The organism is Corallococcus aberystwythensis (assembly GCF_003612165.1).
GTDB lineage: Bacteria > Myxococcota > Myxococcia > Myxococcales > Myxococcaceae > Corallococcus > Corallococcus aberystwythensis.
Genome location: NZ_RAWK01000051.1, coordinates 1 through 43,197 on the forward strand (window position 1 = coordinate 1; position 43,197 = coordinate 43,197).

Annotated in this window: 35 protein-coding genes and 1 pseudogene; 5 read left to right on the forward strand and 31 right to left on the reverse strand. The window is 69.6% G+C overall.

The features are described from left to right. The 3 genes and pseudogenes from D7W81_RS10655 to D7W81_RS10665 form a co-directional block, all read left to right on the forward strand. Positions 1 to 190 (forward strand): annotated as a pseudogene (locus D7W81_RS10655) (hypothetical protein); the annotation flags it as partial. 7 nt (positions 191 to 197) lie between these two features. After that, a complete protein-coding gene (locus D7W81_RS10660) occupies positions 198 to 2,123 on the forward strand; it encodes a hypothetical protein (RefSeq protein WP_120555238.1) in 1,926 nt (641 codons plus the stop codon). Then, positions 2,120 to 4,243: a phage tail family protein gene (locus D7W81_RS10665; RefSeq protein ID WP_120555239.1), complete on the forward strand. Its 2,124-nt coding sequence runs from the start codon at positions 2,120 to 2,122 to the stop codon at positions 4,241 to 4,243. Before D7W81_RS10660 ends, D7W81_RS10665 begins: the two co-directional genes overlap by 4 nt. 16 nt (positions 4,244 to 4,259) lie before the next feature. On the opposite strand, the gene D7W81_RS10670 is transcribed toward D7W81_RS10665, so the two are convergent. From D7W81_RS10670 to trpS, 23 genes are all read right to left on the reverse strand, one after another. Continuing rightward, a complete protein-coding gene (locus D7W81_RS10670; protein WP_120555271.1) occupies positions 4,260 to 4,772 on the reverse strand; it encodes a hypothetical protein in 513 nt (170 codons plus the stop codon). Continuing rightward, positions 4,769 to 8,590, reverse strand: a complete 3,822-nt coding sequence (locus tag D7W81_RS10675) for a type VI secretion IcmF C-terminal domain-containing protein (protein ID WP_120555240.1) — start codon at positions 8,588 to 8,590, stop codon at positions 4,769 to 4,771. Before D7W81_RS10675 ends, D7W81_RS10670 begins: the two co-directional genes overlap by 4 nt. A gap of 2 nt (positions 8,591 to 8,592) precedes the next feature. Then, positions 8,593 to 8,910 (reverse strand): hypothetical protein, encoded by a 318-nt coding sequence (locus D7W81_RS10680; RefSeq protein WP_244227122.1) that lies wholly within the window; start codon positions 8,908 to 8,910, stop codon positions 8,593 to 8,595. Then, complete coding sequence (locus D7W81_RS10685; RefSeq protein WP_120555241.1) at positions 8,907 to 9,548, reverse strand: DotU family type IV/VI secretion system protein; 642 nt, start codon at positions 9,546 to 9,548, stop codon at positions 8,907 to 8,909. The genes D7W81_RS10680 and D7W81_RS10685 overlap by 4 nt, the downstream gene beginning before the upstream one ends. A gap of 12 nt (positions 9,549 to 9,560) precedes the next feature. Beyond that, the gene (locus tag D7W81_RS10690; RefSeq protein WP_120555242.1) at positions 9,561 to 11,207 is read right to left on the reverse strand and encodes a type VI secretion system baseplate subunit TssF; all 1,647 of its coding nucleotides are present in this window, start codon (positions 11,205 to 11,207) and stop codon (positions 9,561 to 9,563) included. A gap of 43 nt (positions 11,208 to 11,250) precedes the next feature. After that, positions 11,251 to 11,877, reverse strand: coding sequence for a hypothetical protein (locus tag D7W81_RS10695; RefSeq protein ID WP_120555243.1), 627 nt, complete (start codon positions 11,875 to 11,877; stop codon positions 11,251 to 11,253). Positions 11,878 to 11,890: 13 nt separating this feature from the next. Continuing rightward, the gene (locus tag D7W81_RS10700) at positions 11,891 to 13,570 is read right to left on the reverse strand and encodes a hypothetical protein (protein WP_120555244.1); all 1,680 of its coding nucleotides are present in this window, start codon (positions 13,568 to 13,570) and stop codon (positions 11,891 to 11,893) included. After that, positions 13,570 to 13,959: a GPW/gp25 family protein gene (locus D7W81_RS10705; protein ID WP_120555245.1), complete on the reverse strand. Its 390-nt coding sequence runs from the start codon at positions 13,957 to 13,959 to the stop codon at positions 13,570 to 13,572. Before D7W81_RS10705 ends, D7W81_RS10700 begins: the two co-directional genes overlap by 1 nt. Before the next feature lie 5 nt (positions 13,960 to 13,964). Further along, on the reverse strand, positions 13,965 to 15,215 hold the full coding sequence (gene tssK, locus D7W81_RS10710; protein ID WP_120555246.1) for a type VI secretion system baseplate subunit TssK: 1,251 nt from the start codon (positions 15,213 to 15,215) through the stop codon (positions 13,965 to 13,967). Positions 15,216 to 15,305: 90 nt separating this feature from the next. Continuing rightward, a complete protein-coding gene (locus D7W81_RS10715) occupies positions 15,306 to 15,890 on the reverse strand; it encodes a hypothetical protein (protein ID WP_120555247.1) in 585 nt (194 codons plus the stop codon). Positions 15,891 to 15,946: 56 nt separating this feature from the next. Further along, entirely contained in the window at positions 15,947 to 17,434 is a 1,488-nt protein-coding gene (gene tssC / locus D7W81_RS10720; protein ID WP_120555248.1) for a type VI secretion system contractile sheath large subunit, read from the reverse strand. Positions 17,435 to 17,475: 41 nt separating this feature from the next. Next, positions 17,476 to 18,111 (reverse strand): type VI secretion system contractile sheath small subunit, encoded by a 636-nt coding sequence (gene tssB, locus D7W81_RS10725; RefSeq protein ID WP_120555249.1) that lies wholly within the window; start codon positions 18,109 to 18,111, stop codon positions 17,476 to 17,478. A gap of 136 nt (positions 18,112 to 18,247) precedes the next feature. Further along, the gene (locus tag D7W81_RS10730; RefSeq protein ID WP_120555250.1) at positions 18,248 to 19,144 is read right to left on the reverse strand and encodes a type VI secretion system baseplate subunit TssG; all 897 of its coding nucleotides are present in this window, start codon (positions 19,142 to 19,144) and stop codon (positions 18,248 to 18,250) included. Between the two features lie 5 nt (positions 19,145 to 19,149). Next, positions 19,150 to 20,232: a type VI secretion system protein IglI family protein gene (locus D7W81_RS10735; protein WP_147445427.1), complete on the reverse strand. Its 1,083-nt coding sequence runs from the start codon at positions 20,230 to 20,232 to the stop codon at positions 19,150 to 19,152. Further along, the gene (locus D7W81_RS10740; protein ID WP_120555252.1) at positions 20,225 to 20,611 is read right to left on the reverse strand and encodes a DUF4280 domain-containing protein; all 387 of its coding nucleotides are present in this window, start codon (positions 20,609 to 20,611) and stop codon (positions 20,225 to 20,227) included. Before D7W81_RS10740 ends, D7W81_RS10735 begins: the two co-directional genes overlap by 8 nt. A gap of 14 nt (positions 20,612 to 20,625) precedes the next feature. Beyond that, positions 20,626 to 22,341, reverse strand: coding sequence for a long-chain fatty acid--CoA ligase (locus D7W81_RS10745; protein WP_120555253.1), 1,716 nt, complete (start codon positions 22,339 to 22,341; stop codon positions 20,626 to 20,628). 6 nt (positions 22,342 to 22,347) lie between these two features. Beyond that, on the reverse strand, positions 22,348 to 23,265 hold the full coding sequence (locus tag D7W81_RS10750) for a hypothetical protein (RefSeq protein WP_147445428.1): 918 nt from the start codon (positions 23,263 to 23,265) through the stop codon (positions 22,348 to 22,350). Between the two features lie 158 nt (positions 23,266 to 23,423). Further along, the gene (locus D7W81_RS10755) at positions 23,424 to 25,283 is read right to left on the reverse strand and encodes a cyclic nucleotide-binding domain-containing protein (protein ID WP_120555255.1); all 1,860 of its coding nucleotides are present in this window, start codon (positions 25,281 to 25,283) and stop codon (positions 23,424 to 23,426) included. Beyond that, the gene (locus D7W81_RS44380) at positions 25,284 to 27,401 is read right to left on the reverse strand and encodes a HEAT repeat domain-containing protein (protein WP_120555256.1); all 2,118 of its coding nucleotides are present in this window, start codon (positions 27,399 to 27,401) and stop codon (positions 25,284 to 25,286) included. Between the two features lie 97 nt (positions 27,402 to 27,498). Beyond that, a complete protein-coding gene (locus tag D7W81_RS44065; protein ID WP_120555257.1) occupies positions 27,499 to 30,138 on the reverse strand; it encodes a pseudouridine synthase in 2,640 nt (879 codons plus the stop codon). Positions 30,139 to 30,168: 30 nt separating this feature from the next. Next, positions 30,169 to 31,170 carry an SMC-Scp complex subunit ScpB gene (gene scpB / locus D7W81_RS10770; RefSeq protein ID WP_120555258.1) on the reverse strand — a complete coding sequence of 334 codons (1,002 nt, stop codon included), beginning with the start codon at positions 31,168 to 31,170 and terminating at the stop codon, positions 30,169 to 30,171. Continuing rightward, on the reverse strand, positions 31,157 to 31,969 hold the full coding sequence (locus D7W81_RS10775) for a segregation and condensation protein A (protein WP_438503356.1): 813 nt from the start codon (positions 31,967 to 31,969) through the stop codon (positions 31,157 to 31,159). The genes scpB and D7W81_RS10775 overlap by 14 nt, the downstream gene beginning before the upstream one ends. A gap of 201 nt (positions 31,970 to 32,170) precedes the next feature. Further along, positions 32,171 to 33,184 carry a tryptophan--tRNA ligase gene (gene trpS, locus D7W81_RS10780; RefSeq protein ID WP_120555260.1) on the reverse strand — a complete coding sequence of 338 codons (1,014 nt, stop codon included), beginning with the start codon at positions 33,182 to 33,184 and terminating at the stop codon, positions 32,171 to 32,173. Positions 33,185 to 33,428: 244 nt separating this feature from the next. Here trpS and D7W81_RS10785 point away from each other — a divergent pair, with 244 nt between their 5' ends. Further along, positions 33,429 to 34,616 (forward strand): DUF4388 domain-containing protein, encoded by a 1,188-nt coding sequence (locus tag D7W81_RS10785; RefSeq protein WP_120555261.1) that lies wholly within the window; start codon positions 33,429 to 33,431, stop codon positions 34,614 to 34,616. Between the two features lie 25 nt (positions 34,617 to 34,641). Here the strand turns inward: D7W81_RS10785 and D7W81_RS41915 are convergent, their stop codons facing one another. The 3 genes from D7W81_RS41915 to sitA5 (D7W81_RS10800) all read right to left on the reverse strand — a co-directional run bounded on the left by D7W81_RS41915 (position 34,642) and on the right by sitA5 (D7W81_RS10800) (position 37,573). Next, a complete protein-coding gene (locus D7W81_RS41915; RefSeq protein ID WP_147445429.1) occupies positions 34,642 to 35,775 on the reverse strand; it encodes an alpha/beta hydrolase family protein in 1,134 nt (377 codons plus the stop codon). A gap of 170 nt (positions 35,776 to 35,945) precedes the next feature. Beyond that, complete coding sequence (locus D7W81_RS10795; protein ID WP_120555263.1) at positions 35,946 to 36,308, reverse strand: hypothetical protein; 363 nt, start codon at positions 36,306 to 36,308, stop codon at positions 35,946 to 35,948. After that, entirely contained in the window at positions 36,305 to 37,573 is a 1,269-nt protein-coding gene (sitA5, locus tag D7W81_RS10800; RefSeq protein ID WP_120555264.1) for a SitA5 family polymorphic toxin, read from the reverse strand. The genes D7W81_RS10795 and sitA5 (D7W81_RS10800) overlap by 4 nt, the downstream gene beginning before the upstream one ends. Before the next feature lie 72 nt (positions 37,574 to 37,645). Here sitA5 (D7W81_RS10800) and D7W81_RS10805 point away from each other — a divergent pair, with 72 nt between their 5' ends. Beyond that, a complete protein-coding gene (locus tag D7W81_RS10805) occupies positions 37,646 to 38,620 on the forward strand; it encodes an RNA ligase family protein (RefSeq protein ID WP_120555265.1) in 975 nt (324 codons plus the stop codon). A 5-nt stretch (positions 38,621 to 38,625) separates the two neighbouring features. Here the strand turns inward: D7W81_RS10805 and D7W81_RS10810 are convergent, their stop codons facing one another. The 5 genes from D7W81_RS10810 to D7W81_RS10830 all read right to left on the reverse strand — a co-directional run. Next, positions 38,626 to 38,988, reverse strand: coding sequence for a hypothetical protein (locus D7W81_RS10810; protein WP_120555266.1), 363 nt, complete (start codon positions 38,986 to 38,988; stop codon positions 38,626 to 38,628). Next, a complete protein-coding gene (gene sitA5 / locus D7W81_RS10815; protein ID WP_120555267.1) occupies positions 38,985 to 40,244 on the reverse strand; it encodes a SitA5 family polymorphic toxin in 1,260 nt (419 codons plus the stop codon). Before sitA5 (D7W81_RS10815) ends, D7W81_RS10810 begins: the two co-directional genes overlap by 4 nt. A gap of 231 nt (positions 40,245 to 40,475) precedes the next feature. Then, positions 40,476 to 41,093, reverse strand: coding sequence for an iron-containing redox enzyme family protein (locus D7W81_RS10820; protein WP_158621544.1), 618 nt, complete (start codon positions 41,091 to 41,093; stop codon positions 40,476 to 40,478). 2 nt (positions 41,094 to 41,095) lie between these two features. After that, positions 41,096 to 42,325 (reverse strand): CapA family protein, encoded by a 1,230-nt coding sequence (locus D7W81_RS10825; protein ID WP_120555269.1) that lies wholly within the window; start codon positions 42,323 to 42,325, stop codon positions 41,096 to 41,098. Continuing rightward, positions 42,322 to 43,197, reverse strand: an 876-nt coding sequence (locus D7W81_RS10830; RefSeq protein ID WP_147445430.1) for a fatty acid desaturase family protein, incomplete at its 5' end; no start/stop codon positions are given. The genes D7W81_RS10825 and D7W81_RS10830, both read right to left, overlap by 4 nt.

Genomic DNA, 43,197 nt, shown 5'->3' on the forward strand with positions numbered 1-43,197 from the left:
GCGCACCCCTACCCCGCCGCCCGTGGTGCGCGACGCGGAGCTGGCGTCGAAGGTGGAGGCGCTCACGCAGCAGGTGGCGGACCTGGAGCGCATGGTGGCGCAGCAGGCGCGCGTGATGCGCGCGATGATGGACGCGCTGGAGGCCCGGGGCGCGCTGACCCGCGAAGAGGTCCAGGCGAAGGCCCGGTGAACACGGCATGGCGCTCCCCTTCTCCGACAAGCTGAAGCTGGAGCTGACCGTCACCGCGGGCGAACAGGCCTTCCCCATTCCTGGCGGCCAGGTGCGGGACTTCTCCCTGCGGATGACGCCCACCGGCTTTCGCTGCGAGCTGACGTTCTGGACGTCGCTGGAGAAGGCGGACGCGGCGCTGTTCACCGCGTTCAGCAAGCCGGACCTGGTGCGGGTGCGGCTGGCGCTGTCCGGCGTCTTCGACCCGCCGCCCTCGCCGCTGGTGGTGCAGGGCATCGTCACGGAGAAGCGCCTCTCCGGCGCCGCGCACGGCAACAAGGACAACGTGGCGGTGGCCTTCCGCCAGTACACGCTGACCTTCGAGGACCCCGCGCGGGTGCTCTGGAAGCAGCACCGCCCGGTGGAGCTGCACACGGCGAAGAAGCTGTCGGAGCTGCTGGACGCGCACAAGCCCGGCGGCCTGCTGCTCACCTACGACTGGGACGCGCTGGAAGCGAAGCACGCGATGGTGTGCCTGGGCATCGGCGACGACCACGAGGCCGCCAGCTTCTACGACTTCGTCCTCTGGTACGTGGACACGCGCGGCGGCGTGCTCACGTACGACAGCCCCAAGGACACGTACACCTTCTCCGCGAAGAAGCCGGCGGTGGGCACCGTCACCGGGCTCAGCGGCAAGCACGTGGCGCGGGTGGACGTGGAGATGCCGCCCGTCATCCGCCACTCGGCGCGGGTGCTCAACGGCTTCGGGGCCAGGGCGACCACGGTGGCGCTGGCGCAGTCCCAGGCGGTGGCGGGCATCCAGCACGACGTGCTGGTGCGCACGCCCATCGCGGCGGAGGCGGAGCAGCGTCAGTCGCTGGAGAAGGAGCGGCTGCGCGTGCGCAAGCGGCGCCTGCGGCTGTCATTCCTCGACGTGCCGCCCATCGCGCTGCACCCGGGTTCGCTCATCAAGCTGGACGGAGGACGGTGGAGCCCGGACCTCACGGGCCTGGGCGAGGACATGCGCGTGGCGGAGCTGGCCTTCGACGGCGTGGGGCTCCACGACGGCCCGCACGACGGACAGCAGGACGCGATGGAGGGCTACTCCGTCACCCTGTCCGTGCTGCTGGAGCAGAAGTCGGATCCGGTGCCGGAGCTGCCCGCGTACCGGCCGCCCCGCTACCCCATCTACGTCGAGGGCAAGGTGCACAGCCCCGGCGGCGAGGCCTCGGACCGCATCTACCTCCAGGTGGATGATCAGAAGACGTCCGTGACGAACTACCGGGTGACGATTCCCCTGTGGAACAAGACGGTGAGCGTGCCGGCGGAGCCCGGCCACTTCCCGGGGACGTTCTACTTCCCGCCGTACAAGAACGAGCGGGCGCTGGTGGCGCTGCACTTCGACCACGCGGCGCTGCACCGCTTCCTGGACTGGGGCGAGGGCGTGCGCATGCCCCAGGACAGCCAGGGCGATCAGCTCCTCTTCGGCAAGAACGGCGCGAACCAGACGGCGCTGACGCACGACTTCCAGGACAACAAGCCGGTGTGGAACCTGGGCCGCGTGAACTCCAATGACACGGAGATCATCCGCCTCTCCGAGGGCCACCTCCTCATCCAGACGAAGGAGAACCCCGGCGGCGCCACCACCACGCCCACGTATGACGTGACGCCGCAGGTGGAGACGGCGAAGGGCGACCTCACGGCGGGCGTGGACGGCGCGGTGAGCGACGCGACGGCCGCCTACAAGGAATCCACGGCGGCGGTGAACGCGAAGCTGAACGCGGCGACGGAGGAGACGGGCGCGGCCCTGGCCGCCGCGGAGGCCCAGGTGAAGGGCAAGGCCGCCGAGTCCCGCGCGAAGCTGACCGGCGCACTCAACGGCATGGATGGGCAGACGGGCGCGCTTGGCGGCGCTGCCGCGGAAGCCAAGGCCGCGCTCGCGGGGTTGAAATGAACGACTTGCGCGCTGCCGTGGCGAAGCACAAGGCGACCGTGGAGGGCTTCGGCTCCGGCATCACGCCGCGCCTGTCCACAGCGAAGGGCGAGGTGGAAGCGCTGGCCCAGGGCGTCGTGGAGCAGGTCGCCGCGCTGCGCCCCTCCATCAGCGCGACGCTGGGGGCGCTGCTCACGCAGGTGAACGCGGCGAACGTGACGCTCGCGGACCCCTCCCCTCGCTTCGATGCGCTGGCCACGGAGGTGCAGGGCCACCAGCAGACGCTGACCGCCTCCAGCACGACGGCGCGCACGCAGGCGGAGTCGCTGGGCCAGGAGGCGACGGCGAAGAGCCAGGGGCTGGAGGGACAAGCGAAGTCGTCCGCCGAGTCATCGCAGGGACAGCTCACCGCGCTCCAGCAGCAGGTGACCCAGAAGTGCGACGCGGACAAGAAGTCCTTCGACGCGAAGCTCGCGAAGCGCAAGGGCTCCCCGCAGGAGACGGAGGCCCGCCGCACGCAGGGCTACGCGCTGATCGACCAGACGCGCTCGCAGCTCACGCAGGACCTCACGGGCGTGGGTTCGACGATCGCGGCGGCGCTGGCGGCGGTGCTGGTGCGGCTGGCCACCTCGCGTGACGCGGCGACGGGCAAGAGCACGCAGCTCACCTCCACGCTGGACAGCGCGGTGAAGGATCCCGTGAGCGCGCTGGCCGCGCTGCACCAGGAGATCGTCAACGCGGGCAAGACGACGAAGGACACCCACCAGCAGCAGCAGTCCACGCTGGAGGCGCAGCGCAAGACGCTGGTGGATCAGCTGATGGCCGCGGCGGCGGCGGCGGCCGGCATCGTGGATCCGCTGGACACCCAGGTGGCGCCGTCTCTCACAGCGGGCAAGACGCAGGCGGACGGGGCGCTGGACACGCTGGGCAAGACGATTGGCGGCCAGGTGGCCAGCGTCACGGCGCAGCTCACGGCGGTGGAGAAGCTCATCGACCAGGTGCAGAAGCAGGTGGAGACCGCCATCACCACGGTGAGCGGCACCATCGACAGCCTGGTGCAGGGCGCGCTCACGGCGGTGGAGACCCTCAAGGCGCCGCTGAAGGCGACGCTGGACGCGGCCTTCACCACGCTGGACACACTGGTGGCGACGGTCAGCGCCCTCAAGCAACAGGTGATGGCCCTGTTCGAGGTGCTGCCCCAGAAGCTGGAGCAGCTCCAGACCCTCTTCCAGCAGATCGTCGGTTCGCTGGAGTCGCTGCTGGAGCGCGCCATGGGCCTCCTGGACGCCATCCCCGCCGCGGACCTGCCCAAGCCGCTGGTGACCCCGGCCGTGCAGGGCATCACGCAGGTGGTGGGGCAGATCACCACGCAGCTGGGCACGATTTCGTCCCAGGTGGGCACGCAGCTCCAGACGGTGCAGAAGACCATCGTCTCGCAGGTGGAGACGGTGCAGACCCAGGCGCAGACGCAGATCGACACGGCCACGACGCAGGCCGTGACGCAGATGGGCACGCTGACCGACTCCATCCTCCAGGGCATCGAGCAGGCCAGCGCGCAGGTGACGCAGCTCATCGCCGCGGCCGTCACGCAGATCGGCACCGTGAAGGACCAGGGCGTTCAGCAGATTGAAGCCATGAAGCAGCAGGTGGCCGCGCGGGTGACGCCGCTGGACACGCAGGTGCCCCAACGCCTGGAGGCCCTGGACGCCCAGGTGGGCTCCGGCATCGACGCGGCGGTGCAGGCCATGCAGTCGGCGCGGGACTCGGCGGAGGGACAGGTGACGTCCGCCAAGGGCCGGCTGGACTCGCAGCTGGGCACCACGAACACGTCCGTGACGGGCGGGCTGGCGTCACTGGAGCAGACCCGTAAGAGCGCGGAGACGTCGCTCACCTCCCAGGTGGATGGGGCACTCGCGGCCTTCAAGCAGCGCGCGGAGGGCCTGAAGTCTGGCGCCCAGACGCAGGTGGACTCCGTCTCCACGCAGGCGACGGGGCAGAAGCCGCAGCTCCTCTCCCCTCTCGACGCCATTGGCGCCCAGCTCCAGGGCGGCGCCTTCGCGAAGCCGGTGACGGCGGCGAATGGCCGGGTGACCTCCGCGCTGAACGCGCTGGGCCCGAAGCTGGACGCGCTCGCTTCCTGAGCTGTCCCCGCCGCTCCTAGTTGGGAGAGGCCAGGGACATCTTGGGCTCGGGAGCCTTGGGCGCGGCCGGGGCCTTGGGGGCTTCGGGCGCGGCGGGCGCGGACTCCTGCGCGGGGACGCCCTTGGGCAGGTCCGTGCGGATGCGGCTCTCCTGCAGCTCGATGTCCACCGTCTTGGGCACCGGCACGTCCAGCAGCGCCTGCCACGCGCCGTTGGGCGTGGTGAAGAGGAAGCTCACCGCCACGGCCTGCTCCGGCGGCAGGGGAATCTTCACCTGCTTCGTGCGGCTCGGGTAGATGACCACCGTCTGCAACACGGACTCGTCCGGGCTGATGACCTTGGCCGCGACGTCCGCGTAGCCCTCCGTCATCGACGTCTTCGACACGGTGCGGATGAGCATGTACAGCGGCCGGCCCTGGTTGGTGCCCGCCGGCGCCTTGACGTTCACCGTCAGGCTGGGCGCCGCGCAGCTGCCCACCACCACCGCCGTCACCAGCCCCGCCGCCAGCCTCACGCCCCTGCCCTTCATGGCACCACCCCACGGAATGGCGCCCAAGGCTCGCCGCGCAACCCGAAGCTGATCTCCAGCACCTTCTCGTTCGCCGCCAGCCCGCGCCCCGGCAGCACCCACACCACGTTCGACTGGTCCGTCAGCGTCGCGGACTCCAGCAGGCGGAAGCAGTTCCATGACGACTCGGACATCTCCATGGAGCGGTAGCGCTTCCCATCCCGCGACGGCGAGCGCAGCTCCACGCCGATGGACGACGGCTGCGGGCTCCACCAGCTCAGCGGGAACTCACCCCACGCCGGCCGCTGGTTGAACCCGAACGACGCCGCCCCGCCGCACTTCAGGTACGACAGCGTCACGAAGCTGTCCGGCGTGGGCGCCGTCGGCAGCGGCAGCGGGCGCACCTGCATCGCGATGGGCCGGGCCTTGCCCTCGTCATCCCACAGGAGCTTCGACAGGCGGCCCAGCTGGCCCAGCGCGGTGAGCATGCGCGGGGGCAGGAGCAGCCGCGACTTCAGCGGGTAGCGCAGCGACCAGTCCGTCCCGCGCTCCTCCACCACCGGCGCCAGCACCTGGGTGACGTACTGCCAGAAGGCTCCGTCCTTGCGGCGCAGCACCTCCAGCTCCACCGGGTCCACTTCCTGCGACGCGCTGGGGTTGAACGGGTAGCGCTTGATGAGGGGATCCAGCGTGCGGCGGGCCTGGTAGGTCCACTGCTCCGCGATGACGCGCTCCAGCTCCGCGCGGCCCCGGTTGCGCACGATGACGAAGGGCTGGCGGAACGGCAGCCGGAACTCGCCCACCAGGCCGTGCTGATCCAGCCACGCGTCCACCCGGCGCAGGTACGAGTCCTCCTCCTCCAGCAGCATGCTCAGCGCCACCCGCCCCACCGGCGACAGCAGCTCCGCCAGCTGCGAGCCCGCGGAAGCCACCGGGGCGCCAGCGGGAGCCGCCGGGTCCTTGGGCGCGGCGGGCTTCGCGGAAGCGGGCTTCACGCCGGACAGCTCCTGCTGCAGCTGCGACACCAGCGTGGTGTAGGCCGCCAGCTCCGTGAGCGCGCCGGCCTTGTCCGCCGTCATCAGCTGCACCACCGGCTTGAAGGGCGCCACCGCGTCGCGCATCGGCGCGTAGTACTCGCTCTCCAGCGGACCCACGCCCGCACGGACCGCCACGTCGCGCAGCATGGCCTCCAGCGGGGACGATGGCTGCAACAGCACGGACAGGTCGCTGGCCAGCGAGCCCCGGGGCGTGGTGCGGAAGCGGTAGCCCCGGTAGGTCGCGTAGAGGTCCTGGCCGTAGCGCTTCGCGAACGTCTGCACCTTGCCCTGCACGAAGGTGGCGCGCTCCACGGCCTCCTCGCGCGACAGGCTGGACTTGGCCAGCCGCTCGGTGAACTCGTCCACCAGCGGGCTCAGCTGCGCGTCGAAGGCGGCCTTGCCCAGCACGCGGCCCACCACCGGGGCCTGCCCGCTGGTGAACTCCGTCTCGTCGTCCCCCGCTCCCTCGGAGGCGACCTCGGACGTCGTCTCTCCCGTGCGCGGGTTGAGCGCGTTGCCGTCGAACGGCGAGCGGCCCGTCTCCTTCAGCGTGCGCAGCACCTTGTCCAGCAGCTGCCGCGACACGTCCATGGGGCGGAACTCGTAGTCGCGCCGGAGCACGTCCACGGAGTAGCGCGCGTCACCGTCGCTGGGGGCGAAGAGGCCGTCCGCGCGGGTGAGCAGCTCCGCGGGCGTCATGCGGGCGGCGGCGCGCAGGGCGGCGTCCGCTTCGTCCTCCATGCGCAGGATGGCCTCCAGCGTCTGGCGGTTCTGGCGCAGCCAGTCCAGCGAGTCCAGCAGGCTGCCCACGCCCTTGAGCTGGCCTGCGTCCGGCTCCGCGTCCGACGCGTTGATGAGGTCCATCACCTTCCGGGCGGAGCTGTACGGCGCGGACTCCGCCAGCGAGGCGCGCAGCCGCTCGCGATCATCCCCGAGCGCGCGCCACCGGGCCAGGTCCAGCTCCTTGGCGGCCAGCACGTCCTGCAGCTGCGTGAAGTGGTCGCGCCACGGGCCCAGCAGGCCGTCCATGGTCAGGTAGGCGAAGGGCCAGCGCGTCCAGGGGACGTTCTCGTCGAAGGGCTTGTCGCTGGCGATGACGTAGTTGGCGACCATCGGCTCGGCCAGGCCCATCGCCTCCAGCCAGTTGTGCTCCTGGTCCGTGCTGGCAAGGCTCAGCCCGAAGGCCTCCGCCGTCCAGCCCAGCTGCTTCTTGTGCGTCCCGTGCACGCTGCGCAGCACGAACCGGCCCAGGTCCTCGTTGCTCGAGCTGTACAGCACGCCCAGCGTGTAGAGCACCTGCTCCGGCCGGCACAGCGTCTCCAGGTGGCAGCCGTCGTCCATGGACCGCGATGGCGTCAGCGGCGTGGCGCGCGTGCCGCGGCTGGCGAACGCGGGCGCGGGCTGGCAGCCGGGAATCTCGCTGGCGCAGCGCCGGCACTGGTCCTGGCACTTCTCCAGCATCGGCTTCAGGTAGGACATCCGGATGCTGCGCGCGAGCCGGGCGCGCAGCTCGGCCCACTCGTCGGTGAAGCTGTGGGCCAGGGGCGGCCAGTAGCGCGTGGCACCCCAGAGGTCCTCCATGGCCCGCACCGCTTCGTTCGTCTGGGACTCCACCACGGAGCCGGACACGCTCTGGTTGCGATCCTCCAGCCGCTGCACCGTCACCTGGAACGCGTCCAGCTTGTCCTGCGCGCGCAGGAGCAGCCGGTAGAAGTGCGCGTACGCCAGCAGCACCGGCAGGCACCCCACCGCGAGGATGGCCGCGCACCGGCGCAGGTGCGTCCACCGGTAGTCCTGGATCAGCCGCTCCACCGGTTGATCCGCCCGCACCGCCAGCGCCCCGGTCGGCTGGACGTCGGTCCCCTTTGACGACAGGTACACGCGCTGGAGGTTCAGCGGGAACGCCAGCGAGCCGCCCTCCACCATCGTGGCCACGAAGCGCCCCAGCACCGCGAACGCCTCGCCGCCGCGCGAGTAGAAGGACGCCAGCCGCTCGAATGCGTCCGGCGACAGCGACGTGAGCCCCAGCGCCAGGTACTTCTCCAGGGGCTGGAGCGCGTTCGCCAGCTCCCCTTCCCTGCCGGCCGGCGGCACCACCAGCTCCAGGGGCATGCCGTTCTTGCGCAAGAGCTGCGCGAAGTCCGCGTAGCCGTCCAGCGTGTCCATGTGCGTGAGGACCAGCCGCGTCTCCACGGGCGCCTGGCACACCTCCGACAGGAGGTTCACCTTGCCGCGCAAGAGCTGGGTGACGCGCTTCACCTCGTCCGGCGAGGTCTCCAGCAGCCAGCTCACCTTCAGGACGATGACGGCCCGGCCCACGTGCTTGCGCCCGAACGTCGCCTTCCACAGCCGGCGCAGCGCGCGCCGCGCGTGGTGCGAGTCGTCCTCCAGCACGGGCGCGGCCAGCTCCTGCACCACGACCTCCGGCCCCAGGAAGATCTTGAGGAGCGGGTCGTCCGTGAAGCTGGGCATGAACTGGCGCTTCTGGCGCTCCCAGTCCACCTCCGCCTCGATGAGGTCCGACTTGCCGCTGCCCGCGGGGCCCAGCACCACCAGCGTGGGGAAGTCCCGCACGGACGCGCGGAAGCGCCACGGCAGCTTCGACAGGAACTGCTTGCGGATGGCCAGCAGCTGTCCGGACGCCAGCGGCTTCTGCTCGCCCGCCAGGGCCGGGCCGCGCTGTTGCCGCTTGCGCCACCAGAGCGTCAAGCCCACGCCAATGGCCGCGAGCACCACCACGATGCCCAACACGAGCACCCAGTGGGCCTTCAGTGCCGCCAGGATGGACTGGATCGCGCCCACGGTCAGCCGCCGCTCCTTCCGGCAGGCTTCACGGCGAGCTGGAGCGCTTCCAGCACGTCCTCCGCCTCCTCCAGCGTGGAGGTGAGCTTCGCGCGCAGCTTCTCCTGCTCCGGGGGCGACGGCAGCATCCCGTCCCCGGGCGGATCCAACGCCACCAGCCCCTCACGCACGGAGTCCAGCAGCGGCTGCACGCCCTCCTTCAGCGTCCCCAGCTCCGCGCCCACCTGCTGCTCCAGCGCATCCAGCAGCGCGAGCGCCTTGGGCGGAGGCCTGGGGGCCGGAACGGGAGGGCCTCCGTCGCGTGTCGGGAAGGGCCTCAATTGGAGACCCACCACAGGAAGACGGGCAGCCCCAGGACGATGGCGGCCGTCACGGCGTAGTAGTGCACCGGGAAGTCGTAGACGGCGGGCACCGCTGGCTGCGGCACCGGCGCGGGGGGCGCGAGCGCCAGCGGCTGGGGGATGCGCTCGGAGATGCGCGTCGTCAGATCGCGGATGCGCTCCGGCTGACCCACGAGGCGGCCGGTGAAGCCCGCGGCCAGGCAGAAGCGGATCATCTCGAAGACGATGGTGGGGGTGTCATTGCGGCGCAACTTCTCTTCCACGAAGTCGTAGAAGAGGTCTCCGCCCGAGTCGACGTTGAACAGGTTCTGCTGCAGGAGCGGCCAGAGATGTTGCTCCGCGTCCGACAGCCGGCGGAGCACCCATTCATCCAGGAAGAAGACGAAGGGACGGATCAGATCCTCCACCTCGTCCGGGCGCAGGTCCGCGCCGAACGCCGCGCGCAGGCGCTCCAGCTCCAGGAGCAGCGCCTGCTCCAGGTGCACCAGCGCCTCCTGCCCCACCCTGCTCTGGGGACGGCGCGCACCGGGGGCGGACTCGGCGGGCAGGGCCCGGTCGAGGAGCTGGCGCACGCGACGCTGCGCGGCCAGGAGTGCATTCCAATGCTCCAGTTTCATGCGTGTGTTTGACTATGTTGGAAGCTGTAGCGGCCCCAGCCCAGCCACCGAGGCCTTGAGCTCAACGGTCGCCTCGTTGTTCCAAGCATCAAGCAGGTCCCTCAACTGCTCAAGAAAGCAGATGACGACAGGCTCGAAGCTTTGGTCGAAGGGCTCCATCACGGCTTCGTATGCGTGGCGGATCCCCGAACCCTTGAGCGCGCTGTCGGGCACCACACTGAACTTCAACTCCTTGAGCCACGGAAGGACGCGGCGGAACGGGCTCTCCGCGGGGGTCCCCAGGTGACCCAGCAGGGCGACCACTTCATCCCGGCCCAGCGTGGGCTTCGCCTTCCATGCGAGGAATTGGGTCAACGCCTCGACATCATCCCGTAGCACGCTGTCGCGGTGGGGCTGGAGGCTGCCCACGGTCTGCCACTTCAGGCCCTCGATGTGGCGGCCCGGCACGGACACCTCCACCTTGCCCGCAGCCTGCGCGGAGAACTGCGGCTGGTGCCACAGCGCCTCCAACACAATCTTGCGCGGCGCGGTGAACGCCTCCGGCATGCGCACGATGAGGCTGTGCCGGGACGTGAGCTTCTCGTCGAAGGTCTCGTCCACCTCGTAGCTGGGGCCCTTGCCGGGCAGGAACGCGGGCCGCAGCGGGGACAGGCCCGCCTTGGTCATCTCGAAGACGCCCGTCACCGAGTGCAGGCTGAACTCGCGCCCCGCGCTCATGCTGAGGATGGGGTGCTCCGCTCTCGTGCCGTCCGCCACCACCACCTGCGCGGGCTCCGCCTTGAGGTTCATCACCGGCACGGTGAAGAGCTGGAAGAAGTCCGGGTGCAGGGACCGGCCCACGTTCCAGTCCTTGTCCAGGTCCAGGCAGAGGCAGAAGCGCATCCAGGAGCTGCCGCGCGGCGGCGGCACCTTCACGTGCACGAAGAGCTGCTGCTCCGGGAACTGGAAGAACGCGCGCAGGCGCTGGAACGGGTGCGCGTACAGGCCGCCGTCGTCCGGCGCGGGCGGGTCGCGGTTGAAGGACACCTCGCAGGGGCTGCCCACGGAGTGCTCATCCGCCTGTTCGTCGTAGACGACGCTCACCTGCTTGATGTGCTTGCGCAGCGCGTGGAACACCGCCAGCGACGAGCGGTAGTCGTCCAGGTGGCGCACGTGCAGGCTGAGCACGTCGATGGCGTCCTTGCGCGCGAAGCGGGACTCGAAGCGCATGATGAGCCGGTGGCCGCTTCTCACCTGCGGCACCACGTCCGTGCCCTTGAGGAAGATGGGCAGCACGCGCAGGTCGCGCTGGAGGCGGAAGGAGCCCGCCACCCCTTCCGCGGGCGTCAGGCGCAATTCCGTGCCCCGGGTGAGGAGCACCGGCTCCACCATCTTCTCCGTGGGCACGGCCTGCGCCATGGCGGCGGCGGGCACGGGCTCCAGGAGGAAGTCGAAGAAGCCCGCGAACAGCCGGCGCCAGGTGGAGCGCAGGTTGTGCAGCGTGGCGTGCCGCGTCTGCACGGAGAAGAACGCCATCGCCTCGATGAGGCGGCGCACGTCCGGGTCCTCGCGGTCCAACGGGGCCGCCGGGTGCCGCTCCTGGAAGCGCGTCCGGAAGCGCTCCAGCCCGTCCAGCTCCGACAGGAAGTCCAGGTAGATCTTCTCGCTGAAATCCTTCACCGCCCGCTCTCCCGCCGTACGTCTGTTGTTGCCATGTGTTGTTTCAGCCCAGCTTCACCAGCGTGCCGCCCACGCTGGTGATGGAGCCCTTCAGGTTCGCCATGCCGGAGCTCTCCAGGTCCAGCTTGCCGGTGCCGGACACCTTGGTCATCGCGGCGGACATCTCCGCCTGCGACTTGCCGGCGAGCTTCAGCGTCACGCCGTCCACCTTGGCCTCGCCGCCGGACGTCACCATCTCCGCGCCCATGTTGCCCTTCATGGCCAGCTTGGACGTGGCTTCGATGTTCACGTTGGCGCTGGAGGACAGCTTCGCGTCGCTGGTGGCCGTCTGCGTGAGCTTGGCGCTCGTCTTGAGCGTCATGTCCTTGGTGCTCTCCACCGTGAGCGTGTCCTGGCTGGTCCACTGGGAGACGCCCTTGGACTTCATCGTGATGGTGTCGGTGTCGAAGGTGAGGTCCTTCACGGTGACGACGATGCTGTCCTGCTTCTGCACGATGGTGCTCGTCTCCTGCTGGCCCTTCACGGTGATGGTGATGCTGGTGCCGTCCATCACGATGGTCTGGGTGATCTGATCATCCCCGTTTTCGACCTGGACGGTGATGCCGCCCTTCTTGTCCAGTTCGATCTTGCAGACCAGCGTTCCCGCCGCTCCCGGTCCTGAAGCTCCCATCGTCCCTCCCGCCTCAGGCGGACTCTTCCTTCACCAGGATGAGCAGGTTGCCTTCCTTGAGCTCGACCTTCTCCGTGTCGCTCTCGTTCGTGCGCTGCAGGCGCCAAAGCGGCTTGTTGTCCTCGTAGAAGTGCCGCATGGACGTGCCGCTCGTCGTGGTCTTGCCGACGAGCAGGTGCACGCCCTGCCCGTCCGAGGGCAGCCGCGCGCCCGCCCGCCAGTCCAGGTGGCGCTTGAGCCACGCGCGCAGGAAGTCCAGCGCCACCAGCACCCGGGCGCCCTTGTAGGCCGGGAAGTAGAAGTGCCCCGGCTGGAGGCTCGCGTTGAAGGGCACCTGGACGATCTGGTTCGCGAAGAGCGGCAGCTTCACCTTGTAGCTGTCCAGCGAGGTGGCGCTGTCCGTGTACGCCTGCCAGGTCTCGTCCTTCTTCTCGCCCACCTCGCTGACGATGAGCCCCTCCACGAAGCGCGGGTACACCGGCGTGGTGAAGGCCGGCAGGTCCACGTGCTTCTCGTCCTTCTTCTCCAGCCGCGTGGTGAGGGTGATGAGGAAGCGGCTCTCCGGCTTGGGGCGCCGCGGGGCTTCTTCCCCCTGCCCTTCCCCGGCCAGCTCCCCTTCGACGCTCTCCACGGGCAGCGGCTCCGCGCGCAGGCTCATGCGGCGCACCCGGAAGGTCTCCTTGGACGGCACGCCCGCCGCCATCCACCCGGCCGTGTCCGGCAGCTTCACCAGCGCGTTCGGGGCGACGGCCACCGCCGGGAAGCGGTTCCAGTCCAGCTCCACCTCCTGGCCGCGCACCTTGAGGCGCGCCGTCTCCAGCGTCACGCGGGCCTGCACGTCGTCCGCGATGTCCGTGCGCAGCAGCACGTCCTGGCGGATGCCGGTGACGGCCTGGGCGTTGGTGATGGCCTGGTTCTTGGGGCTCTCCGCGGCGGCGTTGAGGATGGCCACGTCGTGGCGGGCCACCTCCGGGAACACCACCGACACGCGGTCCACGTCCGCCGCGCGCAGCGTGATGGGCGTCCCGGTGGCGTCCTTCGTCGCGCGGAACTGGTAGCCCTGCGCCGTGTAGTCGTACGCCAGCACGCCGTTGCGCGTGTGCGTGAACCAGACGGCCCAGTCGTAGAAGCTGGCGCCGGACTCCGGGGACAGGCCCAGGAAGATGAGCGGCAGCGTCTTGTCCAGCTGCGCGGCCCAGTCGTTGGCCAGGGCAATCTTGTCGCCCTTGTGCGCGTCCAGCACGTCCTGGAGCGTCTTCTGCGTGTAGAGCACGCAGGGGTAGTGCTGCGACCAGAGCAGCCGCGCGGGGTCCACGAAGCGCACGGTGTAGTGCCGGTAGGTGATGCCCGCGCCCTTGGCCTGGGCGACGGTCTCCTCCGTGAGGGTCTTGTCCAGCCCCAGCCCCTTCACCTTCAGCGACGTGAAGGTGGGCTTCGTCGCCGTGTCGGAGTGCACGGCCTTCAACTCCAGCGCCACCTCCACCAGGTCCGGCTTGAGGAAGTCCGCCAGCAGCTTGTCCTGCTTCTGGCCGCCGTGCGCCGTCTCGTCGAGGACGCGGAACTCCACCCTGCCCTCGTGCCCCCAGCCGTGCAGGTCCAGTTCGAACGCGAGCACGTCCGACGAGGCGATGGCGTGCGCCGTCCCGCCGATGGTGAGCGTCAGGCCCAGGTCCAGGCGGTCCGCGAAGGCCATCAGGTGTCCTCCGCCTGCACGCGCACCCGGCCGGTGGTGGAATGGAACATCAGCGTCAGGTGGCACGGCTGTTCGTCGAACGTGCCCTTGCAGTCGAAGTACAGCCAGAGCGCGCTGTCACGGCCGCGCAGCTTCACCTCCGGCTCCGTCAGCCGGGGCTCGTGCTGGGTGATCTCCTGCTGGATTTCGGCGGTGAGCGCCTCCACCAGCTCGCGCGTGCCCAGCTTCTCCGTGTACCCGCCCAGCCCGAAGTCGTGCATGAAGAAGCCGTAGCCCTTCTTCGTGTTGAGCACGGCTTCGATGTTGCGCATCACGTGCTCCAGGCTGTCGCGCACGTTGGGGCGCTGCGCGCGGGCCGCGAACTTGTCCAGGAACGGTGCGCGCGCCATGGCGTCTAGCTCCTCCGCCAGAACAGCGACGTCTGGGCGCCCCGCAGCGCGGGCGTCACGTAGAAGGCCAGGCCGTCCTCACGAAGCGCGTGCTGCCACTCCTCGCCCTGGCTCAGGAGGTACCAGTCAATCTCCGGCCCCAGCGCGTGCGGGAACGACGGATACGGCACGTGCTTGAACGGCACGCCCTTGAGCGCCTGGCGGCGCACCAGCGGCAGCCGCGTGGGGCTGGCCAGCTTCACCCCGTCCAGCGGCGTGCGCTCCCCGGGCTGGGTGCGCTGCACCAGGAGGTACGCCTCGCTGGCGGAGCGGATCTCCGGCGGCAGCGGCGTCATCTGGAACTGCCCTTCCTTCGCCTGGAAGGCCTTGTGCGTGGAGCGCGTGGCCTCTGGCTGGAAGCTGCGCTGGAGCAGGCGGATCCACCCGCCCAGGGACTCGTTCAGCCCTTCGTGCTGGTACACCGGCATCTGCTCGTCCGGGAGCATCTCCAGGTAGCAGCACGCCTCGAAGTACAGCCGGCGAAGCGCGTCGAACAGGTGGTACGGGTGCACGTACACCTGCCGGAACATGTCCCGGCGCAGCGCGATCAGCCGCTGCACTTCGAACAGGGCCCGGCGCGCGTTGGTGAGCCGGTCCGTGCGCAGGTACGTGTCGGAGATGTTCGTGAGCAGCTGCTGGCGCACCTGGTCCAACAGGTCGTCCAGCGTGGTGAGCAGCTTCTCCAGGAAGGGGTTGGGCCCCACCAGCAGGAGCGCGGGCACCCAGTCCGAGGACGTGTGCCACGCGCCGTCCTCGTCCTGGGACACGGCGGCCAGCCCCAGGGACGCGACGGTGCCGTCCAGCACCGGCTCCGTGGACAGCTGCAGCTTGTGCAGCACGCGCTGGAGCACCGGCGGATCATCCGCGTACAGGCGGATGCCCTCCGCGCTGACGGTCTCCTTCAAGACGTGCAGGTAGACGATGAACTCCGTCTTGCCGACGGCTTCCAGCGACAGCGGCGCGATGACGGCGTTGCCCGGGACATCCAGCAGGTCCCCGGACTTGGTGACGACGGTGAGCGCGGAGATGGACAGGCTGCCGCTCTGCAAGAGCGACTCGTTCCAGGCCATGTTCGCGACGCCGTAGGACGGCAGGCCGGACAGGGTGGCATGGAGGCGGATCTCCGCGTCCAGCGCGTCCTCCTGCGCGACGAAATGCTCCGGAAGCAGCGTCTGGCCAACGTGCCAGCGGACCCGTGCGAGCTTGTACCGCTGCATGCGCCGTTCTTTCCTTCCACCCGCCAAAAAAAGCCAGGCCGGGAGCGAGTCCTGCTCCCGGCCCGGTTTAGGCTCGGACCGCGCCAAAAGCTACTTGGCGGCCGCCTCGGTGATGCCCCACTTCTTCGCGATCTTCTTCGTCGACGAGGTGGCCAGGTTCAGCGACTGCTCGGCCGCCTGCGGCTTGATGCCAATCTGGAACGTGAAGTTCTTGGGCGACTGGACCTCACGGGACTCGTTGTCCGCGACGGACATGTTCAGGTCGTCGCCGTTCTTCTCGAGCAGGCCCTTCATCTCCGCGTCGAGGAAGTTGGACTTGAAGTACTTCTTCCCGATGGGGTCGTACTCGTAGATGACGTACTTGAAGTTGACTTCAATGTTGCTGAAGTTGCCCAGCAGCATCTCCGCGATCTTCTGCTTGTTCGCCACCGACACCTGGCCGGAGAAGTACATGGCGTCCGTCACGCCCGTCTCCCACAGGTAGTGGTTGAGCACCGCGACGACCTTGTCCGCGATGGGCGCGTCCGGGTTCTCAGGATCCTTGATGGTCTCCTGATCCGGCGCCAGCGCCTCGCCGCCAATGGTGATGGCGGTGATGTAGCCCACGGGGTTCTGCTTGTCCTTCTTGAAGTTGAAGCCCTGATACACATCCAGGTTGCGCGAAAACTGGGGCATCGTTCACTCCAGGGTAAGCGGGACAGGCTCTCACCTGCCCCAAGTTGGGATGCGGCCTAACCGAGCCGCGACTCGAGCATCAGCTCCACGTTGAGGCCTTCGAACTGGATGTGCGGGAGCACGGCCAGCTTGCAGTCGTACCAGCCGATCTCACCGGGGCGCGGGTACACCACCACGCTGCTCGCCTTGAACGGGAAGCGGCGCACGGTGAGGTCGTCCGGGTTGGCCACGGTCGTGACGTAGTTGGACAGCCACGAGTCCAGCTGGCGCTGGATGTAGGGCGCGTCCGCCGTGTTGCCGATGTTGTCGCGCATGATGCACTTCACGTAGTGCGCCAGCCGCGTGATGGAGAACGTGTAGGCCAGGTTGGTGACGAGCTGCGAGTTCTCCGAGTCCTTGGGGTCCTTGAACGTCTTGGCGACCTTGGCGGACTGGGTGCTGAAGAACGTCGCGTCGCTGGAGCCCTTCCGGTACACGAGCGGGATGAAGCCGCTGCGCGCGAACTCGTACTCGCGGTAGTCCGGGATGGCGATCTCCACCGGGGCCTTGATCTCCTCCTGGCCGCGCAGGGAGAAGGTGTCCACGGGCAGGCCGGAGATGAGACCGCCGCCCTTGGGGCCGCGGATGGACTGGCACCAGCCGGAGATCTCGAACGCCTTCACCATGTTGCGCGCGAGCAGGATGGCGGAGTTGCCCCAGAGGTACTTGTCGGAGTCGCCGCGCGCCGTCTCGGTGAAGTTGAGGACGTCGCAGGGGTTCTTGTCCGGGTGCCAGGGCAGGCGCAGCACGTAGCGCGGGAAGGTCAGGCCCACGTACGCGGCCTCCTCCGTGTCGCGGAACGCGTTCCAGCGGCCGAACCGCGGGTGGGCCAGCACGCCCTCCAGGTTCTTGATGGCCTCCATCTCCTCGATGGTCTCGCAGCCGAAGAACTTGTGGTTCACGGCGGAGATGAACGGCGCGTGCGCGGCGTTGGACACCTTGGCCATGCGCTGCAGCCAGGTCAGGTCCGCGGGCGTGGAGGAGAAGTCGTACAGGCCCACGATGGCGCCAAAGGGACGGCCGCCGTACTGGTCGTACTCCTGGATGTAGACCTTGTCGAACAGCGCTCCGGCGAAGATGTTGCTGGAGTTGTTCTCGAAGTCCTCCGCCAGCTCATCCTTGGCGACGTCCAGGATGTCGATGGCGATGTTGGCCTTGAAGTTGGTGTGGCTGACCAGGTCGTCCAGGCCGCGCCACGTGGACTCCAGCTTCTGGAAGGTGTCGTTGTGGAGGATCTCGTTCATCTGCGCGTCGATCATGCGATCGATGCGGCTGATGACGTCCAGCACCTGGCCCTTGTCGAAGCGGGCGGTGTTGTCCGGGCCCTCCACGGGGGCCACGTTCTGCAGGAGCGCGGCGACGCTGGAGAGGAAGCGGCTCTCCAGGGTGACCTGCTGCTCGTCCGCGGCGGGCGCGAAGTTGGTGGTGATCATCGGCGCCGATTCCTGGGGCGGATCGAGCCGGACGCTGGTGAACAGGCGCTTCAGGTAGGTGGTCTCAGCCATGGCGGAGTCCTTTTAAGAGTCGAAAGGGTTGGGAAGGCGGATCAGGAGGCCGCGGGGGGCTTGGCACCCGCTGCGACGGTGGCGGCGACCGCGGCCGTGGCGGCGGCGGCACCCGTGGCAGGCTTGCCAGCGGCGGCGGCGGCGGGGGCGTCCGTCTTCGCGGCCTCACCGGAGGGCAGGCGCATGGTCTCGTAGCCCTTGAGCTCGTTGAGCAGCTCCTTGAGCGCGTCCGGCTTGGAGAACAGCTCGTAGAGTTCGCGCCGCAGGTCCTTGCGGTTGTCGATGTTCGACTGCATCTCCACGAGGAGCGTCTTCAGGAGCAGCAGCGCCTTGAGCTTCGGCACGTGCTTGACGATCTCATCCGGGTGGAAGGACTTCATCCGGTCGATGGGGAGCGTGACGTTCAGCTCCTCCTCCACGTCCGGGTTGATGCGGTTGGCGACCTGGAAGTTGGCGGACATCTTCATGTCCTTCATCAACTCATCCAGGTTGCGGCCGTCCACGGAGCGCAGCTTGCGCGTCTCCAGGTCCGTCTTGCGGTCCTCGGAGGTGCCCAAGGAGTAGTCGCCCATCACCAGGAGGCGCAGCGGCAGGTTCACCGTCTCCTGCTCGCCGTTGATGGTGGTGCGGTACGTGAGGGTGATGCGGGATTTGGGCAACTGGTCCTGAATGGCCACGGTGACTCCCTGACAATCGCAGTGCGTTTGATTCCCCCCGTACTACTGGAGCCGCCCCGGGAGTACGCGCTGCCGAGTGAACATTTACAGCCTAGGCGCGATCAGGAAATCCCGTCAACCAGCCGACATGACAGGTTTAGCGGGGTTCCGATGATCGCAATTGTGCGGTGTCCCCCGTGAACAGGAGGACCTCCTGGGTCTGTTCCGGGCCGCCTACCAGGGGCTCGTAACCCAGATGGCTGCCGTCCTGGAGCCGCGCGAAGCTGCTCTGATCACGCAGGCACAGCACGACGGTGAGCGCGAGCGGTGTCTCCGCGAGGCTCGGAAGGATGCGGGTGTTGAGGCGCCGGCGGGCCTCCACGGCCCAGGGGATGCCGGTGCCCGAGTGCGGCTCGTTGAGGAACAGCCGCACCTCCACGCCGCCCGTGGGGACGGTGGCGAAGCCGCCCACCGCGCTGCCATCTCCGAGCGCCGCGGCGCCCAGGCGGATGCCCTTGGCTTCGATGCGCTGACGGCGCGTCTCGCGGCGCACCAGCACCTCTGCTTCGGGGAACACCTTGGCGAAGAGCCAGTGCAGGCTGCTGGGGCACGCGAGCCGCAACAGGCGCAGCCGGTGCGAGGTGTTGTGCTCCCAGCCGGGCAGGAGGGACTCGTCGCGGTCCGGGAACTGGCCCGCGAAGCGCGTCCGCAGCAGCAGGTGGTCGAAGTAACCCAGGAAGTCCGCCATCGTGTCCTGCTCCAGGCGGTCCATGGCCTGGAAGAGGAAGGACGGCAGCGGCGTCTGCACGCTGAGCAGGCCCAGGTTGACGGTGATGACCACGCGCTTGCGCGGCTGGCGGGTGAACTCGATGGCATGCACCAGGTGGGGCTGGTGCACGGTGCTGCGGTGGCTGCGGAACTCCACCTCCGCCTCGCCGTAGCCTTCCTTGGCGAGCAGGTCCAGGAGGGCCGGCACGTCGAAGCTGCGGATGCGCTCGCTGATGCGCTCCTCGACGGTGAGCTTGCGGCCCGGCTGTTCTCGCTCCAGTGCCATGGGGGCTATTCGTCGAAGTCCGCGCCGCCGCCGCGCGGCTGCCGCTGCTGGGCGACGAGGAACGCGTCCAGGTCCACGCGGTAGAGCTGATCCATGGCGCGGAAGGACAGCGTCTCCGTGTTGTGCAGCATGGGCTCGATGGCTTCCGCGTGCTGCGCCAGGCCGTTGAAGAAGCCGGAGAAGAGCTGCGGCAGGTACACGCGCGGGTCGAACCGCTCCACGGTGGCGAGCACGTCCACGGCGATGACACTCGCCTTGCCGTAGTCCTCGCGCTCCACCAGCGCTTCAAAGGCAGACAGCTTGCGGACCAGCTGCGCGAGCGCGGGCGACATGGGGACGCTGGGGCCGGTGTCCTGGGCCTGGGCGCGGGCGGCCTTCTTCCTGGGCGCGGGGCGGACCTCCTCTTCCTCCTCCCCTTCGTCGTCGTCCTCTTCCTCTTCGTCGTCATCCGGAGCGGCGGGATCGGGTGCGGCGGCGAGGGGCTTGGGCTCCTCCGGCGGGGGCAGGAAGGGCACGCCCTGGGCGTGGGAGCGCAGCGCGCCGAGCAGCGTGCGCATGGCGTCCATGCACGCGGGCTTCTGCAGGATGGCGAGGGCGGCGATGAGCGGGTCGCCCAGGGCCAGGGCTTCCTCGATGGGCTCGCGGCTGCCGGGCGCGCACCAGGCCTGCCACTGCGCGTCCTTGAGGCGCGTGTGGTGTTCCAGGTGCTTGCCCATCATCTTCAGCAGCCAGCGCAGGCCGGTGTCCGCGAAGACGAGCTTCTTCTCCGCCGGGCTGAAGAAGTCCCAGTTCTCCGTCAGCGTCCGCTTGAGGGAGCGGAACAGGACGGGCAGCGCCTTCATGCCGTCCGCGAAGAAGTGGCCGAAGAGGTAGGGCCCCACCAGCCGCACGTCGCGCACGCCCTGGCGCAGGAGCCCCTCGGCGGCGCGGGCGGCGTCCGCGTATTCGCTCTTGGCGACGAGGCCGGTGATGGCCTCCAGGCGCGGATCCGGGCCCTCGGTTTCATCCAGCGGCACCGGGGCGCTGGTGAACTCCGCGTCGAGCAGCGAGAAGTCGGCGGCTTCCACCACCAGGGCCGGGTTACCCATCGATGGCCACCGTCTGTCCGGGGGAGACGACCTGGATGACGCCGCCGTAGCTGCACATGCACTTGGAGTTGCTCTCCAGGGCCGGCATGTTGCCGATGAGCACCTTGGGGCACCCGGGCACCCAGGGGGCCGCGGTGGCGGGGATGCAGGGCATGGGGGTGAGGACGCCCAGGGCCGCCGCGGTGGCCGCCGCCACCATGGGGTTCGCCAGGGAATTGCACATGCCGAAGGGCAGCACGTTCACGAACGGCTTGCTGTCCATGATGTTCGCCGCGGGCGTCGTGGCCAGCACCTTGTTCACGGGGAGCACCATCAGCGACGAGGGAGCCACCCCGAAGCTGCATTGGAGCATCGCTCCCATCACGACCTGGACACCCATGTGCCGCTCCTTTTTCAGCGCGATGGCGACGGGACATCTTCACCCGAAGTCGCAGCGCTTTCCAGCAGTCGTCCCCGAAGCGCGGTGAGGGCCTGGAACATCGGGTCCTTCGCCTTGCGGTGCAGCGCGCCGGTGAAGAACTGCGAGGCACACCACGCGTCGTCGACCGCGCCTTCCACCCGGTGGGGAAAGAGCGGAAAGAACTCGATGCGGTCGGGCAGGAAGTCCCCGCCCAGGAGCATTTCGATCCGCCGGATGATCTCCTGCTCGCCGGACGAGGGAGCAGGCGTGGCCCCGGTGAAGGCCAGGAGGATGAAGCGCGAGTGGCTGGCGAGGCCGCCGGTGGACACCGGCACCACGCTGGTGCCCGCGAGGAACGGCAGGTCCTCCAGCGCGGCGGTGACCTCCTTCGCGGAGTAGGTGCGGCCGTCGTGCCGGAAGCCCTGCGTGCCCGCGTAGTGGTAGCGCTGGCGGATCCGCGCGAGCAGGACGTGGCCCGGCGGGCGGTCCTTGTCCGGCAGGAGCGTGAGGACGCCCACGTCCGAGGGAGCGCCCTGCCCGCTCTCGTTCGGATCCTTCAGCGTCCACGCGCGGCCCGGGACGGGGAAGACGTCCGTGTGCACGTCCGTGGACGCCTCCGTCACGCCGCGCGACGACACCAGCACCGCGCCACCGGCGGACGCGTCGATGAGGATGTTGGAGGACGGCACGGACTGGAGGCCGCACTGCTTCACCCACGTGCGCCAGGCCTGGGCGTCGTAGGGCTCCTCCGGGTTGCGGAACCAGTGCTGCACGTTGCGCAGGGAGGCACGGTGGCGCAGGAGCACGTCGCGCAGCTTCGGCGTGACACCCAGGGCGCGCAGCGGGTGCTCCAGCAACGGGGCCGGGTTGAGCGCCAGGTCCGCCATCTCCAGGTGCAGGTAGGTGGCGCCGCGCAGCAGCGTGGCGAAGAGGAGCGCGGGCAGGTGCTGGAGCACCGGGAAGTCCGGCGCCGCGAGCAGGTCCCCCTGCCCCAGGCCGAAGGTGAGCATCCCGTCGCCGATGGCGCCCTTCCACGCGTTCTCCGCGGTGAGGGGCACGGGCGTGTGCGGAGGATCCACCAGCGGCGAGAAGAGCAGCCCCACCACGTCCGTGGGCTTGTACGTGTGCGACGTGAAGCCCGGCGCTCCCCTGCCCTGGCTCTTGAGCAGCAGCTGTTCGTGGCCCTTGAGGAGCGGGAGCTGGTGGGGTTCCGCGGCGATGAAGTCCGGCTTCAGGGCCGCGAGCCGGGTGGCCATGGCGCGCGGGCCCATGGGCGGCAGCAGCGTGAAGCAGCCGCCCAGCTTCAGCGTGGCCAGCAGCGACACGAGCAGCTCCTGCCCCACGCCGTGGACCAGGCACACCTTCATGCCCGGCTCCACGCCCTGATCCGCCCATTCGCTGGCGCGGCGTGACGCCAGGTCGTGCAGGGTGCGGTAGCCCAGGGCCTGCCAGCCCTGGATGCGCGCGTGCGTGCGGAACGCGGGGCGCTCCAGCGCGACGTGGCGGACGATGAGGTCGTGGAAGAAGTCGTACTGCTGGCCCGGGCGGCTCTTGGGCGGCGGCACGCCCCGGCCCGCGTGGGCCTCCGCGAGCGCGGCGGCGAACCCGTCCGGATCCTCCCAGCTCTCCTGCCACCACTTCGGGGCACCGGACTCCGGGGCGAAGCCGGCTTCCAGCTGCCGGAGGATGTCCTTCACGTCGAAAGGCATGGGTGTCTAGCGGGAGGGAAAGTCGAAGCCGACCTTCACCATGAAGCGGACCTTGGAGCGCACGTTGCTGTCCGGGGCGTAGTCGATGGGGGTCGCCCCGCGCTTCGCGGGCCCCTGCTGCTTCGCGCGTTCGATGGACGTGGGCGCCACGACGGCGCGCACCAACGGGTGGCGGGCCTGGAGCGGCGGCACGTGCATGTCCACGTCGCGGCCGAAGAGCCACGCGCCGCAGCGCCAGAGGACGTCGTGGCGCCGGGTGAGCAGCGTCCAGAAGCGGTCGCGCGTCTCCGTGGCCTCGAAGAGCAGCGGCGAGTTCGCGCCGTCGCGGGCTTCACTGGGGTCCGCGAGCAGGGCGCGCAGCTGCTCCGCCACGCGCTCCACTTCGCTCACGTCCTCGGGCGTGACGGGCGAACGGCCGGCGAGTTTCGCCTCGTACTGGCGGAACAGCGCCACGAGTCCCAGGCAGTCCCCCACCACGTCCCGGTGGCCCTCGCCGTGGGCGGACGCGACGTCGCTGGCGGTGAGGAAGGAGGCCTCCGCGAGCGCCTCCGCCGTCTTCAGCAGCTTGCGGCGCAGCTGCTGGGCGCGTTCGAAGAGACTTCCGAAAGAGCTGGCCCGCATGTCGCGCTGGACGCGCAGCGCGGCGAACGCCAAGCCCTGGGCGAGCAGCGGCAGGTCTCGCAGCTCGGCCACGTTCACGCCGGGGAGCGTGGCGACCTCCGCTTCATGGGCCAGCACGCTGTCCACGCCGCGCTTCGTGTTGTGGAAGGCCAGCGCGATGTTGGAGCGGCACTCCTCCACGGCGCCTTCGAGGGCTCGCGCGGGGGGCAGGAACGCGTCATAGCCGGGCTCGGAGCCAAGGGCTTCCAGCTCGGCGATGTCGTCGGGCCCCAATCCCGCTGTCGCGTGCTGGCTTCCAGCCATGCCGGGCAGGATAGCGGGCGCTCCCGGGCGTCACAACCTGGCGCCCTGCCCCGCTTCGCTGCGGGCCTGGTGGGCCGTCCAGGGTGAAGCCGACCGGCGGCAATCCAGGTGACTTCCCGGATGGGGCACGGAGCTTGCGACCCTGCGAGGCGCCGCCCTCAGACGAGGATGAGGTCTTCGTCGTCGTCCGCTGCGCTCCCGGACTGGGTGTCCAGCACGTGCTGCGTGCGGCGCATGCGTTCATCGCTCAGGTCCGAGACGAGCATCAGGACCTGCGGGTGGCTGGAGATGAGCGAGTCGAAGTCCTCGCGCGGCAGACGCAGCAGCGTGGTGTGGCGCGTGGCCTCCACGGTGGCGGTGGCCGGGGTCTTCTGGAGCAGGGAGATCTCTCCGAAGAGGTCCCCTTCCCTCAGGCTGGACAGCCGCTGCCCGTTCTTGTGGACCTCCACCTCGCCGGAGAGGACGACGTAGAGGCCGTCGGTGGGGCCGTCTTCACGGATGATGACGTCGCCGCGCTCGACGTCGCGGGCCCGGAAGCGCTCCACCAGGTTCCGCCGGTCCTTGCGGTTGAAGGGGCGGAACAGCGCGGAGCTGTTCATCACGTTCGTGAGCAGGCGCTCGCGGCAGAACTTCTTCAGGGCGTTCGCCACGGGCGGGTGGCTGCGCGAGAGCGTGGCGAGCACGGCGGCGGAGATCTCGAGCACCTGCGTGTCGTCGGAGAGCGACTCCACGGAGGCGGCGCGCGGGGCTCCGGACAGGAGCGCCATCTCACCGAAGAAGGCGCCGACCTCCAGCGTGGCGAGGTCCTGGCGACGGCCGTCCTCCTCGCGGAAGACGCGCACGCTGCCTTCGCAGATGACGTAGAAGGCGTCGCCGTGCGTGCCCTGCGCGAGGATGCGCTCACCGGGGCCGAAGCGGCGCAACGGGCAGCGTTCGAAGAGCTGGATGAACGCTTCGCGCGGCAGGTCGGAGAAGAGCGGGATGGACGGCAGCGCGTCCCAGGTGCCGGCTTCGGGAGCGGCCTCCTCGGTCAGCTCGTAGACGGGCTCTTCTTCCGGCGAGTGTTCAGCCAGTCCCCGCTGGGCCGCGAGCTCCACCGCGTGCAGCAGCGAGTCCGCTTCGATCTCCAGCTCCGTGAAGCTGGAGACGCGCAGGGACGCGCGCCAGGGCTCCGGAGCTCCGGCGGTCGTGGGCACCACGGAGGCGCCGGCGGCGGGCGTAGCGGCCGTGGCCTTCGAGGGCGTGTCGGCGCGGCGGGGACGCAGGCCCGGGGGCGCGGCCTGGACGGGGGCCTTCTGCTCGGTGGGAGCCGGAGCAAGCTTGGAGCCCGTGATGGGCGGCGCGAGGGCCTGCCAGCGTCCGCTGGGCGTCCGGGGCTGGGAAGGCTCGGGCGTGGAGGATGGGGACGGCGGGGCTCCGCGGACGGACTGGCCCTGCGGAGCAGGTGTGGCGGGAGGCGTGGGAATGGGGCTCTCGGCGGCGGCCTCGGTGGCCGGCATGACTGGAGGCGCGGCGGAGGGAGACTCCGCTGGCGCGTCCGAGGGTTCGAGTTCCACCTCGACGGAGATGACCACTTCGGTGTCATCCGCGGCGGGCGTGGAGGGGCTGGCGGGTGCGGGCGGTGCTTCGCGCGGCGCGATGAGGCTCGCGGGCGTGGATGGGGGCGCGGCGTCCTTCGGCTTCGCCCGGGACGCGGCCGGCGTGCCCTTTCGGGCGTACAGGTCCGCGAGCATCTGCTGCACGCCCTGGTGGGACGGATCCAGCTCGAGGATCAGCTTGCTCGCGGCGATGGCGCGCGGCAGGAAGCCTTCCTTCGCGAAGCCCTCCGCGGCGGACTGGTACGCGGAGACGGCGCGGTCACGCTGACCGGCCTTGACCCACGCGTCGCCCATGCGCAGCCGGCTCTGGTGGTCCTTCGGATCCGCCTGACAGCAATCCGCATACAGCTCGGCGGCCCTGGCGAAGCGGCCCTTGCTGAAGGCCTCCGTCGCCTTGTCCTTGAGCTCGCGCAGCTCCATTCACCGCGCCCCGCCGGCCGCCGTGCCTTCCTTCGTCGCGGAGGCGCCCGCCGCGACGCGCACCTCCCGGAAGTAGTCACCCTTCAGCGCGTCCAGCGGCTCGGCCTCCGCGCCCGTGTTCATCTTGCGCAGCGCCGTGGCCGCCGCGGCGCGGATCTCCGGCAGGTCGTGGTACAGGTCCCGCCCCACCACCTCCGCCGACTTCGCGTCGCCCATGGCGCCCAGCGCCAGCAGCACGTCGCGCCGGGCCACGCTGTTGGAGTCGTCCAGCGCCTTGAGCAGCGTGGGCACCGCGTCCTTCGCGCCCATCCGCCCCAACAGCTGCGCCGCGAGCGCCGCCTCCGCCCCACCCTCCTTCACCACGCCCTGCAACGCCTCGGAAGCGGAAGCCGGCGGTGCACCCACGCGCGTCAGCGCATCCAGGACCACCAGCTTCTCGCTGCCCATCTTCGGCAGTGACGCCACCAGCGCCAGCTGCCCCGCTTCACCCTGCTCCGCCAGCGCCAGCGCCAGCGTCTTCTGCAGCTCGCGGTCGGGCTCCAGCAGCGCGGCGCGGACCACCTCGATGCCCTCGGGCCCCACGGACGTGAGCCCCACCAGCGCCGCCGCGCGCAGCACGGGGCTCGCGTCGTCCGCGTAGCCCTTGAGGACCTCCAGCGCCCCGGGCGCCTTGAGCGTGCCCAGCGCGGTCAGCAGCGTGGCCAGCGGCTGCAGCTTCGCGGGCTCCACGTCGTCGCTCAGCTCCGAGGGGACTCGCGGCGGCACCACCACGCGGCCGGCCTCCTTCGCGCGCGCCGCGTTGAGTGCCTGGAGCCGCTCGAAGAGCTGCGCGTGCCTGGCGGACCGGTTGTCGTCCTTGCCGTGCGCGGCTTCCGGACGCGCGGCCGACGGATCCAGGTCCGCGCTGTACTTGCGCGGCAGCGCCTGCGGGACCCAGTCCGCGCGCAGCGCCGTGAGCCCGGCGACCTCCTGCTCGTAGAGCTTCTGGATGACGGGCACCACGGACGCATCGCGCACGTGCGTCACGGCCTCGACCGCGAGCGTGCGCAGGCCCACGTCCGGCTGGTTGAGCCACGGCGTCACCTTGGGCAGCAGCGCCTGCGCCGACGGACCCAGGCCCGCCACCGCCTGGAGCCCCGACGCCGCGGAGGCCGGCCGCGACAGCCGCTCCGCGATGGGGTCCGCCGGGCAGCCGCCGCGTGAACGCATGGCGCGGCCGGCGTCCAGGGCCTCGTCCCGGGCGCCGTCGAGCGCGATGGCGCACAGCGCGGCGTCCGTCGCGGGCGTGCGCGGGAAGGTCAGGATGGCGTCGGTGGCCAGCGGGCTCACCGCGCTCTTCTCCACCGCCACCGCCTGGAGCTTCGTCGCGGCGGCCGGGTCCTGCAGCTTCATCAGCGCGCTGATGGCGGACTCGCGCAGCTCCGGGAAGCTCTCGTCGAGCAGCAGCGCGATGGGGGCCACCGCGCGAGTGTCGCCCGCGTCACCCAGCCCGCGCACGGCGGCGGCGGCGAGGATGACCTGGCTGTCGCGCACCATGGGCAGCAGCCGGTTCACGGCCTCCGCGCGGCCGCTCTTGCCCAGCTCCTCCGCGGCGCCCACGCGTTCGGGGAGCGCGCCCTCGGTGAGGGCCAGGAGGTTGCGGTCCCAGAGGCCCTTGGATTCGGCGGCGACGACGGAGGACATGGCGCCGGGGACGTTGGCGCTCTTGAGGGCCTGGACGATGATCTTGCGCGTGGCGCGGCCCCGCCGTCCGTACTGGAGCGTGAGGTACGCCTTGGCCTTGTCGTTCTTCACCTTCGCGAGCGCCAGCGCGGCCTGTCCCTGCACGGCCTCGTCCGTGTCCTCCAGGAGCTCCCCGAGCAGATCCACGACGCGCGGATCCTGGCTCTCCCCGAGCGCGCTGGCGGCTTCACCCCGGACGATGGCGGAGAGGTCCTTGGCGGCGCGGGTGAAGAGGACCAGGTCGTCCGCGTTGTTCTGCTCGGCCAGCTTCTTCACTGCGGCGGCGCGGATTTCGGGACGGGGGTCCTGGATCTCCGCGAGGAGCTGATCCCGGTTGCCATTGCACCCGACGAGCAGGGTCAGGGCGAGGAAGAGGGGGCGCACGCGGATTCGCATCGTTCTCCCGGAGCGGCGGACGGTGGAGGTAGGCGGCGGTTATATCAACGCCCCCCCGGGCCGCCCACCGACGGCACGACCCGGGAGGATGGGTGCTTCAGCGGGAGCGGCCACCGCGAGGGGGCGGACGGCCTGCCCCTCCCCGAGGCGCCTTGCGCTCCTTGAAGTCCTGGAAGCTCTTGCCCTCTCCCGGGGGAGCCTTCCTCACGCCCGCGCGGACGATGCGCTCGCCAGAACCGCTGGACGCGGACTCACCGCCGCCACGAGACCGGCTGCCGGAGTCCTCGCCACGGGGCTTGCGCTCGGGGCGGCCCGCGGACTCGCCGCGCGGCTTCCATTCACGCCGCTCCGGACGGTCGCCACGAGGGGCGCCACCCGCACCGGCGGGCTTGCCGAAGCGGCTGCCCCCGCGCGAAGCACCACCCTCGGCACCGAAACGGCTGCCACCACGCGACGCGCCACCCTCGGAACGACCGGCACCGGCCGGCTTGCCGAAGCGGCCACGGGGGGCACCGCCCTCGGCACCGAAGCGGCCCGCGGGCTTGCCGAAGCGGCCGCCACCGCGAGGGGCACCACCCTCTTCACGACCGAACCGGCCGCCACCCGCCGGCTTGCCGAAGCGGCCCCGAGGAGCGCCGCCTTCGTCACCGCCACGGCCCGCACCGGCCGGCTTGCCGAAGCGGCCACGGGGAGCACCGCCCTCGTCGCCGAAGCGGCCCGCGGGCTTGCCGAAGCTGCGGCCGCGAGGAGCACCGCCCTCGTCACCGAAGCGACCGGCGGGCTTGCCGAAACGTCCGCGCGGAGCCTCGTCACCACCACGGCCCGCACCGGCCGGCTTGCCGAAGCTGCGGCCGCGAGGGGCGCCGCCCTCGTCACCGAAGCGACCCGCGGGCTTGCCGAAGCGGCCACCGCCACGAGGGGCACCGCCCTCGGCACCAAAACGGCCACCGCCGCGCGACGCACCGCCCTCGGAACGACCGGCACCCGCCGGCTTGCCGAAGCTGCGGCCGCGAGGAGCACCGCCCTCGTCACCGAAGCGGCCCGCGGGCTTGCCGAAACGGCCAGCGCCACGAGGAGCACTGCCCTCTTCGCTGCCGAAGCGGCCCGCGGGCTTGCCGAAGCTGCGGCCGCGAGGAGCACCGCCCTCGTCACCGCCACGGCTCGCGGGCTTGCCGAAGCGGCCAGCGCCACGAGGAGCACCTTCGTCACCGCCACGGCCCGCGGGCTTGCCGAAACGGCCAGCGCCACGAGGAGCACCTTCGTCACCGCCACGGCCCGCACCGGCCGGCTTGCCGAAACGGCCAGCGCCACGAGGCGCGGCTTCATCGCCGAAGCGGCCCGCCGGCTTGCCGAAGCGTCCGCGCGGCGCATCCTCGCCACGGCCCGCACCCGCCGGCTTGCCGAAGCGTCCGCGCGGCGCATCCTCGCCACGGCCCGCACCCTCCGGCTTGCCGAAACGGCCACCGCCACGAGCAGCGCCGCCCTCGGCACCGAAGCGGCCACCGCCGCGCGACGCACCGCCCTCGGAACGACCGGCACCCGCCGGCTTGCCGAACTTCGCGGCGCCACGGGGCGCACGCTCACCCTCGGGCTTGCCGGTACGGCCCGCGCCTCGCGCGGCCTTGCCGTAGGTGGCGCCCTCGGCGGCGTCGGACTCCGTCACTTCCTCACCGTCGTCATCGAACGACGGCACGCCATCCAGATCCACATCCGCGTCCGCGTCGCCATCCGTGTCCAGCGTCGCACCGCGCTTCGCGAACTTCGGCGGACGCGTGCCACCGTCCTGCACGCCCTTCCACTCCTTGCGCTCCGGACGTGCCTCGCGGGTCTTCGGCCCACTCGCGGTCTTCCCCGCGGTCTTCTTGGCCGCGCGCTCCGTCTTGCGCGGCGCCACCGGCGCGTCGTCGTCCATGGACAGCTCCACGTCGTCGTCATCCGGCCCGGCGAAGCCCGGCGCGGAACGCCCGTGACGGCGCGGCGGCAGCCTGAACTCCGAGGCGGCCGGCTGCGCGCGGCCCTCCGCCACCTCCGTGAGCTGAATCACTTCCGCGACCTTCAGCGGCCGCAGCTCGCCGGGGCGCAGGCCCTCCACGCCAATGCCCGCGTAGTTCGGACGGAACAGGCGCACCACCGGGTGCCCCACCGCCGCGCACAGGCGCTTGATGAGGTGCGGGCGGCCTTCGGCGACGACGATCTTCAGCCAGGTGTTGCGCTCGGCCTTCTCGAAGATGTCCACCGACACCGGCGTGGCCATGCCGTCTTCCAGACGGACGCCCCCGCGCAGCTTCTCCAGCGTGGGCATGTCCGGCACGCCCTTCACCTTCGCCAGGTACGAGCGCGGCACCTGGAAGCTGGGGTGCGTGAGCTTGTGCGCCAGCGCCCCGTCATCCGTGAAGAGCAGCGCCCCTTCGGCGTCGTAGTCCAGACGTCCCACGGGGAACAGGCGGCGGCCCGTCTCCTCCAGGTAGTTGGCCACCGTGGGCCGGCCCTGCGGATCCGACAGCGTCGTCACGACGCCCACGGGCTTGTAGAGCAGGTAGTACGACGATTCTTCCGGCGGCGTGACGAGCTTTCCATCCACGGTCACCAGGTCCACCCCGGGCTCCACCCGGCTGCCCATCTCCGTGACCGTCTCGTTGTTCACTCCGACGCGACCGGAGGTGATGAGTTCTTCCGCGTGCCGGCGCGAAGCAACTCCCGCGCGAGCCAGGTACTTCTGCAAACGTTCCGCCGCCATGCCTTGCCTTCTTCCAGTTGTTGCCGCCCGTCACTCGGGCTTGGGCCCCTCGCTATCACCCTTCTCGGGTGATGGGGGGCTTTCCAGGATGCTGGCACTGACCTTCTGGCTCCGCTCCGCGGCCGCCATGGCCTCCTCCAGCTCCTCCAAAGCGGCCTCACTCGCGGCCGCGTTCTTCTCCATCCGCTTCGTGAAGTTCGGGTCCGACAGCGCCGCCACCGTCCCTGTCGCGGGCGGTGCCGGCGGCGCCGCCTCCTTCTCCACGATGTCCCGGTGCTCCTGGGTCAATTCATGGAATTCCCGGAGCGTGGGCAGCGCGGAGAGGTCCTTCAGCGCGAAGAACTCCAAGAACTCGCGCGTGGTTCCATAAAGGATGGGGCGGCCGACTTCTTCCCGCTTGCCCAGGATTTTCACCAGCTTGCGGTCCATCAGCGCCTTGAGCACCGCGCCGCAGTCCACGCCGCGGATGTCCTCCAGCTCCGGCCGGGTGACGGGCTGGCGGTACGCGATGATGGCCAGGGTCTCCACCGCCGCGCGGGTGAGCCGCTGGGGTTTCACCCGGAGGTAGCGCCGGACGTACTCCGCGGAGTGGGGGTCCGTGCGGAACTGCCACCCGCCCGCCACCTCGTAGAGGACGACGCCGCTGATGCCCTCGCGGTGGATGCCGGAAAGCTGATCCATCGCCTGGAGGATGGGCTCCCGGGGGATGCCGGTGGCCTGGTACAGCTCGTCCACGGACAGGGGGCGCTCGGCGACGAAGAGCACGCTCTCCAGCACCGTGCGGATGCGGTCCGGGGAGAGGTTGCGGCTCTTGGCGACCAGCTTCTCGAAGGAGGATTGAAGGTCCGGGACGTTCTCGTTGTCGTCCGAGTCCTCCTCGATGGCGGCCGCCTCCACCCCGTCCAGCTCCGCGTCGTCCGGGCCAGGGCCGGTGACGGCGGCGATCTCCTCCTCGGAGAACTGTCCGGGGCCGCCGGGCGTGCCGGGGGCGGGCGTCTCGTCACCGTCGTCGGGACCGTTACCGGTAGTCACTCTCGTCGACCTCCGTGGGGGCGAGCTTGTCCAGCGCGTCCCCGTTGGGCGTCACCTGGATGGGGCCCAGGGGCTCCTCCTGGAAGACCTTGATGAGGCGGCGCTTCACCATCTCCAGCATGGCGATGAAGGTGATGACCACCTCCTGGCGCGTGGCCGCCTCCGTGAACAGCGCCTCGAACACCACCTGCCCGTCCTTCCGGACCCGCTCGGCCAGCCGGAGGATGGCCTCGGAGAGGCTCACGCGCTCCAGCACCACCTCGTGCTGCACCTTGGGCGTCAGCCGCTCGAGCACCCGGTCGAGCGCCTCCACCAGCTTGAGGACGCTGATTTCCTGCAGCCCCACCTCGTCCTCGGGGATGGGGACGGCCTCCACGGGCACCTTCCGGGCGAACACGTCCCGGTCCAGGATGTCCTGCTTGGCCAGGTGCTCCGCGGCGTCCTTGTACTTCTGGTACTCCAGTAGCCGGCGCACCAGCTCCGCGCGAGGGTCCTGCGCCTCCTCCACCGCCGCGAGCGCGTCCGCCCCTTCCGGCACCTGGGCCGCGTCCTGCCGGGGCAGGAGCATGCGGCTCTTGAGGTGGGCGAGCGTGGAGGCCATCACCAGGAACTCCCCGGCGATGTCCAGGTTCAGCTCCCGCATCCGCTCCAGGTATTCCAGGTACTTGCCCGTGATGAGGGCCAGCGGGATGTCGAAGATGTCAACCCGGTGCTCCTTGATGAGATGGAGCAGCAGGTCCAGGGGACCCTCGAAGTTGGGCAGCGCCACCCGGAAGGCGTCTCCGGGCGTGCGCGGCAATCCCTCCCCGTCGGGGTCCGGCGGGAGGTCGTCGGGCGGTGGGGGCTTGCGACCTTCGCTCACCGGCCGGCGTCCTTCTGGGGGGATGGGAACTTCGTCATGCGTAAGGGTCCGAAATTCCGGCCTTTACGCGCGCCGGGGGGACAGACCTCCTTAGCAATGCCTCCCAGGGGGGTCAAACATTTGAACAGGAACGGGCGTTCAGGGGATTCCCACGGCCCGTCTCACCTGGTCCATCAGGCGGGTGGCTTCCGCCCGGGCGCGCTGGGCGCCGTCCTGGAGGATGCGCTCCAACTCACCCGGGTCGTTGAGCAGCTCCTGGCGGCGCTGGCGGGCGGGGCCGAAGGTGACGTGGAAGGCCTCCAGCAGCTTCTTCTTGAAGTCGCCGTAGCCCTTGCCGCCGGCCTTCCAGGACGCGTCCACGTCGGAGAACTCGCCGGGCGGGAGCATCAGCTTGAGCAGGTCATAGAGCGGCGCGTCCACGGTGGGCTTGGGCGCGTCCACGGGCGTGGAGTCCGTCTTGATGGACATGATCCGCTTCTTGATGTCCTTCTCGTCGCCGAACAGCTCCAGCGTGTTGCCGTAGGACTTGGACATCTTCTGTCCGTCGATGCCGGGCACCGTGGCGGCGTTCTCCTGCACGAAGGCGGACGGCAGCTTGAGGATGCCGGGCGCGTGGCCCCGCTCCTTCCCTTCCGGATCCGCCGGGTCGTAGCCGGGGACGTACTGGGTGTTGAACTTCACGGCCCAGTCGCGCGCGAACTCGATGTGTTGGATCTGATCCTTGCCCACCGGCACCTGATCCGCGCTGTAGAGCAGGATGTCCGCGGACATCAGGACCGGGTACGCATAGAGGCCGAAGTCCGGGCTGATGCCGCGGGCGATCTTGTCCTTGTAGCTGTGGGCGCGCTCCAGGTGCGCCTGGGGCACCACGGTGCCGAGGATCCAGTTGAGCTCCAGGACCTCCTTCACGTCGCTCTGGCGGAAGAGGACGGCCCGCTTCGGATCCAGGCCCAGCGACAGGTACGTGAGCGCCGCGTCGCGCGTGAGGTCCAACGCGAGCTTCGGATCCCTCACGGTGGTGAGCGCGTGGTAGTTGGCGATGAAGTAGTAGGCCTCGCCCTGATCCTGGAGCTGCACGAACTGCCGCAGCGCGCCGTAATAGTTGCCGATGTGCAGCCTTCCGGACGACTGGACGCCTGAGAGAATCCGCATCGCGATTCGCGCTCCCAATGACGGGTGGAGGACACGGCTCGTTCGCACACCCGCCGTCATGCTGCAACCTTCCGTTGGGACAGGTGGGGCCTTTCAATGCCTGACATTCGCGTGCCCTGCCTTCCTGGAACATTTCGCCCGGACAGTAAAAGTCCAATGGTTCCGAGGGGTTGAGAGGGCTCGGGGCAAACAGGTACCCTGGCGGCCAGCGCAGCACGTGGCCCGCCTTGGAGGGCGCCAACGGATGGAAGCGTTCACGGGAAACCTGGCCAGCTATCGGCTCCAGCTGGTGTTGCCTCCGTTGTTCACGGCGCCTGGGTTGGAGGGGACGCTGCGGGTGGAGCGAGGCGCGGTGCGCCGGGACTTCTACCTGCGGGACGGGCACCTGGTGGGGGTGGCCTCCACGGACCCGAGGGAGCACTTGGCGCAGGTGCTGGTGAACCTGCGCATCCTGGAGGCGCCCCGGGCGGCGGCGGCGTTCGAGGCGGCGGAAGGGGCGAACCTGCCCTACGGCACGTTCCTGGTGCAGCGCTGCTTCGTGGAGCTGTCGCAGCTGACGGAGGCCATGGAGCACAAGGCGCGCGAGGCGCTGTTCGACTGCTACGCCTGGGAGTCGGGCGAGGTGGAGTTCACGCCGGGGCTGCCCCTGCCGGGCCGGGCGGTGGGGTTGCGGCTGCCCTTGAGCACGCTGCACCGGGACGCGGTGGCGCGGGTGCAGGAGTGGGCGCAGTTCCGGGAGATCTTCCCGCGCCTGGACACGACGTTCAGGGTGTTCCGCGAGTTCGCGGTGGAGACCTTCTCCGAGGAGGAGGACGTGCTCCTGGACCTGGCGGCGGGCGGCGCGACGCTGGGCGAATTGCTGGCGAGCGCGAGGGAAGCCCCGCTGTTCGCGGCGCGGTGGGTGCTGCACCTGTACCGGCGCGGAGCGCTGGCGCCGCACCGGGCCACGGGGCTGACGGTGGGCGAGTCCACGGAGTTCACGGAGTTGCTGGCGCTGGTGCGCGCGTTCCTGTCGTCGCGCAAGTACGACCTGGCGGTGGCGCTGGCGGCGCAGGTGCTGGAGCGGGGCCCGGTGCCGGAGGCGCACGCGCTGTACCGCGAGGCGGAGGTGGGGCTGACGCTTTCGTTGAGTGACGCGCTGTTCGCGTTGGACGGGAGGCTGGTGTTCGAGCCCATCCCCCGCCCTGCCCCGGCGGATCTGACGGCGGACGACCTGTACCTGTACTCCAAGCTGCGAGGCAGCCGGAGCATCCGTCAGGCGCTGCGCACGGCGGCCATGGGAGAGCTGGCCGCGTCCCGGTCCGTGGAGCGGCTGCGGGCCGCGGGGTTGATCCGCGTGGCACCGCTGGCACCCGGTGTGGCGGAGCCGGCGCCGGGGCGGACGACGACGGATCCATATGGATTGAATCTGGGGGAGCTGGGCGGGAGCTGAGGTCACCCCAGCAGCCTGGACCAGGTCAAGGCGTGATGACCCGGCCCGTGGAGTTCACGGGCGAGGAGAAGAACTTGCGTTGCCCTAGATTGACTTGAAGGGTTGCTCCTGTCTCTCCAACGCCCACCCTTCGTCCCAACGCATCCATCTGGCTCAGCTGGCCATTGGATTCGTTCGTATAGTCGTCAATGTGTGACTTGAACCCCATCCACTTGCTGCCGAAATCGGAATCAATGAGCTGCTGATTTGAATTCCGCCTTACGACAGCGTCCGCAACCTTCGCGACGACCGCATCCGCCGGAGACCACTTTTCTAAGCCTGCACCCAACGATCGGGAATTGAGCAGTGGGACAGGATCAGGATTCGCAGCGATGCGTTTGATGGTTCCCTCAGGCTTCCCCGTCATGACCTCTGGAGAGCCGAACGTCACCGTCTGCATCACATTGTAGTGGGCTTGGATGTCCTTATCCGCCGCCAGCTGCTGGGCTACCATGCCTCCCTGGCTATGTCCTGCCAGCACTAAGTTGGATCCCTTGGGAACCGTTGCCAGGATTGCCGCCTTCGCATTCGCGAACATTGGATTGTTCTTGCCAAATGCTACTGAGGGGTTGTTCGCCAAGCTGGTGCTCTGACCTTGGACGATATCGGTTCCGGAAATGCCTACCAGATGCACAGGGATTGATTTGCCTCCCTGCGTGAGCGTCGCTGGGGCAATGGAAACGGGTCCGAGTTTTCCATGGTTGTATCCGGCCCACACGAACTGGGCGAGCTCAGCCGCGCCCTTGATGAGTCCCGTGACGTTCGAGGACGGGCCCTTTTGCCCGTACCGGTCTTTGTCCGCGGTGAACGTCGCTGCCGGCGTTGGGGTTCCCACGATGTTCGCAGGCGACGAGCGCCTGGCGCCGTTAGTCAGCACGCTATCGATGAACCTGTCCGCATTGCGTACGGCGTCAAACGCCTTCGTCGCGGCGTAGCTGGCGGGCCCCTGCTTTACGGCAGCGCCTCCTTCTTTGACGGCAGCCTTCAGGACGTTGCCGGTCGCTTTCGTCACCTTGTCGAGCATTGCTGGTGTTTGGTTGGTTCCAGCCCTTGCAGCCATGCCACGCTCGGCTGCGGCAAAGAATTGACCCACGGGTCCGCCTGGACGGATGCCTGACATGTGATGCTCCGGAAAGAAGCCGTCTTCCAGGCGAGCCTGGCATGTCTAGGCAGCGGACCGCCAATCGAGGCGGAAATCGTCTGCGTTCCTGAACAGGACACCTCGCCCTACAGGTCAGTGAGTGGGGCGCAAGAATGGGCCTGCGCGAGAACTGGGGTTTAGAGGGGAGCTCAGGGGAACTTGAGCGTGCCCTCGCGCCAGGCCTTGAGCGCGTATTTCGCAGGAGTTCTGTGCGGCCCCGGACGGCCCGCGAGCCAGAGGAGCACTGGTTCGCCATGCTCAGGTGCGAACTCCAGGGCATGTGTCGCGACGAAGGAGCGAATGATCTCGTCCTCGCTTTGCAGCAGTGGGAGGAGCATAGAGGCGGCTGCCCGGTTCCGAAGCTCGCGGTAAGCCTCCGTGAGCCTGTCCTGGGCCCGATTCGCGGTGCGTGAATCCGCGGCATTCAGTGCTCGTTCGTAATCCACAGCCGCCCGTGCGTACTCCTCGACGAGTTCCTCGCTGGTGGCCTTCTGGAACTTGCGCGCAATCATGGAATGACTCCGTAGTCCAAGAGGACGTTCAAGCCAAAGTCGCGTTGAGCCTGGAAGGACTGGCTGCTCAGCCACTGCCGCACGGTCTGTGTTGCCGAGAGGCGAATATCCTTGGATGAATAGTACGCACTGATCCGCTGATGCACGCCTTCGTCGATGGCGAACACGTTCTCGGTGTTGTGCAGATTCTGGGGCCCGAACCGCTGAACGTTGCCGTTCGTCTGCTCGACGATGTGGTGCCACTGCTTCCCCTGGCCCGCGGGTCCTCGTGCCCTCTTGAGCGCGCTGAAGGAGTGCCAGGAACGCACCCCTCCAGCCGGAGGTGCTCCCCTCCCCTGGGCCACCATGGCGACGGCCGTGGACGGCAGCGCGAGCGTGATAACTCCGCCGGAGACGGAAACGGCCCGCACCTGATCAAGGCTCGCGACGTTGATGCCAACGCGCGAGGCCACCGCCGCGCCTCCCGGGAAGTTCGGCAGCGATGCGAGCCGGGCCGCCAGCAACGACGCGCCACCGGTCAGGCCATGGCTCACCGTGACCGTGACCGCGAGGACCAGGACTCGCGCGATGGATGGCCCCACCCGGGCCGCGAAGCGCTGCCCTGCCGCATCCAGCTCCTTCCAGGTGGTGGCCGCGTCCGTGTCGAGCTTCAAGTCCTGGCTCGCGTCAATCAGCTCCAGGAACGTCTCCGCGCCCAGGTAGATCAGGAGCAGAGCCGAGATGATCGCAGCGGCCTTGGTGAACGCAGGCTCGGGATTGACGGCCAGGGCCACCCAGGTCACGAGGCCGGTGGCGATGACGGCGTAGAAGAGCTGGGGCGCGAGGGTCTCTTCCACGGCCCTGGCGATGCTCGCCTTGATGGGGTCGAGGGACAGGGCCAGCGCCACGCCCAGCTTGTCCCACTCACTCAGCCCCATCACGTCTTCGAGCAACGAGATGCAGTCGGCCCGACGCGGCCCCGGTTCGCAGAAGCCGCCAAAGCCACGGTCTGTGACGTGCTGCCATCGGGCATCGCTCCCGGGATAGGAGGCGCGCACCCAGCCGCCTGACCGCGACGCCCGGAGACGCAGGGGTGTGACCAGAATCAAGTCGGACAGCGCCCTCTCGAAGGCACTCGCGTCCACGGTCACGGCCCGGATGGGAGATGGAGGGCTGTGTTCGATGGGTGGCCCCTCGCCGGTATCCAGCCGTACCCTGCTCCTTGGGCCAGCGCAGGCACTGAGCAGGGAGAGAAGCAGGACAGCGAGGTGAACTCGAAAGGTCATGAGGCTCCTTGCCTTCGTGGCTCAGGTCCGCGCTCACTTTGACTCTGGGGGACTTGGATGGAAACTGAGGCCATGCGCTTCCGACCCTTCCTGAAGATGTCTTCCGCGGGTGATGCGCGGGGGCAGGCCAGTCCTTCGGGGACCTGGGTGGCACTGGAGAAGCTCCATGGCGCGCAGCTCGTCCTGGGGGTGCAGGACGGGGCGGTCCACTTCGGCAAGCGCAAGGCCTGGCTCGAGGAGGGGGACTCCTTCTTTGGATGGCAGCTGTTGCGCCTGTCCTTGAGCAACGCGGCCCTGGAGGCGGTCCGGGCGCTGGGGCTCACCGACGCGCGCGTGTACCTCTACGGAGAGTTGCTGGGAGGCCGCTATCCCCACCCGGAGGTTCCGGCCGTGCCTGGGATGATGCCGGTCCAGACGGGCGTCTGGTACGCGCCGGGCCTTCACTGGGTGCTGTTCGACATCCTCGTCGCCCGGTCGGACGAGGACGAGGGGGTGATGCTCTCGCATCACGATGTGGAAACGGCCGCCCGGGCTGCCGGTGTGCACGTTCCACCCCTGGTCGCGCGAGGAACCCGGGCGCAGATGGAAGCCGCCCCCACGCGGGCGCCGACCCGGCTCCCGGCGATGCTGGGTCTGCCTCCGCTGGCGGACAACTGGGCGGAAGGGCTCGTCATCAAGAGCGAGCAGCCCGTGGCACCGGGGCAGCGCGTCGCCTTCAAGCGGAAGATCGAGGAGTTCAACGAGGCCCGCTTCGACGAGAGCACGGCCTGGGATGCCCACCAGCGGCTGTCCTTCACCGAGCTCCAGGACTGGTCCTCACGTCTGGTGAACCCCGCGCGGATCGCCAGCGCCCTGTCGAAGTGCGGGCGCGACGATGAAGAGGCCGTGTTGAGCGAGGTGGAGCTGGACGTCCGGGTGGACCTGGAGCTGGCCTTCCCCACCGCGTGTCAGTCCTTGGAGCCCGTGAGCGAAGAACGGCTGTCCGCGCACATTCGTGACCTTGCCCGGCCGCTCATCCAACAGGCAATGGACGCCGCCAGGGTCTGATCTGATCAACTGAACTTGAGCGTGCCCTCGCGCCAGGCCTTGAGCGCGTACTCCGCACGGAATCCGATGAGTCCAGGACGCTTGGCGAGCCAGAGCAACACCGGCTCGCCAAGCTCGGGAGCGAATTCTAGGACATGAGAAGCGGCGTGGGTCCGGAGGGTTTCATCCTCGCTCGTGAGGAGCGGGATGAGCCGGGACGTCGCACCACGATTCCGAAGTTCCCGGTACGCCCCCCAGACCTGCGCGTCGGCTCGATTGGCAGCCTTCGAGTCCGCAGCCTCCAGTGCTTGTCCATAGGCAATGGATCCTTCCGAGTACCACTGGATGAGTTCTTCGAGGCTGGCCTTCTGAAACTTTCGGGGACTCAAGGGACAACTCCATAGCGCCGGAGGATCATCATGCCGAAGTCCCGTTGGGCCTGGAACGACTGACCGCGCAACCATTGCCGCACAGTCGTCTGCACTCCCGTGGTGGATCGGTCTGTCGATGAGTAGTACGCACTGATCCGTTGATGGATGGTTTCGTCGAGGGCGATGACGTTGTCGGTATTGTGCAGGGCCTGGGGACCGAAGCGCTGAACGTTGCCGTCCGTCTGCTCGACGATGTGGTGCCACTGCTTCCCCTGCCCCGCGGGCCCTCGTGCCCGCTTGAGCGCGCTGAAGGAGTTCCAGGAACTCGTACTACCTGGGCTCCCCTTCGCCACCATGGCGACGGCCGTGGCCGGAAGCGCGAGCGTGATGACTCCGCCCGAGACGGACACCGCCCGCACCTGATCAAGGCTCGTGACATTGATGCCGACGCGTGAGGCCACCGCCGCTCCGCCCGGGAAGTTCGGCAGCGTCGAAAGCCGGGCCGCCATCAACGAGGCGCCACCGGTCAGGCCATGGCTCACCGTGACCGTGACAGCGAGGACCAGGACTCGCGCGATGGATGGACCCACCCGGGCCGCGAAGCGCTGACCGGACGCATCCAGTTCCTCCCAGGTGGCGGCCTGGTCCGTGTCGAGCTTCAGCTCCTGGCTCGCGTCAATCAGCTCCATGAACATCTCCGCTCCCAGGTAGATCAGGAGCAGGGCCGAGATGATCGCAGCGGCCTTGGTGAACGCAGGCTCGGGATTGGCGGCAAGGGCCACCCAGGTCACGAGGCCCGTGGCGATGACCGCGTAGAAGAGCTGGGGCGCGAGGGTCTCTTCCACGGCCCTGGCGATGCTCGCCTTGATGGGGTCGAGGGACAGGGCCAGCGCCACGCCCAGCTTGTCCCACTCACTCAACCCCATCACGTCTTCGAGCAGCGAGATGCAGTCGCCCCGGCGCGCTCCCGGTTCGCAGAAGCCGCCAAAGCCACGGTCTGTGACGTGCTGCCATCGGGCATCGCTCCCGGGATAGGAGGCGCGCACCCAGCCGCCTGACCGCGACGCCCGGAGACGCAGGGGTGTGACCAGAATCAAGTCGGACAGCGCCTTCCCGAAGGCATCCGCGTCCACGGTCACGGCACGGGCGGAAGACGGCGGGCTGTGCTCGACAGGTGGACCTTCGCCGGTCTCCAGTCGCACCCTGCCCCGTGGGGTGGCGCACGCACTGAGCAAGGCGAGGAACAGGACAGCAAGATGGACTCGAAAGACCATGGGGCTTCTTAGCCGTCTTCAACCCAGGGCCGTATGACGCTGGCGAGCGCGCCGATATGCCGCTCATCCGTGCCACAGCATCCGCCGAGCAGTCGTCGATGCCTGGGACGCCCTCTTCGCTCTCCCTCTCCACGAAGGTGGAGAACGACGTCTCCGGCTGCGTAGGGGCGCTGCGCCGCGAGCCTCGTCCACGAGGAGCGCCGCGTCCTCTCCGTGCACTGAGGCGCCCGCTCAGGGCCGCGCCTCGCCGGCCAGCGCCGCGCGGTGGATGGCCACCCAGAAGTCGGCGGCCCGCCGGGCCCCTTCGAGCAGCGGCTCCGGGTGCCCGGCCCCCAGCGCCGCGCAGAGCGCCTGGGCCCGCGCGCCGTGCTCCAGGTCCACGTCGAGGTGGACGAGGATGAAGCGCGCCTTCGTCCGTTCCAACCCGAGCCGCCCCAGCCCCTGGCGGGCCTCGCCTCCCAGGTGCCGCGCCACACCCTCCAGCACGCGCAGCGCGCCCAGGAAGGCGAGCTGCCGCTCTGGCCCGATTCCCTCCCAGAAGGCGTGGAAGTCGGCCACCTCGCGAGGCGTGTCGGACGAGGGCTCGTGCCCGAAGGCCGCGAGGTCCGCCTTGGCCAGCAGGTAGTGCGACTGCTCGTCCCCCGCCAGCTCCGCGAAGAAGGCCTTCAGCTCGGGGAGCGTGGCGCGCTCGGCCGCGAGCCGCAGCCGGTCTCCGCTGCGCCGCGTGTAGTGGTACATCATGTCGAGGAACGCCACGTAGCGCTCCGGCGTCACCGCCGGCAGCCAGCTCGCGACCTGCCGCGCCATCCCGACGGTGAGCGCCTCCAACTGCTCCTCAATCGAAGACATCCTCAGTCCCTCCGGTCCGTAAGCAGCGCGCCCAACGTCCGCCGGGCATGCGCGAGGTGCGGCGCCGCCCGCTGAGGGGGCAGCTCGTCCAGGCGCACCACGCCCGCGTCGAGGAACCCCTCCCCACCGAGTCCCCGTCCACAGGCGGTGGGCACCGCGCGCAAATCCACTGGCTGGAGTACGCCCCGCGCGTCCCGGGCGAGCGCGAGCTTCAGCATGGCCCCCGTCTGGCACGCCAGCGTGGGCATGATGCTCAGGAAGTTGCCCAGCGAGTACGCGATGAGCCCCATCCGCGCGGGCCCGCCCCGTCGCACCTGCGTGGGGCATGTGGCGTCCGCGCCGTCGATGGACACCCACTCCACCGGCTGGAGGACATGCGGCGAGGAGCCCAGGAGGAGGTCCGCCCCGCGCTCGATGAGCCGGTAGGCGTGCTCGCGCTGGAGGGCCTCGGGCCAGTACTCGTACTCGAAGCCCCAGTGCGGCATCAGCACCACCAGGTCCGGCCCCACCGCGCGAGCGGCGTCGATGAGCGCGCCCAGCCGCTCCCAGTCCGGCGCGTGGAGGGGGCTGCCCAGCCGCGTCACCGGCACCCCGGCGGGCGGCGCCCCCATGAGGTGGTTGATGTCATACGTCACGGCGGCGATGCCCATCCGCACCCCGTCCACCTCCAGGGCGGCCACCGCGTCCTCCGGCCGGGGGCCTCCCACGCAGCGGTGCTGGGAGGAGGCCAGCACCGTCCCCCGGGTCCGCTCCAGCCCTTCGGCGCCCTGGTCGAGCGCGTGGTTGTTGCAGAGGGAGAAGACGCGGTGGCGTGCCGTGCCCTCCCAGGCCGCGAGGTAGTCCGGCGGGGCGTTGTAGTGGAGCGTCTCGTAGACGCGCCGGGGCACGGGCCGCGCCGGGTCCACCGGCGTCTCCAGGTTGGCGAAGGCCACCGCGTCCCCCGCCATCACCTCCCGGACGCCGGGAGAGAGGGCGCGGTGGAAGCCGCTGCGAATCCACATCATGTCGCCCACGGCGCTCAGCCGGAGCTCCGGCGCGCCCGCGTGCCGCCAGCTCCCCGAGTCGAGGTGCCGGGCGACTCGCGCGAAGTGCTCCCCGGTTTCGGCCGAGCGCGGCTCCGGCAGGTGCAGGAGGCTCTTGGTGATGTAGCGCAGGTTGAGGTCCCACCGGGACAGCGGCCAGCGGCCGTCCTCGTAGCGGATGTCCGCGTACAGCCGGCGCAGGGCGTTCATGGGCGCTTTCGCTCCAGGGTGACGAGTCGCACGTCCTCCTCCACCACCATGGGGCCGGCCAGCAGGGCCCGCCACATGACGTGGAGGTAGCTGTCGAAGACGGGGGCCCCGCGCGCGAGCAGCTCGGGGCGCAGGCGCGCGTGCAGCCGCGCGAGGTTGTAGCCGGGCACCCGCGGGTAGAGGTGGTGGTCCAGGTGGTGGTTGAGGCCGTTCCACAGGAAGGTGACGAGCCGGGTGCCGCGCACCGTCGTCGCGGTGTGGAAGCGGTCGCCGCGCCAGACGTTGGCGTGGTGGTCGGAGATGGACTTGAGCCCGTTGAGGGGGCTGGCGAAGAGTACCGGCACGAGCCAGCACTCCACCGCGCCCCCGAGCAGCCCGTGGCCCGCCAGGAGCCAGAAGAGCAGCGCGTAGAAGGCCCCGTAGCCGAGCAGCACGAGCGCATGGCGGCGCAGGCGGGCGGCGTCGAAGTGCTGCACCGGGTAGAGGACGTTGAAGTAGACGAGGCTGAGCGGCAGGCCCAGCAGCACGGTGGCGTAGAAGAGTGCCCACAGCCCGGGCGAGCGGCGGCCCGCGTTGTAGGCGTCAGGGTCCTTCTCGGTGCGGTTCCAGCGGTGGTGCGCGAGGTGGTCGTGCCGCATCGGCTCGTAGGCGATGCCCACGAGCAGGCTGAGCCCGTTGCCGAAGAGGCGGTTCTGCCAGGGCCTCGGGAAGAGGGTGTCGTGCCACGCGTCGTGGTCCAGCTGGATGAGCCCCATGACGCTCTGGGCCGCCAGCAGCCACAGGGGCAGCTTCAGCCAGAAGCCGCTGACGTGCGCGAGCCCCACCCCGGCCAGCCCCCACACGCCCAGGTGGAGGGCCGCCATGCCCAGGGC

Coding starts and splice junctions, on each gene's coding strand:
- D7W81_RS10665 (WP_120555239.1), top strand. CDS start 2,120: ATGAACGACTTGCGCGCTGCCGTGGCGAAGCACAAGGCGACCGTGGAG.
- D7W81_RS10735 (WP_147445427.1), bottom strand. CDS start 20,232: ATGGGTAACCCGGCCCTGGTGGTGGAAGCCGCCGACTTCTCGCTGCTC.
- D7W81_RS10795 (WP_120555263.1), bottom strand. CDS start 36,308: ATGATTGCGCGCAAGTTCCAGAAGGCCACCAGCGAGGAACTCGTCGAG.
- D7W81_RS10825 (WP_120555269.1), bottom strand. CDS start 42,325: ATGAACGCCCTGCGCCGGCTGTACGCGGACATCCGCTACGAGGACGGC.
- D7W81_RS10805 (WP_120555265.1), top strand. CDS start 37,646: ATGCGCTTCCGACCCTTCCTGAAGATGTCTTCCGCGGGTGATGCGCGG.
- tssK (WP_120555246.1), bottom strand. CDS start 15,215: ATGCAGCGGTACAAGCTCGCACGGGTCCGCTGGCACGTTGGCCAGACG.
- D7W81_RS10745 (WP_120555253.1), bottom strand. CDS start 22,341: ATGCCTTTCGACGTGAAGGACATCCTCCGGCAGCTGGAAGCCGGCTTC.
- D7W81_RS10670 (WP_120555271.1), bottom strand. CDS start 4,772: ATGAAGGGCAGGGGCGTGAGGCTGGCGGCGGGGCTGGTGACGGCGGTG.
- D7W81_RS10700 (WP_120555244.1), bottom strand. CDS start 13,570: ATGGCCTTCGCGGACCGCCTGGACCTGGGCCTGACGCTCACCATCGGC.
- D7W81_RS10705 (WP_120555245.1), bottom strand. CDS start 13,959: ATGGCGCGCGCACCGTTCCTGGACAAGTTCGCGGCCCGCGCGCAGCGC.
- D7W81_RS41915 (WP_147445429.1), bottom strand. CDS start 35,775: ATGTCAGGCATCCGTCCAGGCGGACCCGTGGGTCAATTCTTTGCCGCA.
- D7W81_RS10820 (WP_158621544.1), bottom strand. CDS start 41,093: ATGTCTTCGATTGAGGAGCAGTTGGAGGCGCTCACCGTCGGGATGGCG.
- D7W81_RS10785 (WP_120555261.1), top strand. CDS start 33,429: ATGGAAGCGTTCACGGGAAACCTGGCCAGCTATCGGCTCCAGCTGGTG.
- trpS (WP_120555260.1), bottom strand. CDS start 33,184: ATGCGGATTCTCTCAGGCGTCCAGTCGTCCGGAAGGCTGCACATCGGC.
- D7W81_RS44380 (WP_120555256.1), bottom strand. CDS start 27,401: ATGCGAATCCGCGTGCGCCCCCTCTTCCTCGCCCTGACCCTGCTCGTC.
- D7W81_RS10740 (WP_120555252.1), bottom strand. CDS start 20,611: ATGGGTGTCCAGGTCGTGATGGGAGCGATGCTCCAATGCAGCTTCGGG.
- D7W81_RS10660 (WP_120555238.1), top strand. CDS start 198: ATGGCGCTCCCCTTCTCCGACAAGCTGAAGCTGGAGCTGACCGTCACC.
- D7W81_RS10755 (WP_120555255.1), bottom strand. CDS start 25,283: ATGGAGCTGCGCGAGCTCAAGGACAAGGCGACGGAGGCCTTCAGCAAG.
- D7W81_RS10685 (WP_120555241.1), bottom strand. CDS start 9,548: ATGAAACTGGAGCATTGGAATGCACTCCTGGCCGCGCAGCGTCGCGTG.
- D7W81_RS10730 (WP_120555250.1), bottom strand. CDS start 19,144: ATGGCACTGGAGCGAGAACAGCCGGGCCGCAAGCTCACCGTCGAGGAG.
- D7W81_RS44065 (WP_120555257.1), bottom strand. CDS start 30,138: ATGGCGGCGGAACGTTTGCAGAAGTACCTGGCTCGCGCGGGAGTTGCT.
- D7W81_RS10695 (WP_120555243.1), bottom strand. CDS start 11,877: ATGGGAGCTTCAGGACCGGGAGCGGCGGGAACGCTGGTCTGCAAGATC.
- sitA5 (WP_120555264.1), bottom strand. CDS start 37,573: ATGACCTTTCGAGTTCACCTCGCTGTCCTGCTTCTCTCCCTGCTCAGT.
- tssC (WP_120555248.1), bottom strand. CDS start 17,434: ATGGCTGAGACCACCTACCTGAAGCGCCTGTTCACCAGCGTCCGGCTC.
- sitA5 (WP_120555267.1), bottom strand. CDS start 40,244: ATGGTCTTTCGAGTCCATCTTGCTGTCCTGTTCCTCGCCTTGCTCAGT.
- D7W81_RS10750 (WP_147445428.1), bottom strand. CDS start 23,265: ATGGCTGGAAGCCAGCACGCGACAGCGGGATTGGGGCCCGACGACATC.
- D7W81_RS10715 (WP_120555247.1), bottom strand. CDS start 15,890: ATGCCCCAGTTTTCGCGCAACCTGGATGTGTATCAGGGCTTCAACTTC.